Raw genomic sequence first — 42,885 nt, forward strand, 5'->3', positions numbered from 1 at the left:
GGAATCGGCCGGCATCGAGTTTCCCTTTCCCAAACTGTTCGGCAAACTCGGCGATGTGTATGAGGCCCGCTACGGTCTGGACAATCGGCATCTGGCCCGGATTGCGGCGATTAATTATGCCAACGCCAAGCTCAATCCGAACGCCCAGACCCGCGATTGGTTTATGGATTATAACCATGCCTGCCGAACGGGACAGTATAACACCGCTATCGTCGGACGCATCAAGGTGACGGACTGTTCGCAGGTGACGGACGGGGCTGTCTGCATCTACCTGGCTTCGGAAAGCTTTGCCGCCGAGTATGCCCGCCGTCTGGGGCAGCCGCTTCAGACCATTCCGCGGATTCTGGGCTGGGGCCATACGACAGCGCCGATGGAGTTTGTGACCAAAATCGCTGAATCCGAAGGGCAGCCCTATGTTCTGCCCTGGACCCGCAAGGCGATTACCGATGCCTACCGGCGGGCCGGACTGAAGGACTGCTGGGATTTGGATGCCATTGAGACGCACGATTGCTTTACGACTTCCGAGTATATGGCGATTGACCACTTTGGGCTGACGGAGCCGGGGCAGTCATGGAAGGCGATTGAGGAGGGGGTCATTGAGATGGGCGGACGGCTGCCGATGAATCCGTCCGGCGGGCTCATCGGCTGCGGCCATCCCGTCGGGGCCACCGGTGCCCGCCAGCTGCTGGATGCTTATAAGCAGGTCACCGAAACCGCCGGCGACTATCAGGTGCCCGGCGCCCGCCGGGTCGCCACGCTTAATATCGGCGGCTCGGCGACGACCAACGTTGTGTTTATCGTCGGACGATAATTTTTTTTCAGATTCCTTCTCTATGACGAACGAACAGACAATTCAGATTGTACCGATGAAGGCTGAGCATGCACGGGATGTGGCACGCCTTCACATTGAGGGAATTCATCAGGGCTTTATCAGTTCACTGGGGGAGGAGTTTGTCACGGCGCTGTATGAAACACTGGCGGAAAGCGCTGAGAGTTTCAGTTATGTAGCTGTAGCAGACGGCAGGGTCGTCGGGTTTGCTTCGTTTACGACCAATTTGAGAAAAGTTTATCATTCTGTGCTTCGCAAACGCGGGCTGAAATTTGTCGGGCTTTTGCTTCGAAAGGTTTTTTCTGTTTTGGTGCTTTGCCGGATTCTGGAAACACTGCTGTATCCTCGGCGAATCGGCCGTCTGCGTCTTCCGGATGCCGAGCTGCTTTCGATCGGGGTGGCCGCAGACTGCCGCGGACAAAAACTCGGCAATCGTCTGATTGAGCGCGGCTTTCAGGAATGTGCGGCACGGGGGATTGAACGGGTCAAAGTGCTGGTGGCGGATTTTAATAAACCGGCGAATCGGCTGTACAGGAAAACCGGATTTCGCCTGGCGACTCAGATTGTCAACCACGGCATTGTCAGCAATGTTTATGTGGCGCCCGTCCGGTCCGTTGTTCCCGAAGAACACAGGCTGGTCTTCCGCTCCATGCGGCTGTCTGATGTGGACCAGGTGGTTACGATTCATCGGTTTTGTTTCCCGCCTTCCGTGTCGCTGTTTTCTGTGTTAAATCCGCATGTTGCCCGTCATTTGTATGCTCAGTATGTGGAGGAACAAGACAGCCTGGCGGTGGTAATGTATGATACAGCAACGGGGCTTGTGGCCGGATATGCCGCCGGAACACTTCGTCCGGGTTTCCAGAAGCGGTTTTTCAAACGGCACTGGTTTTTGGTCGGCTGGTATCTTTTCTGGGCTTTGGCGGCTCATCCTTCTCTGTTTGCCCGATTGGCTCGAACGATGCTCCGGCGGGAGCGGTTTGACGAATACCGCCGGCATCCTGAACAGTTTGAGAATGCGCCGCCCGCCGGGCCTGTGGGATACTTTATGCCGATTGCGCTGCATCCGGACTATCGGGGCGGAGGCAATGCCGTTCGTTTGGCTCGGGCATTAATGGATGAATTCTTCAAACGAGGGGTTGTCCGAATCCGCGGCAACAAAATCGATATAAACAATATCGCCAGCCGCAGACTGTTTGTGGAAAAGCTCGGCTGGAATTCCGCCGTCATAGAAAATGAATCGGTCGCCGTCTGGATTGACAGACCTGCGGCGGAGGAACTCAAACAGCAGCCGATGTTTCCGCCTGTGCCGCTTTCTTTTTCCCTTCAGCCGCCGCCGGCGTTCATTACCTACGGCTGGTGCCGTTCCTCCTATGCGGTTCTTTTTTCGCTGGGGCAAAAAGGTATAAACGTTCATGTAGGAGATGCCTCTTCTTTGGCCATGTGCCGTTTTTCCCGATACAGCCGTTCGTTTATCCGGCTGCCGGATTTCTTTCTGGAACCTGAACGCTACATCGATGCTCTCCTCAAAGCGCTCGAGCGGTCAGAGGCGGAGGTTCTTCTTCCATGCCATGAAGACATCGGATTAGTCAGCCGCTTCCGGGACCGGTTTCCCAGGTACATTCGGACTGCTGTGCCGGCATGGCAAACCTATCAGGTGGCGGAGGACAAGCTGGAATTGATGCGGCAAGCTGCAAACTTCGGCGTTCCGGTCCCGCAGACGTGCTCCGTTCAGTCGGAACACGAACTGGAAAAGGCCGTACGAGATTTCACCTGGCCGGTGATTCTCAAAACTCGTATCGGCAACAGTGCAAAAGGGGTAGCCGTTACTCACAGTTGGGAAGAGCTGAAGCAGCAGTTTCGATATTTGATTGACACCTATGAACTCGAAGAGGGCCGCTGGCCGTTTTTGCAGGAGTATCTGCCCGGAAGGGCGGCCGGTGTCTGCGCCCTCTATGACCGCGGCAAACCGCTGGCCTTTTTTGCGGAGGAATACCTCCGCTGCAAGGAACCGAATCGATTCGGGACCTCAACGATGAGAAAAACGCTCGAGGACCCTGTTCTTGTGGGACATGCTCAAAAGCTTCTCGGCGGTTTGGGATGGCACGGCCTGGCTCATCTGGATTTTATCCAAGATGCAGCGGGAACCTGGCGGCTGATCGAACTGAATCCCCGCCCCTGGGGGGCGATGGCGCTGGCTCTGTACGCCGGTGTGGATTTCCCCTGGCTGTGGTATCGTCTGGCCAAAGGAGAGGAAATGTCCTTTGCGGATTTTAAACCGCAGTCCCTTTTCTGCCGCTGGATTTTGGGAGATTTTTTTGCATTTGTGGAACTGCTCAAGAAGGGGCGTTTTTCGGAGGCCGGGCGGGTTTTTCTGCCTTATCGAAACTGCCGACACGATGATTTTCTGCTGACGGATCCGCTGCCGTTTGTCTTTCAGCATCTGGACTATTTTGTGAAATTCCTTAAATCCGGCGGCAGTCTGAATCCTGCCACGAAAAATATGGTTCGATAAACAATTTTTAAGACATACCGGTATGGATGGGCTGTGGATTTTTGTTTTGAGTTTGGCTGCAGGTTTGGCCGCGACCTGGCTAAGCCGCCGGCTGGCTTTGCGATTGAATATTGTGGACCGGCCGGACAACACCGTCAAAACGCACGGCCGGCCGATTGCCTATCTGGGCGGGCTGGGCATCTGGGTCGGCTTTGCCGTCGGAATGCTTTTACGTCTTGCGGGGGCGGAAAAATTTGCCGGGCTTGTCTGGTTTCTGGCTGCCTCTGTTTTGATTTGTCTGGTCGGTCTGGCGGATGATATTCTTTCGCTGTCTCCGGGCCGCAAAATCGCCGGACAGATTTTGACGGCGGCTTTGGCCGTCTTTTTCCTGAATCCGTATCTAAAGGAAGTTTTTCCGCATCTGCCAGCCCCCTTTGCGGCGGCGGTTTCGTTTGGTCTGCTGGTTTTTTTTGTTCTCGGAGCTTCCAACTCCGTCAATTTGCTGGACGGGCTGGACGGTCTGTGCGGAGGGGTGACCTTTCTGATTTGTATCGGATTTTTTTTGCTGGCGGCGATGAGCCGTTCGGCCTTCAGTTCTTTTCAGCAGACGCTGGCCTTGTCTTTGGCCGCCGCCTGTGCCGGGTTTTTGATGTTCAATTATCCGCCCGCTTCGATTTTTATGGGCGATGCCGGTTCGCTTTTGATCGGCTTTCTGCTGGCCTGTCAGATGATTTTGTTTCTGCTGCAGGGCCCGGCGGCTTTTCTGGCATCTCTGTTTATCTTCGGTCTGCCGATTTTGGATACTTCCGTGGCTATTCTTCGGCGGCTTCTGAATCGAAAACCCCTTTTTGTCGCTGACCGAGGGCATATCTACGATCAGCTGGTCGACCGGGGTTTTACAAAAACGCAATCCGTCTTGGCTTGCTATCTCCTGACAGCTCTGTTTTCCGCCGTCGGCCTTCTCGGGTTTCGACTCGGTCTTCGACCGGCCCTTCCTTTCTATCTTTTCACCATTCTCATCACCTTCTTCATCATCTGGAAAAAGGACTTTCTCCGGAAAGTCTGATTTTTCCTGCCGATGTTTCTGCTGATTTTCTGTCGGGTTCTTTTTGTTTTTAACAAGATAATATAGACACACAATGGTGTGATAAGGGATTGTATTGACGTGAAGTCTGACAAAAGATTAAAATGGGTTGATTCGAAAAAGCTTGAGAGGAGAAAAAGAAAAGGGGGTATTTTTTTATGAAATTGCTGCTTCTTCCCGCATCATTTTTCCTCGCCATGGGTTTGGCGTATTCGGGTCAATCGGGTGATTTAACCGAGGATGGGGTTGTGGACATCCAGGATCTTTCCGCACTTTCCCAATACTGGCTGTCTCAGGTTCCGTCTGTTCGGCATTATCCGGTTGCCGTGACAGTAGCCGCATCGAATGCTTCGCCGGAGGACAAGGCCTCCGCAGATTTTGTCTGCGACGGAGTCAATGACCAGGAAGAAATTATGGCAGCCTATCAGGTTCTTTTAAACAGGACGGCGGATGTACACATCGGCGGGGCTGTTCGGAATTTATACATCGGCGGCAAAATTGAACTTACGGCAGGGTGGTATAATATTGACGGGGCAATCAACATCACCGGGCCGGCTCCTGTGACGCTGGAAGGGGTTGGCTTCCAAAGTGATTGGCGCACATCGTCATTCTATGGTGCAGGTACCGTTCTGAAACTGAATTATTTGGGCACTCTTTTGAATTATGCATATACATCTGACCCGCCTACCGGCTGGTCCTGCGGGCAAATTCGCGGCATATGGTTTGATGGAAACAGCGCAGGTCTTTCCGGTGCTTACGCCAATGCTCCAGGTTTGACCTTCAGTGCAGGCATCCGGATTGCCTCCAAAGGGGATGTCCATATTACCGACTGCATGTTCGCCAATTTCGAACATGAGTGGGTGCTGTATTCGAGTGCTCATGGGATTTGGGTCGATCACTGCGATTTTGAAAACAGTTATCCAATCCGGGGAATTGTTTATTTAGATACATGGTCCGGTCTGAAGCGAGATTGGATCAGCAGTTGTCATTTTGCCCGCTGTGCCCAATCAACCTCTTTTCCGGCAGTCTATGGCATTTATGTGAATCATAATATGGTTTGGATTAGCAGCTGCAATTTTGAACGGATCAGCACGGATTGCTCGGAAACCGTGCCTTACGGGATTTATTTAAATAAGGCCGGAGATGTCAAAATCACGAACTGCACTTTTTCCTATGTGTGTGAGCCGACAGCCAAGCCTGCTCATGCGGCCGGAGCCGTCATTTATGCCTCGGCCTACAGCGGCGGGTCCAAAATCATCGGCAATACCTTTGAAAACAGCGCCGGGGCCGTCGGAGCCAGAGTTCTGTCGATTAACGCCCCGGACATCATCGTATCCAGCAACACGTTCCATGCCTGCAATCTGACTTTGGATGCCTCTTCTGCGCTGTCTTCCGTCCTCGAACTTCTTTCCGATGCCCGGCGAATCAAGGTTGCCGACAATATTGTGCAGCAGTGTCTGGATAATCCCGCCGGCTGCGGCATTCGCATCAGCGGGGCCAAACAGATATCCCTGACCGGAAATATCATCAGTTCTCTGCCTTCGGATGCAGTTTGGATTCAAAGCGGCAGCGAAGATATTCTGCTTCAGGGCAACAGCGGGTTCGCCTGGGGTGGTGACGGCTCTTTTGTACGTCTGGAGCGAAACACCAGGCATATTTCCATTCTCAGCAATCAGGCCGATGGAACCATCAGTGCATCAGCCCGCAGCGGGGCTTTTCTCTGGGCGGCCGCCGGCTCGCAGGGATTGGTCGAGAATCTCTGCTTATCCGGAAATCATGTATACAATGTCGACCATTCTTTTCATCCGAATACGGATTGGGCATCGGTAAGGGAATTCACCGCGTCGGCCAACAAAGGGTTGAATGCAGTTTTCAGCGGTCCTTGCGACAGTGTCTTGCCTCCGCTTCCGATGGCGGCATTCGATACATCTTCGGGCCCCATCAGCGCGGTTCTGATGGATGGTTCCCAACCCGGTGAAATCTGTTACTTCGAGATGAAAGAGGGTACTGCGTCTGTCAATCTGACAGTCAATCCATCCAATTCTCAGGCAGCCCGCATTTATGTATTTGACGCAATTGGGGAAAATCTGATGATGCTCTGGAACGGATCGGTTTGGATAGAACTGCAAAAAACCTGCGGGCAGATGGAGTAACGGTTCATTCAGAATTTTTTCTGAAAATTTCTTTTTTTTGCGCTGAATTTCTGGAGTCCTGTTTCGTTTTCTGGTAAAATCACAAAGAGAACGATAACTGCAGATTCCTGAGGGGGTTTGTATGAAGACGGGGAAAGTCCGCTACTGTACAGACATCCGGCAGATTTCTTTTTTGTCAGAAAAAGAAAAAACCCTCATGGAACCGGTCGTCGAGCGATTTCCCTTCCGGGCCAATGACTACTATCTTTCCCTGATTGACTGGAATGACCCCGCTGACCCGATTCGGCGAATGATTGTGCCCAGCGCCGATGAACTGGAGCCGTGGGGCCGTCCTGACCCCTCTGATGAAAGTACCTATACCGTGATGCAGGGGGTCGAACACAAATACAACACAACGGTTCTGCTTCTGGTCAGCGAGGTCTGCGACGGCATCTGCCGCTACTGTTTCCGCAAGCGGCTCTTTGCCCGCCAGAAGCAGGAGGTTCTCCGCGATTTGCCGGCCGCGCTTGACTATATCTGCGCGCACACCGAGATTACCAACGTGCTGCTGACCGGCGGCGACCCGTTTATCCTGACCACACACAAACTGGAACAGATTATTGCGCCGCTGCGTCAGATTCCCCATGTTCAGATTATCCGCATCGGAACGCGCATCCCCGTTTTCAATCCCTTGCGAATTCTTGAGGACAATGATTTACTCTCCCTGATTGAGAAATATTCTCTGCCGGACAGGAAAATCTACATTATGACCCACTTCTGTCATCCGCGCGAATTAACTACGCAGGCCCTCGAGGCCGCCCACCGGCTTCAGAAGGCCGGAGCCGTTCTGTGCAACCAGTGCCCGCTGATTCGGGGCGTCAATGACAACCCCCAAACCCTGGCTCTGCTGATGCAGAAGTGCTCCTTTGCGGGGATTGTGCCGTATTATCTGTTCCAGTGCCGGCCTGCTCTGGGCAATCATGCCTATACCGTGCCGATTGAAGAGGCCTATGACATTCTTCGTCAGGCCAAGTCAATGGTCTCTGGTCTGGCCAAACGGCTGCGCTTTGTGATGTCTCATTCGACCGGCAAGCTTGAAATCATCGCCAAGACCGATGAATACACATATTTCAAATACCACCGTGCTGCCAATGATGCCGACAGCAGCCGGGTTCTGATCTGCCGTTCCAATCCGAAGGCCTGCTGGCTGGATGATTATGAAGAAGTCATTCACGATTACCCGCCGGAGCGTCCGTATCATTTTTACGGCCCGGAGTAAACACCTGCCTGCCCTCTGATTTGTCATCCCACGGCCGCCTGGACAGCACCGCCGTTGAGATGACCAGCGAAGAGACAATTGCAAAGAACGCTGCAAAAAGACACATTCGGTCGGGCTCTCTATGTACAAACCGACCCTCGAGCCAGATTCCAAACACCAGCAGCATCGGCACGGCTAAGCCCTTCAGAAATCCGCGCAGGGTTCGGACAGGTCTTTTTCGCGACAGAAAGTGCATCCAGATCAGAGTAAACGCCGAATAAGCCGTAAAGTGAAAAAACATTTCGAGATGCATCTCTGGCTGCAGAAAAAGAAGATTCGAATGATTCTGGATGAAAAGAATAAACAGAGCTGAGACTGCCGGCAGGGCCGGCCAGAAACTGAAAAATGTCAGAATTCCAAGCCCGGCTCCGATCCCGGCAAGATTGGCCGCAAAATCCCGCCAATCCGCCGAACGGCCGATGAACGGACGGCCCTGAAGCCATTCATCAAAGGCCGCATAGCCGGCCAGCCCCAGCAAAACCATCCACACAAGAGGCCGATTCCAGCGAACTTTTTCGTAAGGACTGAATGCCAGCCAGGTCAGAAAAGCCAGGGCCAGGTACGCCGCAAAGTGCATCAGTTTGTCGGACATTCCGCTGCGGCGGGCAATTTCCGGTATCGGAATGTGCGTCAGCCAGAAAAGCAGCGGCCAGTAAATCCCAGCCGCAAGCAGAATATATTGATGTCGCCTTTTCAAAGCCATGGGGGCCTGCTGTCAGATTCCGCCTGATGGTTCCGTATGGGGCGGCTGAATCGGCGGCAGTTCAGTGTTTTTGAACCAGAGGTTGTAAGCCGGACCGAACTGGGCCAGAAAATCCAGGGCATAAGCACGCCGAAAGACTAACAGCGGAAGCAGAAGAACAGACATCAGATAAGACCCGACAAAAGGGATAGCGGCCGTACAGCAAATACAGCAGGTCAGACCGAGCAGCAGCATTGTGAGAATGGCAATCGCCGTATTCAGAAGAGCCTGAAACAGGAAGTACAGAAAAAATTTTCCGGGAAATTCACGGAGCAGAAGGAGCAGTTCGCTCCAGGCCTGAATGGCTTTGCACTGCCGCAGCATCATCAGCGGTGCCGCAAAATCAGCCGTAAAACAGAATACAATGGATTGAAGCAGAACCAGCAAAATCAGAAGGGGCAGACCGACCGCTAACAGCATTCCGCCGGCAGCGCTTTCCATACCGCCTCTGAACAAAAGAGCGGTGGAAACGATGAAGAAAAGAATCAGCGGCAGCAGGCAAAGCATTACACCCACTGCCAGAGCCAAGGAGAAAAAAAATAAACTGTTTCCCTGTCCGGCGTACATACGCCAAGGGGCTGCAATCGCAGGCTGATTGGAAACAATGCCGTGAAGAAACAGAAAAACCCCTCGGGATTTGACCCAGAACAAAAACACCAGAAACGCCAGAAGAAGCACCCCGCCTGTTATTATCAGGGGAATCAGCCAACCTGGAATGCTTTCAAACGGCGTCCTCCAGGTCTGTGATTCTGTACATCGTCCGCCAAACCGGTTGAATCCAAACCCGACGTTTCCGGGCAGTGCAGCCAGCCATGCACAAAATCCGTGCATGGCCCACTTTTTCAAATCAAATGGGAAAAGGATGCATCTGGTTTTTTTAATGGCCGTGGTGACCGGTTTGATAATTCGTATCGAAAGAGATTCGGCAGACTCCATTTCGCTCCTCCTTTCAAATCGGCCGGATGGGAATCCCCCGTTGGGCCAGATAGTCTTTAACCTGCCGGATGGAATAGGTTCCGTAATGAAAAATTGATGCCGCCAGCACGGCATCGGCTCGGCCTGCTTCAATCACCTCGGCCATGCTCTCGAGCGTGCCGGCCCCGCCGGAGGCAATGACCGGAATCTCCACCGCCTCTGCAATCGCTTTCGTTAAGGCCACATCATACCCCGCCTGTGTGCTGTCGGCGTCCATGCTGGTCAGCAGGATTTCCCCTGCCCCCAGCTCCTGAGCCCGCACGGCCCATTCCACCGCATCCAGCTCGGTCGGCTCTGACCCCGCCTTGATGCACACATGCCAGCGGTTTGTTCGTCCGGGGGTTCGTCGGGCGTCAATCGCCAGCACGACGCACTGGCTGCCGAACCGGTACGCCGCTTCCGAAATCAAGTGCGGATTGCGCACCGCCGCCGTATTGATGGAGCATTTGTCCGCACCGCTTCGCAGCAAAAGCCCGATTTCATCGGCGCTTGATATCCCACCCCCGACCGTGAAGGGGATAAAGACCCGCTCGGCCACCTTTTCCACCATCTCCACGATGGTTTTGCGGGAGCGAATCGTCGCCGTAATATCGAGGAAGACCAGCTCATCCGCCCCTTCCTCGCTGTAGCGGGCCCCCAGTTCCACCGGGTCGCCTGCATCCCGCAGATTGACAAAGTTCACCCCTTTGACAACCCGGTTGTCTTTGACATCCAGACAGGGGATGATTCGTTTGGTCAGCATACCGTCTGCTTCTCACAGAACCTTACGAAATTTTTCAAAAACTGCAGCCCGTCGGCCGCGCTCTTTTCCGGATGAAACTGACAGCCGAAGATGTTTTTTTTCTGCACGGCTGCGGGGATTTTGATTCCGTAGTGAGTGGAGGCAATCAGGGTTTCCGGGTCGGAAATCTCTGCATAGAACGAATGGGCGAATGCAAAATGCCTTCCCGGCCGCATATCCTCCAGCAGGGTCATTCCCTCCGGAATCTCCACATAATTCCATCCCATATGCGGAATTGTCAGCCCCAGATTTTGCGGAATCGGCACCACCTTGCCGCGGATAAGTCCCAGGCACCGATGCACACCCATCTCATAGGTTTCCTCAAACAGGATTTGATAGCCCACGCAGATGCCCAAGAGGGGCTTGCCCGCCAGAGCTTGTTCTTTAATGACCTCGGCAATCGGGGCGACATTCTGCATTGCATATCCGCTGGCCCCGACCCCGGGCAGAATCAGCCCGCGGGCCCGGCGGATGTCGGCGGGTTCGCACGAAACCTCTATCGGGGCGCCGATGTATCGGAATGCATTAATCACACTCCGCACATTCCCCACACCGTAATCAATTATCACCAGCATTTCACGAAACTGCCAAGCAGGAAAGAACGGCTTCCAAAGGAAATCCTCAGGGGCAGTCCTGAAGAGAAACAGCAAACGGAGAGGGCGGGATTCGAACCCGCGGTACCCCAAAGGGCACACTGGTTTTCGAAACCAGCTCGATCAGCCGCTCCGACACCTCTCCACGTCCGGCCGTATCGGCCTTCAAACCCCCTTACCATATCAGCTTCGTGGGTTTTTTGCAATCCGGAACGAAGGTTTTTCTGTTTGGTAAAAAAGGGGCTGAATTTTGTCTGTCAATTCTATTGTTTCGGCTTTAATGGGGGAATCCGCATAGAAAATATCGTTTATCTTTCTTCTCTTTTATCCTTTTTTAACATTCGATTCATTCTTGCCTAACAGCGTCCCTTTACAACGTTGCCCGTCTTTCTGCGGTGTGCACCGCAGTGGGTCGTGTGTGAAGTGTGTCCAAAACCGGTGTGTGTATGAAAAGCAGAGAAAGTATCAGAAACGAAAGGAAAAAGTATGAAGAAAGTCACAGCATATCTTTTGGTATGTGGGTTTCTGGCGGTCGGCATGGCGCGGGGGGCCGAAATCTTGGTTACCAGCCATATTGCCACCTCGACAACCTGGACGGCCGACAATACCTACAATCTGCAGAACCAGATTTATGTTCTGCCGGGTGCAACCCTGACAATTGAACCGGGAACTATTATTGCCAGCACGCCGACGGTGAATGGTTCCGGGTCTCTGGCGGTCTGCCGCGGAGGCAAAATCTATGCGGTCGGAACGGCCCTGAAACCCATCATCTTTACCTCGAAGAACGATGACTTCAAAACGTGGCGTCCGGCCTGCAATGAGTGGGGCAACCTGACCATTATGGGCAGAGCCATGATTTCCAACACCAACATCCTCAATCAGCAATCCTGCCCCCTCGGCTCCAACGTCTCTCCGATGGAAGGGCTTGTAGAGGAGTTCCCGGGCGACACGCGGGTTCTTTACGGCGGTAACGATGACGACGACGACAGCGGCTCGCTGATGTATGTTTCGATTCGGTACGGCGGGCGTGTGGTTGGTCTGGCCAACGAGCTCAACGGACTGTCGCTGGGCGGTGTCGGCCGCGAAACGGACATTGCGTACCTCGAAATTATGAACAACGTGGACGACGGCATCGAAATCTGGGGCGGAACCGTCAACCTCAAGTACGTGAGCATCTGGAACGTCGGCGATGACTATTTTGACCTCGACCAGGGCTGGAGAGGCAAGGCCCAGTTCGGCTTGATCGTTCAGGGATACAGTGCGGATGCCGCCCAGGGTTCCGGTGTAGCCGACCACTGCTTTGAGATGGACGGCGCCGAAAACTCCGATGCTCAGCCGGTTACGACGGCGAACATCTACAACTTTACGGCTATCGGACAGCCTCTGGCCGGTCGGGCCGGAACCGCCTGGAGAGGCAATGCCCGTGTCCAGTTCCACAACAGCATCTTTATGGACCTCGGCACGAACCTGGTTCGGTTTGACAACGCCAGCGACAATGACAACGGCTACGCTTACAATGGAACGCTCACATGGGCGGAGACCTGGACGACCAACTACAGCGAAGCATGGAACAAGTCCAACCCCAAGACCGGCGGACATCCGAATGTCAGCTGTGCAACAGCCGCCGACCTTCAGAAGATGTATCAGGCCCAGTCTTCCGGCAAGCTGGCTGAAATCAACTACTGCGTCTTCTACAGCAATTTGAACTCCGGTGCTTATTCCAACAGCAACGGCTACAACACTGTGGCCGGTCTGAGCGGCAGCAACTGCGTCGGAAACATCTTTGCTGCGCAGAGCCCGATTCGGGCCCTGGTTCGCGGGGCGGATGTGACCGCCGGCGGAAAGACCCTCAAGCCGGTTGTGTACATTGACCCCCGGGCGTCTAACGATGCTCTGACGGCAGCTCCGGCGGCTCCGGCCGACGGGTTCTTTACCCCGGTCACCTATCGCGGCGCCTTCAACGCTTATGACAACTGGCTGGTCGGCTGGACAGCGGCTTATCAGTACGGAATGACCGGCCTGCAGGGCGATGTCAACGGTGATGACCAGGTGAATCTGAATGATTTGTCCGTTCTCAGCGAGAACTGGCTCCTGAGTCTGTAAATTGAACTTCGCACCAGACTGGAAATAGGTATGGGGATGGCAGAAGACGGCTTCTGCCATCCTTTTTTGTTTCAGTCCGTTCTGGTCTAACCGAAACCTAATCGTTTCCAAATATACCGAACACAAAACCCGTATAAAGTCCCGCGAAATACTCAAGGTCTGTTAGACAAGCCCGGCTTGTCAGAAAAGGATAGAGCTATGAAGACGATTATCCGTTTGCTGTGGATTGGCATTCTGGCTGCCGCTGTCTGTGGAGCGGCTGGAAAGAAGAGCCAACCTTCTGGGGTTTTGAGCGAAGTTCCGGCGGAGGAATTGCAGGACCAGCCTCTGGAACCCTGGCGGCTCGAACTGCTGGATTTGGCATTTGAAACCGCCACAAAAATACCGGTCAAGCCGCATTTGAAAGACCGAAGCCGCACCCAGGCCATGGTGGCGGAAACCGCACTGAAATTGAACCAGCCCGGACGGGCCCATCGATATCTGAAAAGAATTGACAACTGGAGGCGGGGGGCCTGTCTGGCGGACTTGGCCGTGTATGCAGCCCGCTGCGGGAATGCCTCGCTGGCGGAACGGTATCTTCGCCAGGCCCGGGAAATTGCCGAAAAAGGCCTGCCCAATGCCTCTTCGGAGCCCGTTCAGGAATGGTGTCAGGACCTGATTCAATCCAAAATCGCTCAGGTGTATGCCCAGCTCGGGCAGCTCGAAACAGCCCTGAAAGCCCAGGAGGGGCTGGAACCCTCTCAGCGGGGGAAGATGCTGCTCGACGATGCACAGCTGCAGCAGAAGGACCTCTTCGACAAGGAAGTCCAGCGGCTTGAGTTGGAATTGAAACAAAACAATGAAGATGTCCGCAACAACGTCCTTTTTTCGTATGCACAAATGTACGACATGGTTTATGACCGCCAAGAGCAGCGGACTGAACTGGAAGAGAAAATCAGGAACGCCTGGTCGCCGCTGCCTGCCTTTCTGCGGATTCGGCTGCTTACGCAGCTGACGGAGTCCGCCCTGGAGCATAACGATTCCGCCAAAGCCCTCGAACTGCTCGAAGAGGCTCGGCAGCTTCTGGAAAAATATCAGTGGCCGGATGAGACGCAGTTTACCCTCGCGGCCCCCCTGGCGGCTCTTCGATACCGGGCCGGTCAGCGCCAGGAAGCCAAAAATGAGGCCCAGGCGCTTCTAAAAACCTATGAATCCAACAGACAGGCTATCTTCAATATTTATCGAGCGGCCGCTCTGCGGTCCTTGGCGGAGGCCTATGCAAACATGGACGACAAGGACGCCGCGCTGGCTCTTTACAAGAGAGCGGTTGAAGAAGGGGTCGAAAATCCCAATTCCCGTCCTCGGGCGGAGGACTTGGCGGCAACCTGCTGTTCGATGGTTCTTTCTGCGGTGGAACCGGATGCAGAATTGCGGGAACGGATTCGTCAGATTCACAAAGGATTGGGGCAGCCATGGTAAAACAGACGGCGTGCGGGGCTCTGGTCTGGCTGCTGTTGCTGGCTGCAGGACTTCCGGCTCGGGCCGCCGAGGGAATCGGCAGCATTCGCGGCACGGTCTATGACAGCGATTTCGGGATGCCCCTCGGGGCGGCCTCGGTTGTGATTGCAGAGCTCGACGCTTCTGTCCAGACCAATCAGGACGGCCAGTTTCTCTTTCCGGAAGTGGCGCCCGGAACTTATACCCTGATTGTTTCCAAATCCGGTTATACCCGTCTGGTTCGCTCCGATGTGCTGGTGCAGACCGGGCAGATGACGGAACTGAATGTGTCTTTAACCGGCGATTTTACGGATATTGAAGAATTTATTGTGGAAGACCTGCAGATGGGGGCGGGCACGGAAGCGGCGCTGCTGGACCTGCGGATGGAAAGTCCGGCCCTGATGGATTCCATCAGCGCCGATTTGATGAGCCGGGCCGGCGCCTCTGACGCTGCCAGCGCTCTGCGGCTGGTGGCCGGAGCCACCGTTCAGGATGGAAAATATGCCGTCATTCGCGGTCTTCCCGACCGATACGTTAATTCCCAGATGAACGGTGTGCGTCTGCCCACAGCCGATGCCGACAAACGGGCCGTCCAGCTGGACCAGTTTCCCGCTGCCGCCATCGAGAGCATCCAGGTCAGCAAGACCTTCACGCCCGATCAGCAGGGCGATGCCTCCGGAGGAGCGGTCAATATCATCCTAAAGGGGGTTCCGAACGAACGGACGCTCAAAGCGGATTATACCGCAAGCTGGGATTATCCTTCTGCAGGGAGCCGCTTTCTCGGGTATCGAGACGGGGGCGTCAACCGATGGGGCAAAGACGAAGGAGAACGGGATATTCAGTATGATCGGCTTGGAATGAACTGGACAGGGGCGGTCGGCGTCAGTCCCGCGGATGAACCACGTGATTACAAGTGGTCCTTGTCCGGCGGGGATAAGTTTGATCTGGCCGACGGAACCCGAATCGGCGGATTCGGCAGCTTCTTCTACGAAAAGGACAGCTCCTATAAGGAGGGACGGGATGATACCTACTGGGTCCGCAGTCCCGGTCAGCCGATGACGCCGCGTCAGTCGCAAATTGAAGGATGGGATGCCTTTAAAACCTCGCTCTGGGACATTCGGGAAAGCACCCAATCCGTTCAGTGGGGCAGTTTAGGCACCGCCGGCATCGAGCTGGAAGACCACCAGTTTTCTATTTTGTATCTTTATACGCGCGTAGCCGAGGACACCGCCACGCTGGCGGAAAATACACGGGGCAAGAAAAGTCTGCATCGATACTGGCCGAACTTTTTCGGGCCTGAATATGACAATTATGACCCGTATGACCCGGACCACCCCGGCAACGCCGAATCGCCGGATGCTTCTCCGTATCTGCGTTCGGAAACACTCGAATATACCGAACGCACCACCCGCACCCTCCAGTTCAGCGGGCGTCATACGCTGTTTGATTTGGATCTGAGTCTGGGCCGCTGGCTGCGAACTCTGCCGCCGGAGGTGGACTGGAAAATCGCCTACAGCTCCGCCGGGATGTATCAGCCCGACAAACGGATGTTCGGCACCAAATGGTATCCGCTGATTGAGGGCGGCCGGGTGGTTGGACAGCATCAGCCCTTTAAACCATCTGCCAACTTTACGATGGGCTATCTCCAGAGAGTCTGGAAAGAGATTACCGAGGACAGCGATCAATATCAGATTAATCTGAAACTTCCGTTTGAACAGTGGGGCGGCCAGGAAGGGTATCTGAAATTCGGGTTCTTTGAAGACACCATTACTCGACGGTACGATCAGGAATCGTTTGCGAATTTTGCCGACAACCGAATGGGCCCCAAAAAGCCGTGGGAGTTCTATTGGAGCAGTACATTTCCGACCGAAAATCACCCCATTACGGCCGGTCAGGTTGATGTGGACTATAAAGGTCTGCAAAAAATTTCCGCCTGGTATTATATGATGGATATGCCCCTGACCTCCCAGTTTAACCTGATTGGAGGCAGCCGGGTCGAAAAAACCACCCTCGAAATCATCAATGAACCGGAATCTCAGGTTTACTGGTATCCGAAAGGGTCTTATACCTCGGTAAAACTCAACCCCGGGGATGCGGATGTCTCCACGCAGCAGACGGATGTCCTGCCTTCTATCGGATTTCAGTATCGTCCGTGGGACCCGATTACGCTTCGCGGCTCGTACAGCGAAACCATTGCCCGCCAGACCCTGAAGGAATTGACCCCGATTATGCAGAGCGAGTACCTGGGCGGCGATGTCTTTATCGGGAATCCGGACCTGCAGACCAGCTCTCTGAAAAATTACGACCTGCGGCTGGATTACACCCCGTATGCGGGCAGTCTCGTTTCGCTCTCCTGGTTTCATAAAAAGGTCAAGGATCCCATCGAGTATGTCCAGCGGGTTACGGCCTCGTTCGATTACACGACCGCCGTCAATTATCCGGAAGGCCAAATGAGCGGCTATGAATTGGAACTCCGTCAGGACCTGGCCCGTTTTTGGGAAAGTATGAACGGCCTTTCCGTCGGGGGCAACGCCACGCTGATCAATTCCGAGGTGACACTTCCGCCTGATGAGGCCGCGCGGTTCAATCATCCCAATGTTCGTGCGCCGATGACCAAGCGGGATATGACCAATGCCCCGGCCTATCTTTACAATATCTATCTGACTTATGATGTACCCGAAGTCAAAACGCAGCTGGCCCTGTTTTATACGGTGCGCGGCGATACCCTCGTGGCCGGTGCCAGTCCGGGTGCCGGTCAGACCCGCGTGCTGATTCCCAGTCTCTATGAAACCGAGTACGGCACGCTCAATTTCAGTCTGACCCAGCCCCTCGGGTCCATCTGGAAACTGAAGTTTCAGGCCAAGAACCTGCTCGACCCGGAAATCAAAACGGTGTACCGCTCCAAATATATCGGAGACGATGTAACCAAGAGCTCATATCGGAAGGGAATGGAGTTTTCCATTAGTCTGAGCGCTTCTTTTTAGGACGCAGCAGAGCCGCAAACTTACCGGAAGCAAACAGGATTTTAATAAATCCCTAACAGGTTAAGGGTAGAGTCCTCTTGTTCCGGGAGAGAAAAAGAAACCGAAAAACGATTCAGGAAGGATGTTCGTAAATGAACAGAAGTCTTTCAAAAAAAGCGGGTTGCGGAAGAAGGCACCCGGCGTTTCCCTCGTCCGGTATCCGTCAATGGCTGCTCGGACTGGCTGCCGTCGGCCTTTTTATCTCCGCGGCCCGTGGCTCGGAGACCGCTGAGACGCTCGAAACCATCCGCACTGCTACAGAAAAATGGGTGGAAACCCAGCGGATTCTGTCGAAAGAGAAGCGGGATTTTGCCTTGGCCAAGGAGCTCCTGGCCGAACGGATTGCCCTGCTGGAGCGGGAGATAGAAACGGTTGAAAATAAAATCCGTGAAGCGGATGCCAGCATTGCCGAAGCCGACCGCAAACGCGATGAAATGCTCGAGGAAAAAGAGCGGCTGCTGGATGCCACCTCTGTGCTGAAAAAACTCGTCAGCCGGATGGAAGAGCGGGTTTGCGCGTTGCTGGAACGTCTGCCCGAACCGCTTCGTCAGCATGTCAAGCCCCTCAGTCAGCGAATCACCGGAAAATCGGATTCGTCCCGACAGTTCCTGTCCGAGCGGTTCCAGAATGTGGTGGGCATTCTGAATGAAGTGGACAAGTTTCACAAGGAAATTACGACCGTCAGCGAAATTCGCACGCTCCCGGACGGCACTTCTCAGGAGGTTGCCGCTGTCTATGTCGGCATCAGCTGCGGGTATTTCAGCAATCCGGCCCAGACCGCAGGCGGTTTCGGATTCCCGGATGAGAACCAGTGGAACTGGGCTGTGAAACCGGAGATTGCCGGCTCTGTCAGCGATTTGATCGCTATATTGAAAAACGAGAAAACCGCTTCTTACGTTCTTCTGCCCTTAACCATTCAGTAAATAAGGAAACAGCATGATACGGTCTTTTCGAACAACCATTCTGCATAGAACTCTGGCCGCCATTCTCCTTGCGTTGGGTCTTGTTTCCGTCGGATACGGTCAGAGCCAGACGGCGGATGTGGATGCCTCCGTTCAGAAGATTCAGCAGAAACTGGATGACAGTCTGGCTGAACTGGCTGCCTTCCGGCAGCAGATGGCCGAGGAGCTGCTGCCTCTGAACCGGCGAATCAATGAACTGGAAAACCGGCTGCTCGAAGTCCGCCGGCAGTACCAGCAGACCTCCCGGCTGCTCGACGGGCGCACGCTGGACCTGAGCACCCTCCGCAATGAAATCAAGGCCCGTCAGGAGGAGGCGTCTTACCTGTCCGGCCTGCTGGGAGAATACATTCGCAATTTTGAATCCCGTCTTCATATTGCCGAACTTCAGCGGTATCGGGCGGTGCTCGAGGAGGCCAAGCTGGCGGCGGAAAACCGAACCCTCAGTCCGATGGAAGTCTATGAGGCGCAGGGCCGTCTGCTCCTGACGGCTCTCGACCGTCTGGAAGAAGCCCTCGGCGGGGCCCGTTTTGAAGGAGCCGCCGTAGATTCCACCGGTCTGGTGCAGAAAGGGACATTTGTTCTGCTGGGGCCGATTGCCCTGTTCCGTTCTCAGGACGGGCAGGTCGTAGGCACTGTTGAACAGCAGCTCGGTTCTCTCGAACCGACTGTTCTGCCGTTTGAAAATCCGCAGATTGCCCAGACCGCCGCCGAACTGATTGAAACATCTCAGGGGCTGTTTCCCCTGGATCCGACCCTCGGCAATGCCCGGAAAATCGAGCAGACTCGCGAAACCCTTCTGGAGCATATTCAGAAGGGCGGCCCGGTGATGATTCCGATTTTCGCCCTGGCAGGCGCTGCGTTTCTGGTGGCTCTGTTTAAGTGGTTCAGCATGCTCTGGATTCGAATGCCTTCCGCCAAAAAAATCAGCGCCTTTCTCAAGGCGGTTGCAAAAATGGATTCTGCCGAAGCGAAGGAAAAAGCCCGCGTTATCCGGGGTCCGATTGGGCAGATGCTTCGCGTCGGCGCAGAGCACATGAACGAGCCGCGGGAGCTCGTCGAGGAAATTTTGTATGAGAAAATCCTGGCGGTTCGTCTGAAACTGGAACGATTCCTTCCCTTCATTGCCGTCAGCGCCGCCTGTGCACCGCTGCTGGGGCTTCTCGGAACGGTGACCGGCATCATCAACACCTTCAAACTGATTACCGTGTTCGGCTCCGGAGACGTCAAAACCCTCTCCGGCGGCATTTCCGAAGCCCTGATTACCACTGAATTCGGTCTGATTGTGGCGATACCTTCGCTGCTGATTCATGCCTTCCTTTCCCGCAAATCCAAAGGGATTCTCAACCAGATGGAAAAGACGGCTTTTGCATTCCTCAACGAGCTGGCCAAAGCCGCCGCTCATGCCCCGTCGGTATCATCTGCTCCGGCCGCTGCCGAATCGGCCCGGAAAAAGACTGGATTGGAACCTTCTTTGCAAATTCCGCCGTTTGTCCAGGCGGAGCCTGAGACCAAAATTGCTGACATTCTCGTGCAGATTCTGGCCCTCGAAAACGGGGATTCTCTGGAGCGGATCTTTGTCGTGGACAAGGCGGGCAAATACCTGGGCTCCGTGCGGGTTCAGGAGCTGCTGGCTCGGCCTGTCAATACGCCTGTAGAGCATCTGCTTGACCGCAAGGAATCTTTTATTCGAATTGATGCGCATCCCCGACAAGTCCAGAAGGCCTTCGAGCAGTACAAAGACACGCATCTGCCGATTTTGGATCATCAGGACCGTTTGGTCGGCCAGATGAGCCGGAACGCATTGAGTCGTCAGGAGATCCAGTGAGCAAGCTGAATCTTCCCATTCAGTTTTCCGAGATATTTGGGCTTCTGCCTGAACCGGTGCAGAGGTTTCTGGGGGAGGCCTGGAGCATCTGGCTGTCCGGCGGGTGGGCAATGACGGCCATCGCCGCCGTGGGCATTGTGATGTTCGGGCTGGGGGTTCATCTGCGGCTCCGGTTTGCGGAAAAAGGATTTACCCGAATCCGCGAAAAAACCTGGCGCCAGTGGCTCGAACAGCCGAATCTTCGCCGAGGAACCGTTGGGCAAATTCTGAATGAGGTTAGCGGTTTTTCCACACTGAAAGACTGTGTGCTGTTCTTTGAAGAACTCAAAACCGCCGAGCTGGGGCCGTTTGAAAGAGACCTGCGGATGATGAAGATCTGCGTCGGATTAGCCCCCCTGCTCGGTCTGCTGGGAACCGTCACCGGCATGCTGGCTACGTTTTCGGCACTGGCGACCGGCAGCGGCGGAGAAAAAACCATGGCCATGGTTGCCGGCGGCATTTCCGAAGCCCTGATCACGACGGAAACCGGCCTGATTATTGCTTTGCCGGGTCTGTTTTTTCACTATCAGCTGGTTCGAAAACAGAACCGATACAAGGCCTTTCTGGCTCATTTGGAAACCGTCTGCACCCAGCATCTTTATAAACAAATCCTCCGGTCAAAGGGAGACAACTGATGGGACGTTTTCGTTCAATTGCATCCGATGACAATCAGGATGTCGGGATTGATATTTCCCCGCTGATGGACTGCGTGTTTATTCTGCTGATTTTCTTCATTGTGACGACGACGTTTGTGGAGGAGACTGGAATCGAGGTGGACAAGCCGCAGGCGGCCTCCTCTGTGCGTCTGGAGAAAAACAGCATCCTGATAGCCCTGACCGACAAGGGACAGGTGGTGTACGGGGGACGTGAGATCGGCTTTAGCGGCATCCAGCCCCTCGTGAAGCAGATGCTGCAGAAAGAGCAGGTGCCCGTCATTATTCAGGCCGATCAGGGGGCTCCCTCCGGTCAGCTGGTTCGGGTCATCGATGAGGCCAAACTGGCCGGGGCGGTCAAAGTGAGCGTAGCGTCTCGGCAAGGCAGCCCGTAGGACAGGTGGATAAGCGGCGTATGCGTGCACTGGTTCGCTGGTTCTGGAGACTGTTTCATCGTCTGGCGGTTCTGCTGGGCGGCATCGGGATGACCCTTCTGTTTTTCCTGATTTTGCCGCTGATGCAGACGCTGGCCAAGCCGCCCGCAGCGGACTTGATTCTGCGCTCTGTCGACACCGCCAGGCTGGATGCGCCTCCTCCGCCGCCGGAGGAAAAACCGCCGCAGGAGCCGGAGCCCGAAGACAAACCGCCGGAGCTGACCGAAGAGGCGCCGCCGCTGACGCTCGAACAGCTGACGCTGGCGCTGAATCCGACGCTCAGCGGGAGCTGGATGGAGGGAGATTTTGCTGTCTCCCTGCAGAATGTTGCGACGGAAACCAAAAACGCGGAGGCCCTTTTTTCCATAGCGGACCTCGACCAGAAGCCGCGTGTGATTTATCAGCCCAGCCCGCTGATGACCAAGGAGCTCCGGAAGAAAACGCCCGGAACGGTGTATATTATTTTTGTCGTCGATGAACAGGGACGGGTCGAAAATCCGACCGTGCAGTCCAGCACCGACCCGATTTTCGAAAAGCCGGCCCTGAATGCCGTCAAACAGTAGAAATTTGAACCCGGCCGGCGAAACGGTCAGCCGGTTAAGTTTCGTATGCGGGTACCGATTACGTTTCCGAAAGGATAAAAAGACATGGTTCGTGCGATTCGTTGTTCTGCGATTCTGGCTCTGATGGTGAGTGTATCTCCGTTTTGCGGATTCCTGTGCCGGGCGGAGGAACCGGCCCAGCCGCTGCCGGAGTCTTTTTTGTCCTTCTGGAATCAGCCGGCTTTCCAGCAGCGTCTGGCAGAAAGCTATCTGGCGGAGACGGATGTTGAACCCCGTCTGACTGCCGAAGAACGCGAACGGCTTCTGAAAATTCTGAGTCTGATTTCGTCGGATAAGATGAATGATGCGGCTTCCGCTCTTCAAAAAGAGCTGGCCCGAAACGCCGCCGCCAGCGCTGTCTTTGATTTTACGCTGGCCAACATTTATTTTCAGCAGGAGAAACTGAATGAGGCGGCTGCCGCCTACCGTCAGGCTGTGCAGAAGTTTCCGAAATTCCGGCGGGCCTGGCGCAATTTGGGTCTGATCTGCATCCGGAACAGCGATTTTGCCGGTGCCGCCGCCGCGTTCACCAAAGTGATTGAGCTGGGCGGTTCCGATGCCGTCACGTACGGTCTGCTCGGGTTCGCTTATGCTTCGCTGGATGACCATCTGGCGGCCGAATCGTCCTATCGAATGGCGGTTCTTCTGGACCCGGCTACAATGGACTGGAAAATGGGGCTGGCACGAAGTCTGTTCCGGCAGGAGCGGTATCCGGAAGCCGCCGCCCTCTGTGAATCGCTGCTTCGGCAGATGCCGGACCGGGCGGATTTGTGGCTCCTTCTGGCCAATGCCTGCCTCGGAATGAACAAACCGCTCAAAGCCGCCGAGATTTTTGAGTGGCTGGACACCCTGGGCCGTTCGACCGCCGAAAGTCTGCTGCTGCTTGGCGATATTTACATCAATGAGGAACTGTATGAATCCGCTGTCAGGGCCTACACACGGGCCCTCGAGCAGAAACTGTCTGTGCCCGCCGAACGGCTCCTTCGGGCCTCCAGAGCCCTGATGGCCCGCGGAGCGCTGGCGGAAAGCCGGCAGCTGCTGGAGCGGATGCAGCAGTCCTTTGAAGGACAGTTCACCGATTCTCTGAAGGTGGAAATGCTCAAGCTCCAGGCCCGCATTGCTGTGGCCGAAGGCGCCGGCAGTGAAGAGCAGATTCGCCTGCTGGAGGAAATTATTGCAATTGACCCTCTGGACGGCGAGGCCCTCATCCTGCTCGGACAGCACTGGGGAAAAATGCAGAATATGGAAAAGGCGGTCTTTTACTTCGAGCGGGCGGCGGCTATCGAGAAATACGAAGCCCAGGCCCGAATCCGCCATGCCCAGCTGCTGGTTCAGCAGGGCAAGTATGAAGAAGCCCTTCCGCTGCTTCGCCGTGCTCAGCAGATTGACCCGCGCGATAACGTGCGCGAATACCTCGAGCAGGTGGAACGGGCCGCCAAAACCCGCTGATTGCCGACCCGATGAATCGTATCCGGTTCTGTGGAATTCTGCTTGCCGTCGAATGGCTCTTGGGAGCCGGCCTGTGCGCTTGGGCCCAGAGCGCTGCGGACAATCCGGAGACGGCCGTACTCATTCAGCAGGCCCAATCGGGAGATGCCGCGGCTCAGTATCTGCTCGGTTTTCTGTATGCGGAAGGCCGTCAGCTCCCGCAGGATTGGTCCCGGGCCGCTTATTGGTATCGGGCGGCGGCTCTTGCCGGGGATGCCGATGCTCAAATGGCTCTGGCGGCTCTGTACGAAGAAGGCAGGGGGGTGCCGTCCAATCCCGACAAAGCCCTGTTCTGGTATCGTCAGGCGGCTCTGTCGGCCAACGGCTGGGCGCAGCTGTTTCTCAGTCTCCGGCTGGCGGACACCCAGCCCGTTTTCTCCTATCTGTGGGCCTTGCTGGCTGAGCTGAACGGCGTCGATGCTTCCGAGCAGAAAAAGAATCTGCTGGCTAAGAAAGAACAGGACCTGCTTGTCGATGCACAAGTCCGTCTGGGTGAACTTGTCCGCCGGCATCCGTATCTGACGGAGCGCATTTCAGGGCAGGTCCGATATATCTCAGAAGAAGAGGGGTTTTCTGTCTTGTTTCCTTCGCCTCCCGTTCAGCACCGGCTTGAGCATGACCCGAACAGTTATACCGTTTACTTCCAGGCCGCTGCGGCGGACGGCCGTACTGTCTATCATCTGACTGTCCGGCAGTTTTTGTCTGATTTGGCCGACAGTCCCTCTTTTCGGCAGAGCTTTGTTCAGGATTATCTGGCTGCTCGGGCCCGTATTTCTTCTGACGGCCGGCTTCTCCGCCAGACCACACTCTATTTCGGGCACTCGGCCGTTCTGTTCAAACATACCGCCCAGGCCGCCGAAGGCCGAAGCATTCACCAGGGCCTTCTCGTTTTTGCCGGAAGGACCTTTCTCGTCCTGACCTGCATTTTTCCGGAAACGGCTTCGACTCCGGATTTCCAGTCCTTTGTCCACTCTCTTGATTTTCCGCAAATCGGCTGCGGCCCGCTCCTTGGAGAACAGCCGAACCTTTGACCATCTGTTCGGTGTCAGACACGACTCTTTATGAAAATTTAACTTAACCGCCCCGGCCTGCTCGCCGATGGCTTGCTCCGGAAACAATCTTTTTCAGGAGCACAAAATATGGCGGACATCACTGGATTCAGTCGCAAGGCGGAAACCGGCACAAATCGGTTCAGCGGGATGCTGATAGGAGTGTTCTTATCGGTCTTTGCCGCCGGCTGCAGCGGTTCATTTGAAAAGGGATGGAGTGCGTATCAACGGAAGGATTATGATGCGGCGGCGGAGATTTGGAGTCAATCCGCCCAATCCGGTGACCCGAGGTCTCAATTTTATCTGGGTCTAATGTACGAAGAGGGGCTCGGGGTTGAGCAGGATTCCCAAAAGGCCGCCTATTGGTATGGGTTGTCTGCTGAACAGGGGTTTTCTCCTGCACAAAACAATCTCGGCCTCTGCTACTGGAACGGACAGGGGGTCGATCGGAATCCTGACCGCGCGGCGGAACTGTTTGCCGCGGCTGCCGAAAAGGGTCACCCTTGGGCCCTGCAGAATTACGGTCTGCTGTCTTTGCGGGGAGAAGGAACGGCTCAGGACCCCGTTCGGGCCTTCGGGCTGGTTCGCAGGGCGGCACTGGATGGACATCCGCAGGCCCAGTACACGCTGGGTCTGATGTATCGGGAAGGGCTGGGCACCAAACAGGATGTACGGAAGGCCGCCAAATGGATGAAACAGGCCGCCAATCAGGGCTATGCGCCGGCTCAGAATATGCTCGGGCTTCTGTATGAGGACGGACAAGGAGTCATTCAATCCTATCCGCGGGCGGCCTATTGGTATGAACAGGCGCATAAACGCAATCTGTCCGCCGCGGCCAACAATCTGGCCCGAATGTATCTAAAAGGCCGCGGTGTCAAACCGGATTCGCAGAAAGCCCTCGAACTGCTCCGCCCGCTGGCTGAAGCCGGAATTCCTCAGGCCCAGGCCGGACTGGGAATCCTGTATCTGGAGCAGGAATCTCCGGACTATGCCCAGGCGCTTTCGTGGCTGCAGCCTGCCGCTCAGGAGGGCATTTCCGCCGCCTGTCATGCGCTGGGGCTGATGTATGCCAATGGTCAGGGGGTCCCGCAGGATTATGAGCAGGCCGAAAAATGGTATCGAACCGCTGCCGAAAAAGGATTTGCTCCTTCGCAAAATAATCTGGCCCTGATGTATTATCAGGGGTTGGGGGTTGACCAGGATTATCAGCAGGCGGCTGAATGGTTTCGAAAAGCCGCTCAGCAGAATGCCGCGCCTGCCCAATACGCCCTCGGGTGGCTGTATTACAGGGGCTGGGGAGTTGAACAGAATCTCACTGAAGCAGTCGAATGGTTTCGTCGTGCCGCCGAAAACGGATTTCCCCGGGCACAGGCCGCCTTGGGCAAAATGTACCTGAAAGGGCAGGCCGTACCGAAAAATTCATCCGAAGCCCAAAAGTGGCTTCAGGAGGCCCAGCGGTCGGCGTCCGCGCAAAAGGAGCCCGACACCCGCGCGGGTGCCTGGGCCTATGCGAAGGCCGAGTCGAGATGATGCGGCGCTGGATTTACGAGGTCCGGATGTCCGCCTTGCGATGAGCCGCTTTGATTGCTGCGGCAATCCCCGCGGTCAGCACCAGCGTCAGAAGACCGCCTACAATGCCGGATACGCTTGTGCCGACATCGACGGCAGGCCAGCGAGCGTCCTCGGATTCTTCCGGATGAGCGGTCTTAAAGCCGTAATCCGGCAAAATCGCCGTCTTTTCCTGAAGTTGAGCCAGCGAAGAATGAATGCCTTTTTCCGGTGATTTGAGTTCTTCTTTGCCCGATACCCGTGCCGTTGACCATTCCAGTCCGTCCGGATAGGTGGAGGCAAACCAGCTGGCCGCTCCGCCCAGCACAACGGCCGCCGTCAAAAACACCAAAGCCGTTCTGCGAATGGAGGAACCGGGCAGGGCGGTTTGCGGGGAAAGGATGATTTGCGGTTTGTTTTGCAGGACAAACAAGACGACCGCCGCCGTGGCAAGCCCTTCTACGATGCCGATTGCCAAATGAATCGGTTGCATCGCCAGTACAAACAGCCCAAAGGGCAGTTCAGTGATGCCGGACAAAACCGTTTCTATCACGACGGAAAAAGCCCCCAGCTGAAGTCCGGCGATTGCCGCGAGCATCGCCCCCCAAAAGACTCGCCTTCCTGTCGGGTTCTTTCCGACAATCGGCTGGTAAATCAGCGGATAGGCAATAAAACAGGTCCAAAAACCCAGATTAAAGATGTTGCATCCGAGGGCCAGCAGTCCGCCGTCGGCAAAAAACAAGGCCTGGATGACCAAAATCGAAGCCATCGTCACGAATCCCGCCCAGGGGCCCAGCAGAACAGCCAGCAGCAGCCCGCCGCCCAAATGCCCGCTGGAACCGGTTCCGGGAATCGTAAAATTAATCATCTGAGCCGCAAACACAAATGCCCCGGCTACCCCCATCAGCGGGATTTTGCTTTCCTGAAACTCCGTCCGTATTTTTCTGCAGGAATAGCCCAGCAGGCCGGCGCTGACGGCCCACATTGTTCCGCCGACCGCCGGCGACAGCAAAGCATCCGCCATATGCATAAAAACCCCTTTTTAGAAAAATGCCGTTCTTGCTTTTATAAAGCCATGCCTACCAAATCCGTTTGCGTCTTACGAGGTCATTTCTGCCTTCCTTAGAAGGTCATTTCCGTCTTAGTTAGAAGGCCAATTCCCACTTTAGTTAGAATGTCATTCCCGCTTTAGTTAGAAGGTCATTCCCGCGCAGGCGGGAATCCAGTTTTTCTCTTAAAACGTAATCACCGTCCGCAGGCCTGCCACGACCGCGTCTTTTGATTCACCCATCCCGCCTGGGTTGGCCACATACTGAATGGACGGCGTAATCGTCATCCACCCGGCCGCCTTCCAGGCGTAGTATGCCTCCAGCACACTTTCAAAATCTTCCGTAAACGGGCTGCTGCTGTGCTCGCTTAAAACCCCGTGCGCATAGCCGACCCCAAGCACATCCGCATCACGTCCCTCCAAAAGTCCTTCATACTGGATGCCGCCGCTGTAAAAATGGCTGACGGCGTTCGACCGCCCATTCGCATAGCCGTAGCGGAAAAAGGTTCCAAGCCCCTGGCTGTCGTCCGGGTTGCTGTTTTCTTTGCAAAGCATCTGGTCAAAGCTCAGATAAAAGCCCGTGTCATCGCGATAGAAACGGGTTTCATCCAGAGCGGCCTTCGGCTGCGGGTCATACCATACGCCGATGCGATACGCTCCCGGCAGGGCCCCATTGGCCGAATTCAAGGCAGGTGTCAGTCCCGTCTCGGCCATATACACAAAGTAGTCCTCCTGATGAAAGGCGGTATTCAGGCCTGTTTCCCGCTTGTCCGCCTGTGCATCCGCCGCCCCGAAGGAGATATACCACAGCTCAGAAGGCGCCCACAGCACGATTGCCCCAATCCCGTAATCCGGAAACGGAATCGTCGGGTTGTTCACGAGGGCCGAATTGAGGAACTGCGTGTTTTCATCGTTGGCGTATCGGCTGCAGTCAAACGACACCGGACAGCCCCGGCATTCAAACCCGCCGGTCATGTCAATTTTCCCAAACCGCACCTGAAGTGTATCGTCCCACAGATTCTGCTGATACCACAGCTCAATCAGGTTGAACGCTTCACGCGGGGCAAAATCCCCATTGACGCCGAACAGCGACTGAACGGAGGTGGCGTCGATGTCCTGCCGGGGCCAAGTGCCTTCCGCATGCAGATACAGCGTGCCGCCTTTCAGACCGGCCAGTCGCTCCATATCCGTATCCAGTTCGAGGTTATAACTGCCCGACCAGCGGCCTTGATGCCGGTGCGTGCTGATTCCTCCGCGGGCATTCTGCTGGTAAATGCTTGTCAGACTCAGCCCGAGCTGAATCCCCGACGGCTCCCAGCGTTCGTTCAGCCCTGCAAAGCCGTCCGTCAGCGACTCCCGCTGCCAAAAACTTTCGGATGGTTCAGCGAGAGTTGCCGGAATAATCAGCAGAATAAATCCAATGAATCTCATAAACAGGTTCCGCATGAACCCTCCTTTCTTGATAAGCAAAAAAGTTTAGATAAACCGTATGAAATACGGCGCATAAAAATATAGAATTTGTGCTACTGTGTCAAATAAAAATTTCTTTTTTTTCCGGATGGAATACAATCGGCCGAAAACGCCTTTGGAGAGCTGGGATATGGGCAAAATTGAACGCGTGGGAATCTCGCTGGAGCAGGAATTGCTCGCCAAGTTCGACGCCCTGATTGAAAAACAGGGCTATCCAAACCGTTCTGAAGCCGTCCGAGATTTGATTCGGGCACGGCTGGAGCAGGAGTATCTGGCTGACCCCTCAGCGGATGCCGTGGCGGCGATTCTCTTAATTTATGATCATCATCTGACCGGCCTGACTGCCAAACTTACCCATCTTCAGCACAGCCACCTTCTCCATATTATCACAACGACCCACGTGCATCTGGACCATCACAATTGTCTGGAGGTCATTATCCTCAAAGGGAAAGTAAAGGAAATCCAGTCACTGGCCGACCGAATGACCAGCTTGAAGGGGGTCAAGTTAAGCCGTGTGAATATTATGTCCGCGGCGGGGGCCTAACAGAGCCGCCGGCTACATCTGTTCCGGAGTTTCTATCCCCAAAAGGTCCTGCATTCCGTGGCGAATGACCCGTGCGGTCAGTTCACAGAGTAGCAGGCGGCTCGGACGCACATCCGCCGGAGCCCCCAGCACCGGACAGGCGTTGTAAAATCGGCTGAATGACTGCGACAGGTCGTACAGGTAGGCCGTCAGCAGATTCGGCCGGTACGAGGCTGCCGCCGATTCAATCGCCTGCTCATAGCTGATGAGTTTCTTGGCCAGTTCGATTTCCGCCGCATCCGACAGGACAACCCGCTCGATTCCTGCCAGTTCCCGCTCCACATCTACTTCTTTGCCCGCCGCCTTGCGCTCGATCGAGCGGATGCGGGCGTAGGCATACTGCATATACGGGGCTGTGTTGCCGTCCATCGCCAGCATCTTGTCAAAGCTGAACACGTAGTCCGTATCGCGGTTGTTGGCGTAGTCGGCGTATTTGACCGCCCCGATTCCCACCGCCCGCGCGATGGCCGCCTTTTGTTCGGCGGGCAGAGAAGGGTTTTTCTCCTCCACCACCGCCCGCGCCTTTTCCACGGCCTCTTCGAGCAGGTCCTTCAGTTTGACCGTGCCGCCTTCGCGTGTCTTAAACGGCCGCCCATCCGGCCCGAGCATCGTGCCGAATGTCACGTGCACCAGTTCCACCCGGCTGTCCGTCCAGCCCGCCGAACGGGCCGTCTCAAACAGCATTTGAAAATGGAGTGTCTGCCGGGCGTCCGTCACATAGACAATCCTGTCCGCTCCGAGCTGAGCAATGCGAAACCGCAGTGCCGCCAAATCCGTGGTCGCATACAGATACGCTCCGTCGGATTTCTGAATTATAAACGGCAGGGGGGCGCCGTTCTTGCCGGCAAATCCCTTCGGAAACACGCACACTGCCCCCTCCGAATTGACCGCCAGCCCTTTCTGCCGCAGCTCCTTGACCACCTCCGGCAGCATCGCCGCATAAAAACTTTCTCCCCGCTCATCCTCCCGCTTCAGTGTTATATTCAACAGGGCATAAATCGGCTGATAGTGTCGGCGCGACTGCTCCACAATATGCTGCCAGAGCCGGATGGTTTGGGGGTCGTGATTGTGCAGTTTGACCACCTCTGCCCGAGCCGTCTTTTCAAACTCCGGGTCCTGTTCGCTTCGCTGCTTGGCGTTTTGGTAGAAGACCTCCAAATCCGCAATTGCCGCCGAAGAGGGATTCTCCAGAACCTGCGGATACTCGGCTTTCAGATATGCCGTCAGCATTCCGAACTGTGTTCCCCAGTCGCCGATATGATTCTGGCGGATAACGCGATGTCCTTCAAAGTCGTGAACGCGGGCGATCCAGTCGCCGATGATGGTGCTTCGCAGATGGCCGACGTGCATTTCCTTGGCGATGTTCGGCCCGGAGTAGTCCACCACGATGGTTTTTGGTTTTTCCGCCGGCTCCATTCCAAGTCGAACCGGGTCGGCAAACATTCCCAGCAGCCGCTGCTCCAGCAGAGAAGGGTTCAGCCGCAGATTGATAAATCCCGGCCCGGCAATCTCGACAGTTTCGCACAGGTCATCTATCTGCAGAAGCCGGACGACCTGGTCGGCTAACTGTCTCGGATTCGTTTTGAGGTGCTTGGCGGCGGCCATCACCCCGTTGGCCTGGTAATCCCCGAAGGCCGGGTTCTTTGAGGGGCTCACCAGCGCGGGCGCCTCGTTCAGCCCGCTTGCCTGCCGCAGGGCCTGCGAAATCCGCTCCTCCAGAATCGTCAGCAGATTCCTCATCGCCTGTCCGGCTCCTCCAGCTCCAGCCGCTGGGCATCCCCCCAGAGCATCTCCAGGTTGTAATATGCCCGCGTTTCCGCGTTGAACAGGTGCACCACGACATCTACAAAATCCAGCAGAATCCACCGCCCCTGTTCATAGCCGGCCCGCCCGAACCGCGGATAATTGAACCGCTCTCCCGCATCCGAAATCTCATCGGCCACGCTGCGGGCCTGCCGGTCGCTGGTGCTGGTGGCAATCACGAAATAATTCGTCGCCGGACTGATGGTCCGCAGGTCCAGAATCACAATATCGCTGCAGTGACGGTCCCGCGCAATCGCCGCCGCCGCCATCGCAAACTGTCTGTCGGGTGCAATAGGCTCCTTTTTGGTTTTTCGCCTGGCCGGTGTTTTCTCGGCCGATTTCTTTTTGGTCGTTTTTTTTGCTGCCAAAGCGGATTCCTCGTGAGTTTTTGCTCCATTCAAAAAACAGGGGCGACCATCAGGCCGCCCCTGCAGGATACGTTCGTGGAAAGGATTCGTCAAGGATGCCGCGTTAATTTCCAATCCCGAAGGTCCGGCTGAACCATTCTCCAATCATCGGCGAGAACCGGACTACCACGCCGCTGAACACCACACTGGCCATCGTCATCAGCTTAATCAGAATGTTCAGACTCGGGCCCGAGGTGTCCTTGAACGGGTCGCCGACCGTGTCGCCGATGACCGCGGCCCCGTGAACGGGGTTCTTGCTGCCGTCCGGAAGCTTCTTGCCGCCGTAGGCGCCTTTTTCAATGTACTTCTTGGCGTTGTCCCAGGCACCGCCGGCATTGTTCAGCGTAATCGCCAAAACAAACCCTGTGGACAAACCGCCTGCCAGAAGTCCCATCACGCCCGGTACTCCCAGCAGCAGCCCTGTCACAACCGGCACAATAATCGCCATTAGGGAAGGAACCATCATTTCCTTCTGCGCACCGGCGGTCGAAATCGATACACAGCGGGCATAATCCGGCTTATCTGTGCCCTTCATTATGCCCGGTTTTTCCTTGAACTGCCGGCGGACTTCATTGACCATCGCGCCCGCCGCACGGCCGACCGCTTTCATCGTCATCGCACAGAAGACAAACGCCATCATTCCGCCGATGAACAGACCGCAAATCAGCTTCGGATTCATAATCGTCAAATCATAGGCACGAACAAAATCCAGCACTGAGGCGACTTTCACCGACTCCGTCGTAAAAACAGTCTCGCCCACTTTGAAAATGCCGCCGTTGGCCATAGACAATTTCTTAATCCAGATGCGGATTTCCTCAATGTAGGCCGCCAGCAGGGCCATAGCCGTCAGGGCCGCCGAGCCGATGGCAAATCCCTTGCCCGTGGCCGCTGTTGTATTGCCCAAAGCGTCCAGAGCATCCGTGCGCTTCCGCACTTCCTCTCCCAGACCGCTCATTTCGGCATTGCCGCCCGCATTGTCTGCAATCGGACCATAAGCGTCTGTTGCCAGTGTAATTCCAAGTGTGGACAGCATTCCGACCGCGGCAAACCCGATTCCGTACAGTCCCATTGAGAAATTGGTAAACCCGCCGGCACTGGCAAACGCCAGAATAATTCCGATAACAATCGTGACCACACACCAGCCCGTTGAGAACATTCCTACGGCAAATCCGTCAATAATCACCGTGGCCGGTCCCATGGGGGCCTGTCCGGCGATTCCTTTGGTGGGCTTATATTCATCCGATGTATAGTATTCTGTAACCTGTCCGATAATCACGCCCGCAATCAGCCCCGCCACAACCGAGCCGAAAATGCCCCACGTAATCATTCCGAGCCAGGCCATAATAACCAGGGCAATCAGAATCAGCGCTGAGCTGCTTCCGGTTCCCAACAGCAGGGCCCGCAGCAGGTTCTTCTGCGAAGCTCCTTCTTTGCACCGCACCATAAAGATGCCGACGATGGACAGCACAATGCCGATGCCCGCTACAATCAGCGGAGCCAGCACGGCCATCAGCTGGGAAACGCCCTTGATCTGCAGGGCCGCCGCCGGCAGGGCGGCGCCCAGGGCCGCCGTTGCCAGAATCGAACCGCAGTAGCTTTCGTACAGGTCGGCCCCCATGCCCGCCACGTCGCCGACGTTGTCGCCGACATTGTCGGCAATCGTCGCCGGGTTCCGCGGGTCATCCTCCGGAATGCCCGCCTCGACCTTGCCCACCAGGTCGGCTCCCACGTCTGCCGCCTTGGTGTAAATACCGCCGCCCACACGGGCGAACAGCGCCTGGGTCGAAGCACCCATGCCGAACGTAATCATCGTCGTGGTGATTTCAATCAGCTTCTGGCTCGGGTCCATTCCCGGGTGTACCAGATAGAAGTTGCCGAACAGCTTGAGTCCTTCCTTCATATGGGCGGCTGTATAGACCAGCTTGTCCAGAATCAGATACCACAGCGTGATATCCAGCAGACCGAAGCCGACCACCACCAGACCCATCACGGCACCGCTGCGGAAAGCCACCTGAAGACCGCGGTTTAAGCTTTCCACGGCTCCCTGAGCTGTCCGGGACGAGGCGTTGGTTGCCGTTTTCATTCCCAGAAAGCCGCACAAACCGCTGAAGAAGCCGCCCGTCAGAAAGGCCACGGGAACAAACGGGTTCTGAATGCCGTAATAAGACAGCACTCCAAAGATAAGAAACAGCACGACAAACACAACGGCCACAACTTTATATTGTCGTTTCAGATAAGCATAGGCGCCCTCCTGAACGTATGTGGCGATTTCAATCATTCTTTGGTTGCCGGCCGGTGCTGCCATTACCTTCTTGTAAAAATAGACGGCAAAGACCAGCGCCAGAATCGCGCAAACCAAAGCGCCCAAAGGAGCAAACCACTCCAAACCTGCCCCTGCGGCAGGTGCACCTTCCGCGGCCCAAACCGGTGCTGAGGTGAGCATCAGCATCAGGGCCGCCCCGACTGTCCAGAATGTACTTTGTGTTTTCACCTGTTCATCCTTTCCAGAATCTGTATCATAATTGTATGAAAATTGTAAACAGTGTATCGGTTTTTGAGGGTTTTTCAACCCCCAAATTCGAGGTTTCCCGGTCCGTTTTCTTTCGCTTGGATTTCAAAAGATTTCGGACTATCTTTTACGTGTGGTAATCCGCATTAATCGTTATGTATTCACGACTTAAATCGCATCCCATGCAGAAATCGCTGTAGATGCCTGCGCCCAGATATACCGTGATAGTATGTTCTTTCTGGGCGATAATCCGCGAGACCTTTTTGGGATCGAATCGTGCGGGTTGACCGTTTCGAAATACAGTAATTTGCCCAATTTTACAAGTTAATTTTTCCGGATTTAACCGAACACCGCTGGACCCGACGGCACAGATGATCCGTCCCCAGTTTGGGTCTGCTCCGTGCACCGCACATTTGACCAAATCATAGTTGGCGACTGCACGGGCGGCCTGACGGGCTTCAGCTGCCGAAGCTGCTCCCTCAATAACGACTGTAAACATTCGGGTCGCCCCCTCCGCATCCAGGGCCATCTGCCGGGCCAGGTCCAGGCACAGCTCCGTCAGTGCGGTTTCGAATCGGCGATAGGCTCCGTCCTGTTTCTGAATCATCCGATTGCCCGCCAGACCGGAGGCCAGAATCATCGCCGTATCGTTGGTGCTCTGGTGCCCGTCCACCGTCAGCCGGTTCAGCGATTGGTCCACGGCTGTGCGGAGCGCTTTCTGCAGAAGCGGTTTGCGAATAGCCGCATCCGTCGTCAGAATGCAAAGCGTCGTAGCCATATTCGGTCCAATCATTCCGGCCCCTTTGACGGTTCCGGCCAGCGTCACGGTTTTTCCGTTAAGGTTGACGGTTCGAACGGCGTTTTTGACTTTTGTGTCTGTTGTCAGAATGGCCCTGGCAAAATTCATTCCGGCCCCGACCCCGTTACCCAGGCGGTCGGCGGCTTTCCGAATCCCCTCGCAGACGGTTTGAATCGGCAGGGGATGTCCAATGATGCCCGTGGAGGCAATCAGAACCTGTTCCGGGTGAATGTGCAAATGTTCAGCACTGGTTTGACACATCTTTTCGGCGTCGGCAATCCCTTTTTGCCCTGTGCAGGCGTTGGCGTTGCCGCTGTTGATGACCGCCGCAAAAGTTCGGGCACTTCGAGCGTGTTCCCGACAAACCGTTACCGCCGCCGACACAATTTTGTTCGTGGTAAAGACGGCCGCCGCTGCTGCACCGGCCGGACAGTACAGCAGGGCCAGGTCCGGCCTGCCGCTGGCCTTAATGCCGCAATGCAGCCCGGCAGCCAGAAACCCTTTTGGGGCCGTAATCGTTTTGTTTGCCATTGTTCTGTCCTTTTTGCAGATTTTAAAATAATTGCTTTTTCCCAATTATTATAATTATCTTGACGGGAAAGTGAATGAATGTCTACCTTAAATTGTTCCTGGTTTTCTTCTTTTGAGATCCTTGCTCGGATAGAAAGTCCTTATCACAGCAGTCTGGGGTAACGGGACGGGACAGATTTATGGTACAGTATCTTTGGCTTATTCCGCTTGGATGGTGTCTGGGAACGTTGGGCACCCTGATAGGGGCGGGCGGCGGTTTTATTTTGGTGCCCGTTCTGCTTCTGCTCTATCCCCATGCGGCCGCGGAAACCCTTACCAGCATCTCGCTGGCTGTTGTTTTTTTCAATGCTTTATCGGGTTCTTGGGCGTATGGACGGATGAGATGTATCGACTACAAATCCGGTTTGTGGTTTGCTGCTTCTGCGGTGCCGGGCGCGATTCTCGGCGCATTGACTACGGATTATATTCCGCGACGGCCTTTTAACGGGATTTTTGGTTCCTTGATGCTCATTTTTGCAGTCTATTTGTTATTCTGTCGAATTCGTGAAGAAAAACCTGCCGCGGACAGCTCCGGGAAATCTCCAAAGGATAATCCAATTCCGCAGAAGAACTCCGGTCCAGCGGTTTCCTATAACCTTCAATATGGAATGGGATTAAGTTTGGTGGTCGGGTATCTTTCAAGCCTGCTGGGCATAGGCGGCGGGATCATTCATGTGCCGATTTTGGTCCGGTTTTTGAAATTTCCTGTCCATGTAGCTGTGGCAACTTCTCATTTTATTCTGGCTGTCACGGCTTTCACAGGGACGATGGTGCATATTGCGGCGGGTTCTTTTGCACAAGGAGGTGTCCGCCGAACCTTATGTCTGGCGGTAGGAGCCCTGATTGGAGCACAGTTCGGAGCGGCAATGGCTCCTCGGGTGCGGGGGGTATGGATTATTCGCGGTTTGGCGATTGCCCTTTTTTTTGTCGGGATTCGTCTGCTGGGAATGGTATTTTAATTTTCCTTTCCGGGCGGTCAGTTTTTCTTGGATAAGGAAACTCGTTTCAAAGGTTGGATGTCTGGCGGGAGACGCCTCTGTGGGGAGAAAAATCCGCATGGTAGAACTGCTCTCATGGGGCCGCTCACTCAGAGAATATAAGTTGTTTCCGAGTCGTTCCTTTCCGGAGCGATTACCGGCCTCTGCCTGCTGACAGACGCCGATGGAAGTCAAAAGTCGCGGCAGACGAATTCCCCGCGTGCTTGCACTCGGCAAACCCATTGACAATATAGGAAAGCAATTGGATCCACAGTTATTTTTTAAAGACATCCTCTATTACATCCAGGGCAAATCGGGCGGCTACGGTCCCCGGACCGCCTGACATCTCAATCCCAACCTCTATGGCCTCCAGAACCTGTTCCTGAGTATGCCCTGCCTTGGCAGCCTGCTCGATATGCCACTGCATGCAGGACTCACAGTTTATGGATACGGAGATCCCTACAGCAATCAGTTCTTTGATTCCTTTGGGTAAATGACCGTCCGTATAGGTTGCCTGCTCCATTTCTATAAATTTTTCATATACTTTTGATTTCATCGAAATCAATTTTGTGTGTGAAGCCTTGCGTTTCTGACTCAACTCTTCGAGTTTCTTCATGGATTCTCCTTTTTTGTGTTGGCAGATGGCGAGTGGATTACAGAATCGTTCTTTCCTTCGATCGCCGGTCTTCCAGGGATTCAGGTCCGTTGGTCAAAATTCCCTCGATAGCCAGGTTTCGGAAGGGCCCGGACGGGTCATAAAAGGTTTGGTTCAGGTCCACAAGATTCAGAATCAGCCCTTCCTGATGTTCCGGACACTGAGCGATGATTCGACCGTCCGGCTGGATAAAGCAGGACGGATATGGACAATACCAGCCGCAGGAGTTGGACATGCTCACCCAAAAGCCGTTGTCTGCCGCATTCGCCTGCATTGTCTGCCGCATAATCTCCGAATGAATGCTCGGTCCCTGCTGGCGGGCATTATAAAAGGATTGAAAAACCACCTTGACCCCTTCCTTATATAACGCCCGGTACAGCTCCGGAAACCGAAGGTCAAAACAAATTAGCAAAGAACATTTTATCCCGTGAATGTTAAAATAGACAAAATGGTTGCCGGGTGTGTAGTGCTTCAAATCCCATTCCGTGCAGAAACGCTTATCATATCGGTCTGCAATTTTCCCTTCCGGGCTGATTAAGTAGAGACTGTTATGTGGTTTATTGGGGGCAGTCAGCCGATGGCTTGAGCCCAGCACCACCCAAAGTTTTAACTTGCCAGCCAGCGCCAGAAGGTCCAGCATCTTGCTTTTCAGCAGGTCCCAGTCAAAGTTTTCAAAAGACTCAAAGTCCACACTCGCATAGCCGCTGAGGGCACATTCCGAAAAGTGAGCGATGTCAGCTTTTTCCCGGGCGGCTGCTTCCATCAGCGAGGCAATATGGGCGGCATTGGCGGCAATATCCGCACAAACCGGAAACTGACAGGTGGCAATCCGCAGCTGACCTGAATTCATCGTTTCTCGCCCGGACAATTCCGAATAAAAAGTGCTTGCGTTGGACTCCGAAATCCTCAAAACTGGCTGACTGACTGGAAATACCCTATCATTCAGCAGGATGAAATCAAGGAAAAACCGTTCTGGAGTCGGTCCGACGGCTGGAAAGGATAAGTCAATGGAAACCGGATTTTCTGTAGTGCTTCCTCCTTGGATGCAGGGTTTTCTGCGTTCCGGAAAGGGCCCTTTTTCCTCTCCCGAGGAGAAAATGAGATGGGTGATAGATCTGTCCCGGCTGAATGTCGAATACAAAACCGGAGGGCCGTTTGCTGCGGCGGTTTTTGAACAAAACAGCGGTCGATTGGTTGCCGCCGGTGTCAATCTTGTGCTCGTTTCAGGTCTGAGCATTGCCCATGCAGAAATCACAGCTATTTCTCTGGCTCAAAAAACCCTCTCCGAGCATCGGCTGTCTTCTCGTTCCGGCGGATGGTATGAATTGTATTCTTCCTGTCAGCCCTGCGCGATGTGTTTAGGGGCAATCCCTTGGTCAGGCATATCCGTTCTAATCTGTGCCGCCCGCGAGGAGGATGCACGACAGGCCGGCTTTGATGAAGGACACAAACCTTCAGATTGGTGTGCAGGTCTGGAGAAGAGGGGAATCCGGGTTCATTTGGATCTGCTTCGGCAGGAGGCCGCTGCGGTGATTCAACAGTATGCCGCCGAAGGGGGAATATTGTATTAGTTCTTTATTGACAAGAACTTATAAAACATTCTGTTCGGAGATGCTTCCGTTTGATTTTTGGGCAATTTGTCCGAAAAACAAAAGAGGGTATTGCAGTTTCTGCAAAACCCTCTTTGTGCGCCACAGTGTTGTGGATGTTATTTTTTCTTCTTGGCGACTTTCTTCTTGGCTGTTTTCTTGGCGGTTTTTTTCTTTGCGGCTTTCTTTGCCATTCTTCAGTCACCTCCTTTCGGATTGGTCTGTACTTTTCTCTTTTCTTTGCTCTCTCAGCTTTGACAAAGAGCATTTCATCGATGATGATTATACAGAATTATCGACAAAAAGTTCAATCTTCCTTCATTTTTTTTTACCATCGCCTCTGCAGCGGCTCTTGAACACGGAAGAAAACGGCTTGAAGTGATGGAAGAAACTGTATTGCAGCCGGGGTACTCGCCGAGAATCATATTTTCTAAAATGCATCAAAACCCTTGTTTTGACGCAAAAGAAAAAAGGGTTTCAAAAAAAGTCCTTTCCTTTTTTTTGGGGTCTTCTCCCATTCAGTCCTTCCGTAAGAACAGAAAATCTATCTAAGAAAAAAATTCTGTTTTTGAAAAAATTTTCTTGCAGTATGATGTCACAGCGGCAGGTTTCCACAGGTCGTTGTGAGTTTTGAAGCGATGCAAAACAAAATTATACTCTTCGGCGGCACCTTTGACCCGGTCCACAGCGGCCATCTGCAGGTCGCCGATGCCGCCTGCCGTCATCTGAATGCCGAGCAGGTGATTTTCATCCCCGCCCGCCGCTCCCCTCATAAATCCGAACCGCCGGCCGCCTCCGAAGAGGACCGCCTGAACATGCTCCGACTAGCCCTGGAAGGATGGAAAGACTTTCAGGTGAGCGACTATGAATACCACCGGCCTGTACCGAGTTTTACTGTAGATACCGTCGAGGAATTCCGTCGCCGTCTGCCTTCTGCTTCGCTGATTTGGCTGGTTGGGGCCGATGCCGTCAAAGATCTGCCTCGCTGGCATCAGATTGACCGACTGATGACCCTCTGCACCCTGGCCGTAATGTACCGGGCGGGCTATCCGAAACCCGATTTTACCCCCTGCAAGCCCTATTTTTCCGCCGAACAAATCCGCCGGCTCCAGGAGCATATCGTCCCTGTCCCTCTCCTGGACATCAGCGCCACCGAAATCCGCCGCCGTCTGGCCGGCGGGCAGGATGTCGAAGGGCTGCTGCCGGCGTCCGTGCTGGAATATATCCGCTCCCGCGGCCTCTACGGCTGCCGGCGCTGACCAATCCGCCGCAAAAACTCCTCCTCGTCAATCACCTCCACACCCAGCTGCCGCGCCTTGTCCAGTTTGCTGCCCGCATTGTCCCCCGCCACCACAAACGAGGTCTTTTTGCTGACCGAAGACGACGGCTTGCCCCCGTGTGCCTGAATGGTCTGCTCAATCTGCTGACGGGTGAAATGCCTGAGGGTGCCGGTTACCACAATCGTCTTGCCTGCCAGCGCATCGGACTGTTTGACCTGTTCAACCGTCGGACAGACCCCCGCCGCCAGCAGCTCCCGAAGGACCCGGACATTCTCCGGATTGTGGAAATAGTCATAAACGCTCTGCGCCACGACCGGCCCGATCTGTTCAATCTGCTCCAGCCGCTCCACCGAGGCCTCCATCAGTGCCTCCAGCGAGCCGAACTCGTTGGCCAGAATCTGCGCCGACTGGGTGCCGATATTCCGAATCCCCAGCCCCGCAATCAGCCGCCACAGCGGACGGCGCTTGCTTTCCTCGATGCTGGCCAGCACATTCGAAGCGCTCTTGGCCGCCATCCGCTCCAGCGACGCCAGCTGGTCCAGCCGAAGCCGATAGATATCCGCATAGGTTTTCACCAGCCCCCGGCTGACCAGCTGGTCAATCAGCGCCGGCCCCAGATGCTCGATATCCATCTGCCCCTTGCCCGCAAAATGCTCCAGCCGCTCCCGTATCTGGGCCGGACAGTGCGGGTTGACGCACCGGATATAGACCCCGTTTTCGTCTTTCTTCACCGGCTGATTGCACGCCGGACACGTTTTGGGCACCTCAAACGGCCGGCTCTCAAAGAGATTCCGCTGCTGGTGTTTGACCGCCACAACCTGCGGGATAATCTCGCCGGCCTTTTCAATCACCACCGTATCGCCGCACCGCACGTCGAGTTTGGCCAGCAGGTCAAAATTGTGCAGACTGGCCCGCTTGACCGTCGTGCCCGCCAGCGGCACCGGCCGCAGATTCGCCACCGGCGTCAGAATCCCGCTCTTGCCCACCTGCACATCAATCGATTCCACCACCGTCTCCGCCTGTTCCGGAGCAAACTTATACGAAATGCACCATCGCGGCGCTCGCCCTGTATAGCCCAAAATCTCCTGCTGGTCATACCGGTTGACTTTAATCACCATTCCGTCAATCGGGTAGGGCAGCCGTTCCTTCTTTCCCGCCCAGCCCTGACAAACCTCAATCACCTCCTCTATCGTCCGGCAGTGCCGAATGTGCTCATTGACCGGAATGCCGAAATCCCGCAGCTTCAGCATGGCTTCATAGTGCGTCGAAGCCAGCGGGCGGCTCACCTGTCCCAGCGAATACGCAAAAAACGCCAGCTTCCGCGTCGCCGTAATCCGGGCATCGAGCAGTTTCAGCGACCCGGCCGCCGCATTCCGCGGATTGGCAAAGGTCGGCTCGCCCGCCTCCATCCGCTCTTCGTTGAGCTCCGCAAAGGCCTTTTTGGACATATACACCTCCCCCCGGACCTCCAGCACCTCCGGCGCCGCTTCCTTATTTTTCAGCTCCAGCGGAATCGCCCGAATCGTCCGCACATTGGCCGTCACATCGTCTCCCGTCCGCCCGTCGCCTCGTGTGGCCGCCTGCCGGAGAATCCCTCCCTCATACCGCAAACTGATTGCCAGCCCGTCAATTTTCAGCTCCACCGTATAGGAGTACTCCGCCCCCTCGAGCCCCTTGGCCACCCGCCGGTCAAACTCTCGCAGTTCCTCCTCGCTGTATGTATTGTCGATACTGAGCATCGGGATTGCGTGCTGCACCGGCGCAAACCCTTCCACCGGCCGTTCCGAAACCCGCTGGGTCGGCGAGGTCGGCACAATCAATTCCGGATGTTCTGCCTCCAGTCGCTTCAGTTCGGAAAATAATTTGTCATATTCACGGTCGGATATCTCCGGTTGATTCAATACATAATATAAGTAGTCGTGCCGGCGAATCTCCTCCCGCAGCTCTTCAATCCGCTTTTTCACATCTTTCATAGGCAGTCTCACCCGTAAAAAGTCCCCGCAACATCCTATAAATTACCCGCTCAAGCCCGAAATCTCCAATCGGAATCCGCCTTTTCTTTTTGAATTGATGCCCCTGCCCCCCTGATTACCTGTCTCCTTGTATTCCTGCATTCCTGTATTCCTGCATTCCTGTTTTTCCCGCTTAAGCCGGCCCGATGAATCGCCGATGACCTTATAGGTAAATTGTGGAAGGTTTTGCAGGAGAACTCGCTTGGCACAACGTCGAAATCAGCGTGCGCTGGCCGTCATTCGAGCCCTTCGCTCCCGCCAGCGCCGACTCAATCAGCAGATAGAAATCCTCTGTCAGGATATGGTGGCCGCCCACGGTCAATTCGCCCGGAAACTTGCCCGGCTGACCTTCGTGGCCGGATTTTATGAAACGCTTCTGGGCTGCGGCACGCTTGAAACCCTGCTCGACAAGGCCGCCCAGTCCATCTGCTCGCGCATTCCCGATGCGGGGGTGGCCGTGTTTCTGCTTGAAAAAGGTGGGTTCGATATCCATATTGCGGCCGCTCCGCAGGGGGCTCCCGCCGTCGGACGCGACGAGCTGCAGCAGTGGTTTACCGCTGATACGGCCGCCGCTGTTGCGCTGGCGGGCCGCGTCTGTTCGGCCAATCGGCTTCTGTCGCTGGGGATGCAGGCCCCGCCCGGCGTGCTGAAACTGGTTTCGCTGTCGGCGGTGCCGCTGGGGGTGCTGGGCTGTGCCGTCGGGTTTGTGCTGGTTTGGCGGTCGGCCGAAAATCCCATCCGGCCTGAGCAGATGGAAACCCTTGCGGCCGCCGCGGCCGGACTCCGCGCCGCCGTGTTGGCACACCGCAGCGCCGCCGCCGACCTCAAACCCAAATGCCTCCCCTGCTGAAGGAGGAAAAACTTCCTTCTTGTTAAACTCTCTGCAAAATTAATGCAGAAGAATAGATTTGCTTGCAAGATTCTTTTCGAAGTCCTCTTCGCTGTTATATTCGCAGACTGCCTCGTCAGATATAACAACCAGCCGACCGTCATTCTGAGGAATGCAGATTAGGCAAATTCCGCCCCCGGAATCCCA

At 55.1% G+C, this 42,885-nt stretch carries 34 protein-coding genes and 1 tRNA gene (1 of these 35 cut by a window edge); 21 read left to right on the forward strand and 14 right to left on the reverse strand.

Annotation, left to right across the window (positions count from 1 at the left end; genetic code table 11):
• The 5 genes from PKY88_10045 to PKY88_10065 all read left to right on the forward strand — a co-directional run.
• Nucleotides 1-811: the 3' portion of an acetyl-CoA acetyltransferase gene (locus PKY88_10045; protein ID HOQ05541.1), read on the forward strand. The gene continues 422 nt to the left of window position 1, outside the view; only the last 811 of its 1,233 coding nucleotides appear in the window; its start codon lies off the left edge, out of view; it ends in the stop codon at nt 809-811.
• A 22-nt stretch (nt 812-833) separates the two neighbouring features.
• The gene (locus PKY88_10050; GenBank protein ID HOQ05542.1) at nt 834-3,341 is read left to right on the forward strand and encodes a GNAT family N-acetyltransferase; all 2,508 of its coding nucleotides are present in this window, start codon (nt 834-836) and stop codon (nt 3,339-3,341) included.
• 22 nt (nt 3,342-3,363) lie between these two features.
• Nucleotides 3,364-4,386, forward strand: a complete 1,023-nt coding sequence (locus PKY88_10055; GenBank protein ID HOQ05543.1) for an MraY family glycosyltransferase — start codon at nt 3,364-3,366, stop codon at nt 4,384-4,386.
• Nucleotides 4,387-4,562: 176 nt separating this feature from the next.
• Nucleotides 4,563-6,557, forward strand: a complete 1,995-nt coding sequence (locus PKY88_10060; protein HOQ05544.1) for a right-handed parallel beta-helix repeat-containing protein — start codon at nt 4,563-4,565, stop codon at nt 6,555-6,557.
• Nucleotides 6,558-6,678: 121 nt separating this feature from the next.
• Complete coding sequence (locus tag PKY88_10065; GenBank protein ID HOQ05545.1) at nt 6,679-7,815, forward strand: KamA family radical SAM protein; 1,137 nt, start codon at nt 6,679-6,681, stop codon at nt 7,813-7,815.
• Here PKY88_10065 and PKY88_10070 read toward each other — a convergent pair.
• The 5 genes from PKY88_10070 to PKY88_10090 form a co-directional block, all read right to left on the reverse strand.
• Nucleotides 7,763-8,557, reverse strand: coding sequence for a VanZ family protein (locus PKY88_10070; protein HOQ05546.1), 795 nt, complete (start codon nt 8,555-8,557; stop codon nt 7,763-7,765). The genes PKY88_10065 and PKY88_10070 overlap by 53 nt on opposite strands.
• A 12-nt stretch (nt 8,558-8,569) precedes the next feature.
• On the reverse strand, nt 8,570-9,532 hold the full coding sequence (locus PKY88_10075; GenBank protein HOQ05547.1) for a hypothetical protein: 963 nt from the start codon (nt 9,530-9,532) through the stop codon (nt 8,570-8,572).
• 13 nt (nt 9,533-9,545) lie between these two features.
• Nucleotides 9,546-10,313 (reverse strand): imidazole glycerol phosphate synthase subunit HisF, encoded by a 768-nt coding sequence (hisF, locus tag PKY88_10080; protein ID HOQ05548.1) that lies wholly within the window; start codon nt 10,311-10,313, stop codon nt 9,546-9,548.
• Nucleotides 10,307-10,927: an imidazole glycerol phosphate synthase subunit HisH gene (gene hisH, locus PKY88_10085; protein ID HOQ05549.1), complete on the reverse strand. Its 621-nt coding sequence runs from the start codon at nt 10,925-10,927 to the stop codon at nt 10,307-10,309. Before hisH ends, hisF begins: the two co-directional genes overlap by 7 nt.
• Before the next feature lie 76 nt (nt 10,928-11,003).
• Nucleotides 11,004-11,090, reverse strand: a tRNA-Ser gene (locus tag PKY88_10090).
• Nucleotides 11,091-11,431: 341 nt separating this feature from the next.
• Between PKY88_10090 and PKY88_10095 the strand changes: the two genes are divergently transcribed.
• The 11 genes from PKY88_10095 (at nt 11,432) to PKY88_10145 (ending at nt 26,129) form a co-directional block, all read left to right on the forward strand.
• The gene (locus tag PKY88_10095; protein ID HOQ05550.1) at nt 11,432-13,048 is read left to right on the forward strand and encodes a hypothetical protein; all 1,617 of its coding nucleotides are present in this window, start codon (nt 11,432-11,434) and stop codon (nt 13,046-13,048) included.
• A 198-nt stretch (nt 13,049-13,246) separates the two neighbouring features.
• Nucleotides 13,247-14,506 carry a hypothetical protein gene (locus PKY88_10100; protein HOQ05551.1) on the forward strand — a complete coding sequence of 420 codons (1,260 nt, stop codon included), beginning with the start codon at nt 13,247-13,249 and terminating at the stop codon, nt 14,504-14,506.
• The gene (locus PKY88_10105) at nt 14,500-17,508 is read left to right on the forward strand and encodes a TonB-dependent receptor (protein HOQ05552.1); all 3,009 of its coding nucleotides are present in this window, start codon (nt 14,500-14,502) and stop codon (nt 17,506-17,508) included. The genes PKY88_10100 and PKY88_10105 overlap by 7 nt, the downstream gene beginning before the upstream one ends.
• A gap of 131 nt (nt 17,509-17,639) precedes the next feature.
• On the forward strand, nt 17,640-18,470 hold the full coding sequence (locus PKY88_10110) for a DUF3450 family protein (protein HOQ05553.1): 831 nt from the start codon (nt 17,640-17,642) through the stop codon (nt 18,468-18,470).
• Nucleotides 18,471-18,483: 13 nt separating this feature from the next.
• Nucleotides 18,484-20,334: a MotA/TolQ/ExbB proton channel family protein gene (locus PKY88_10115; GenBank protein ID HOQ05554.1), complete on the forward strand. Its 1,851-nt coding sequence runs from the start codon at nt 18,484-18,486 to the stop codon at nt 20,332-20,334.
• Nucleotides 20,331-21,008, forward strand: coding sequence for a MotA/TolQ/ExbB proton channel family protein (locus PKY88_10120; protein ID HOQ05555.1), 678 nt, complete (start codon nt 20,331-20,333; stop codon nt 21,006-21,008). Before PKY88_10115 ends, PKY88_10120 begins: the two co-directional genes overlap by 4 nt.
• Nucleotides 21,008-21,421: a biopolymer transporter ExbD gene (locus tag PKY88_10125; protein HOQ05556.1), complete on the forward strand. Its 414-nt coding sequence runs from the start codon at nt 21,008-21,010 to the stop codon at nt 21,419-21,421. Before PKY88_10120 ends, PKY88_10125 begins: the two co-directional genes overlap by 1 nt.
• A 20-nt stretch (nt 21,422-21,441) precedes the next feature.
• Nucleotides 21,442-22,023 carry an energy transducer TonB gene (locus PKY88_10130; protein ID HOQ05557.1) on the forward strand — a complete coding sequence of 194 codons (582 nt, stop codon included), beginning with the start codon at nt 21,442-21,444 and terminating at the stop codon, nt 22,021-22,023.
• Between the two features lie 84 nt (nt 22,024-22,107).
• A complete protein-coding gene (locus PKY88_10135; protein HOQ05558.1) occupies nt 22,108-23,511 on the forward strand; it encodes a tetratricopeptide repeat protein in 1,404 nt (467 codons plus the stop codon).
• 11 nt (nt 23,512-23,522) lie between these two features.
• The gene (locus PKY88_10140; protein HOQ05559.1) at nt 23,523-24,581 is read left to right on the forward strand and encodes a tetratricopeptide repeat protein; all 1,059 of its coding nucleotides are present in this window, start codon (nt 23,523-23,525) and stop codon (nt 24,579-24,581) included.
• A 108-nt stretch (nt 24,582-24,689) separates the two neighbouring features.
• On the forward strand, nt 24,690-26,129 hold the full coding sequence (locus PKY88_10145; GenBank protein HOQ05560.1) for a hypothetical protein: 1,440 nt from the start codon (nt 24,690-24,692) through the stop codon (nt 26,127-26,129).
• Between the two features lie 13 nt (nt 26,130-26,142).
• Here the strand turns inward: PKY88_10145 and PKY88_10150 are convergent, their stop codons facing one another.
• Entirely contained in the window at nt 26,143-27,177 is a 1,035-nt protein-coding gene (locus PKY88_10150) for an energy-coupling factor ABC transporter permease (GenBank protein ID HOQ05561.1), read from the reverse strand.
• A gap of 204 nt (nt 27,178-27,381) precedes the next feature.
• Nucleotides 27,382-28,626 (reverse strand): carbohydrate porin, encoded by a 1,245-nt coding sequence (locus PKY88_10155; protein ID HOQ05562.1) that lies wholly within the window; start codon nt 28,624-28,626, stop codon nt 27,382-27,384.
• 169 nt (nt 28,627-28,795) lie between these two features.
• On the opposite strand from PKY88_10155, the gene nikR reads away from it, so the two are divergent.
• The gene (gene nikR / locus PKY88_10160; protein HOQ05563.1) at nt 28,796-29,209 is read left to right on the forward strand and encodes a nickel-responsive transcriptional regulator NikR; all 414 of its coding nucleotides are present in this window, start codon (nt 28,796-28,798) and stop codon (nt 29,207-29,209) included.
• 12 nt (nt 29,210-29,221) lie between these two features.
• On the opposite strand, the gene argS is transcribed toward nikR, so the two are convergent.
• The 4 genes from argS to argJ all read right to left on the reverse strand — a co-directional run bounded on the left by argS (nt 29,222) and on the right by argJ (nt 35,297).
• Nucleotides 29,222-30,988: an arginine--tRNA ligase gene (gene argS, locus PKY88_10165; protein ID HOQ05564.1), complete on the reverse strand. Its 1,767-nt coding sequence runs from the start codon at nt 30,986-30,988 to the stop codon at nt 29,222-29,224.
• Nucleotides 30,985-31,419: a ribosome silencing factor gene (gene rsfS / locus PKY88_10170; protein ID HOQ05565.1), complete on the reverse strand. Its 435-nt coding sequence runs from the start codon at nt 31,417-31,419 to the stop codon at nt 30,985-30,987. Before rsfS ends, argS begins: the two co-directional genes overlap by 4 nt.
• A gap of 103 nt (nt 31,420-31,522) precedes the next feature.
• A complete protein-coding gene (locus PKY88_10175; GenBank protein ID HOQ05566.1) occupies nt 31,523-33,949 on the reverse strand; it encodes a sodium-translocating pyrophosphatase in 2,427 nt (808 codons plus the stop codon).
• Between the two features lie 145 nt (nt 33,950-34,094).
• Nucleotides 34,095-35,297, reverse strand: coding sequence for a bifunctional glutamate N-acetyltransferase/amino-acid acetyltransferase ArgJ (gene argJ, locus PKY88_10180; GenBank protein ID HOQ05567.1), 1,203 nt, complete (start codon nt 35,295-35,297; stop codon nt 34,095-34,097).
• A gap of 179 nt (nt 35,298-35,476) precedes the next feature.
• Here argJ and PKY88_10185 point away from each other — a divergent pair, with 179 nt between their 5' ends.
• Complete coding sequence (locus PKY88_10185; protein HOQ05568.1) at nt 35,477-36,295, forward strand: sulfite exporter TauE/SafE family protein; 819 nt, start codon at nt 35,477-35,479, stop codon at nt 36,293-36,295.
• Between the two features lie 292 nt (nt 36,296-36,587).
• On the opposite strand, the gene PKY88_10190 is transcribed toward PKY88_10185, so the two are convergent.
• Nucleotides 36,588-36,929 (reverse strand): carboxymuconolactone decarboxylase family protein, encoded by a 342-nt coding sequence (locus PKY88_10190; protein ID HOQ05569.1) that lies wholly within the window; start codon nt 36,927-36,929, stop codon nt 36,588-36,590.
• A 37-nt stretch (nt 36,930-36,966) separates the two neighbouring features.
• Nucleotides 36,967-37,818, reverse strand: coding sequence for a carbon-nitrogen hydrolase family protein (locus tag PKY88_10195; protein HOQ05570.1), 852 nt, complete (start codon nt 37,816-37,818; stop codon nt 36,967-36,969).
• A gap of 247 nt (nt 37,819-38,065) precedes the next feature.
• Here PKY88_10195 and PKY88_10200 point away from each other — a divergent pair, with 247 nt between their 5' ends.
• Nucleotides 38,066-38,539 (forward strand): nucleoside deaminase, encoded by a 474-nt coding sequence (locus PKY88_10200; protein ID HOQ05571.1) that lies wholly within the window; start codon nt 38,066-38,068, stop codon nt 38,537-38,539.
• A gap of 656 nt (nt 38,540-39,195) precedes the next feature.
• Nucleotides 39,196-39,816: a nicotinate (nicotinamide) nucleotide adenylyltransferase gene (gene nadD / locus PKY88_10205; protein HOQ05572.1), complete on the forward strand. Its 621-nt coding sequence runs from the start codon at nt 39,196-39,198 to the stop codon at nt 39,814-39,816.
• On the opposite strand, the gene ligA is transcribed toward nadD, so the two are convergent.
• A complete protein-coding gene (ligA, locus tag PKY88_10210; GenBank protein HOQ05573.1) occupies nt 39,798-41,810 on the reverse strand; it encodes an NAD-dependent DNA ligase LigA in 2,013 nt (670 codons plus the stop codon). The two genes, nadD and ligA, sit on opposite strands and share 19 nt — an antisense overlap.
• Before the next feature lie 241 nt (nt 41,811-42,051).
• Between ligA and PKY88_10215 the strand changes: the two genes are divergently transcribed.
• On the forward strand, nt 42,052-42,699 hold the full coding sequence (locus PKY88_10215; protein ID HOQ05574.1) for a hypothetical protein: 648 nt from the start codon (nt 42,052-42,054) through the stop codon (nt 42,697-42,699).
• Nucleotides 42,700-42,885: the final 186 nt, after the last annotated feature.

The organism is Anaerohalosphaeraceae bacterium (assembly GCA_035378985.1).
In the GTDB taxonomy this organism is placed as follows: domain Bacteria; phylum Planctomycetota; class Phycisphaerae; order Sedimentisphaerales; family Anaerohalosphaeraceae; genus JAHDQI01.

What these genes read in the sequence shown, in the direction of transcription:
- PKY88_10050 (HOQ05542.1), top strand. Translation starts at nt 834, where the DNA reads ATGACGAACGAACAGACAATTCAGATTGTACCGATGAAGGCTGAGCAT.
- PKY88_10055 (HOQ05543.1), top strand. Translation starts at nt 3,364, where the DNA reads ATGGATGGGCTGTGGATTTTTGTTTTGAGTTTGGCTGCAGGTTTGGCC.
- PKY88_10060 (HOQ05544.1), top strand. Translation starts at nt 4,563, where the DNA reads ATGAAATTGCTGCTTCTTCCCGCATCATTTTTCCTCGCCATGGGTTTG.
- PKY88_10065 (HOQ05545.1), top strand. Translation starts at nt 6,679, where the DNA reads ATGAAGACGGGGAAAGTCCGCTACTGTACAGACATCCGGCAGATTTCT.
- PKY88_10070 (HOQ05546.1), bottom strand. Translation starts at nt 8,557, where the DNA reads ATGGCTTTGAAAAGGCGACATCAATATATTCTGCTTGCGGCTGGGATT.
- PKY88_10075 (HOQ05547.1), bottom strand. Translation starts at nt 9,532, where the DNA reads ATGGAGTCTGCCGAATCTCTTTCGATACGAATTATCAAACCGGTCACC.
- hisF (HOQ05548.1), bottom strand. Translation starts at nt 10,313, where the DNA reads ATGCTGACCAAACGAATCATCCCCTGTCTGGATGTCAAAGACAACCGG.
- hisH (HOQ05549.1), bottom strand. Translation starts at nt 10,927, where the DNA reads ATGCTGGTGATAATTGATTACGGTGTGGGGAATGTGCGGAGTGTGATT.
- PKY88_10095 (HOQ05550.1), top strand. Translation starts at nt 11,432, where the DNA reads ATGAAGAAAGTCACAGCATATCTTTTGGTATGTGGGTTTCTGGCGGTC.
- PKY88_10100 (HOQ05551.1), top strand. Translation starts at nt 13,247, where the DNA reads ATGAAGACGATTATCCGTTTGCTGTGGATTGGCATTCTGGCTGCCGCT.
- PKY88_10105 (HOQ05552.1), top strand. Translation starts at nt 14,500, where the DNA reads ATGGTAAAACAGACGGCGTGCGGGGCTCTGGTCTGGCTGCTGTTGCTG.
- PKY88_10110 (HOQ05553.1), top strand. Translation starts at nt 17,640, where the DNA reads ATGAACAGAAGTCTTTCAAAAAAAGCGGGTTGCGGAAGAAGGCACCCG.
- PKY88_10115 (HOQ05554.1), top strand. Translation starts at nt 18,484, where the DNA reads ATGATACGGTCTTTTCGAACAACCATTCTGCATAGAACTCTGGCCGCC.
- PKY88_10125 (HOQ05556.1), top strand. Translation starts at nt 21,008, where the DNA reads ATGGGACGTTTTCGTTCAATTGCATCCGATGACAATCAGGATGTCGGG.
- PKY88_10130 (HOQ05557.1), top strand. Translation starts at nt 21,442, where the DNA reads ATGCGTGCACTGGTTCGCTGGTTCTGGAGACTGTTTCATCGTCTGGCG.
- PKY88_10135 (HOQ05558.1), top strand. Translation starts at nt 22,108, where the DNA reads ATGGTTCGTGCGATTCGTTGTTCTGCGATTCTGGCTCTGATGGTGAGT.
- PKY88_10140 (HOQ05559.1), top strand. Translation starts at nt 23,523, where the DNA reads ATGAATCGTATCCGGTTCTGTGGAATTCTGCTTGCCGTCGAATGGCTC.
- PKY88_10145 (HOQ05560.1), top strand. Translation starts at nt 24,690, where the DNA reads ATGGCGGACATCACTGGATTCAGTCGCAAGGCGGAAACCGGCACAAAT.
- PKY88_10150 (HOQ05561.1), bottom strand. Translation starts at nt 27,177, where the DNA reads ATGCATATGGCGGATGCTTTGCTGTCGCCGGCGGTCGGCGGAACAATG.
- PKY88_10155 (HOQ05562.1), bottom strand. Translation starts at nt 28,626, where the DNA reads ATGAGATTCATTGGATTTATTCTGCTGATTATTCCGGCAACTCTCGCT.
- nikR (HOQ05563.1), top strand. Translation starts at nt 28,796, where the DNA reads ATGGGCAAAATTGAACGCGTGGGAATCTCGCTGGAGCAGGAATTGCTC.
- argS (HOQ05564.1), bottom strand. Translation starts at nt 30,988, where the DNA reads ATGAGGAATCTGCTGACGATTCTGGAGGAGCGGATTTCGCAGGCCCTG.
- argJ (HOQ05567.1), bottom strand. Translation starts at nt 35,297, where the DNA reads ATGGCAAACAAAACGATTACGGCCCCAAAAGGGTTTCTGGCTGCCGGG.
- PKY88_10185 (HOQ05568.1), top strand. Translation starts at nt 35,477, where the DNA reads ATGGTACAGTATCTTTGGCTTATTCCGCTTGGATGGTGTCTGGGAACG.
- PKY88_10190 (HOQ05569.1), bottom strand. Translation starts at nt 36,929, where the DNA reads ATGAAGAAACTCGAAGAGTTGAGTCAGAAACGCAAGGCTTCACACACA.
- PKY88_10195 (HOQ05570.1), bottom strand. Translation starts at nt 37,818, where the DNA reads ATGAATTCAGGTCAGCTGCGGATTGCCACCTGTCAGTTTCCGGTTTGT.
- PKY88_10200 (HOQ05571.1), top strand. Translation starts at nt 38,066, where the DNA reads ATGAGATGGGTGATAGATCTGTCCCGGCTGAATGTCGAATACAAAACC.
- nadD (HOQ05572.1), top strand. Translation starts at nt 39,196, where the DNA reads ATGCAAAACAAAATTATACTCTTCGGCGGCACCTTTGACCCGGTCCAC.
- ligA (HOQ05573.1), bottom strand. Translation starts at nt 41,810, where the DNA reads ATGAAAGATGTGAAAAAGCGGATTGAAGAGCTGCGGGAGGAGATTCGC.